This is a genomic window from Demequina lignilytica, assembly GCF_030418305.1.
In the GTDB taxonomy this organism is placed as follows: Bacteria; Actinomycetota; Actinomycetes; order Actinomycetales; family Demequinaceae; genus Demequina; species Demequina lignilytica.
Window position 1 is genome coordinate 280,396 of the sequence record NZ_JAUHPX010000002.1, and the last position, 57,671, is coordinate 338,066.

Below are 57,671 nucleotides of genomic sequence, written 5' to 3' on the forward strand. Positions count from 1 at the left end.
GCCTGATCTCGGGTGCGAGCGTCTGCCCGTCCCGCCGGAACCTCGCGAGCTCCGCCGTCGGCGGCGCGAGGCTGAGGATCCCGTTCTCCCAGATGAGGTGCCTGCTCTCGACCAGCGCGGTGTCGCCCTCGATCGACAGCACCTGCCCGCAGCGGATCCGGCACTTGTCGAGCACCTCGAGCGGCCCGTCGACGTGCCCGTTCCGCAGCAGCCCCACCCACGGGTACACGGCGAACACGTGGAAGTTGTGGTGCGGGGTCCCGCCGGCGGTGACCGCCGCGACCAGCCGCTCGAACTCCAGCCGGGTGAGACGCGGCCGGAACCTCTCCTCGAGGGACGAGGCGAAGGACGCTCCCCCGCAGCGGTCCAGCTCCGGCCCGCCGAGCCAGTAGGTCTCCACCACCACCGGGTCGAGCGGCGCCCGTCCCAGGCACTCGCCGATGTGCTCCAGGTACGGCCACGCCCCCTCGAAAGCCCGCACCACCTCCTCGAGACCGGGCCCGGACGCGCCGGCGCTCACCCTCTCGAGGAGCTCGTCGGCGCGGTCCGGACCGCAGTAGCCCAGGTCGTTCGGCGGGAAGGCGTAGCGGCCGAACAGGAGCGCGCCCTTGTCGGTGGGCGCGAGGTCGCCGGCGGGCGGCGCGGGACGATGCGGGGCGTGGGGGCGGTGCAGCTGGTCGGGACGATGCGCGGTGTCGGTCATGAGGCGGCCCTCCTGGGAGCGGGGTTGCGATGGCGAGCAGGAGCGAGCCACACGAGCAGCCCGCCGGTGAGCATGAGCGCGAGCCACGGCGCCTGCGCGCCCAGAGCGGCCCCGTCGAGCACACCCGCGAGCGCCGCCGTCACCAGCGCGCCCAGCACGAGCACCGCGGTCACGTCGACCGCCTGAGCCCGCGCGAGCGCCTGGTGCCACGTCAGCACGTAGCCCGCGAGCAGCACGCCCGTGACGATCACCCACGACCACTGCGCAGCGGTCGCGGGCATCACGGCCCCCAGCCTGCCGGTGGCGCCGCACCACGCGAGCAGCGCGAGCGATCCTCCGGCCATGCGGGCGATCGACACCGTCCACGGCGTCATCCCCGCCAGCAGCCGCTTCGCGACCACCACCTCGACGGCCCACAGCGCCGTCGCCCCGGCGACCAGCACGGTCCCCGGGTCCCCCATCAGACTGATGTCCCCCGCCAGTCCGACCTGCGCGAGGACCAGCAGCGCCACCGCCGCCAGGTGCCACCAGGTCAGACGTTCGCGCAGCACCACCACGGCGAGCAGCGCGACCCCCACCACCAGCAGCTTGTGCAGGAACGCCGCCTGCGTCGACGCGGTCGACGCGAGCCCTTCGAAGAACATCACGAACGGCACCGCCCCGCCCAGCACCGCGACATAGGCGAGCCCGGCCCACTGCCCCGGCCGTGCCGACCGGGTGAACGATGCGGCGCTCCCCCCACGCGAGCGCCGCACCGTCGCGAACACCAGCCCGATCACCAGCGCCGCCATGAGGTTCTTCGCGGTCGTGTACGCGGTCGCGTCGCCGTACGCGGCGACCCCGTTGCCGTTGACGTACACCGCCACGCCGGAGATCAGCGCGGTCACCCCGGCGAGCGCGAGCCCCGTCCGCCTCGCAGCGTTCATGACGCCACCTCCATCGGCTCCTGCAGGTGCCAGGCGTGGCGGATCTCCAGCGCATCGCGCGCCCGCTCCGGCTCGAGCTCCTCGAGCACGATCCCGGAGTTGATCAGCACCCACGTGCCCGGCGTCGGCACCACTCCCGGGATGAGCGCGGCCGCGTCCCGCAGCCTCGCTCCGACGCGCACGCTCAAGCGCCCGTCGGCGTCGACGGACTCGACGCGGCCGATCTCACCCAGGCACATGGCTACTCCTTCGCCTGACCCACGAGGTGCTCGTGCAGCAGCTTGCGGGCGTCGCGGTCGGTCAGCCGCTCGATGGCGAACCCGGCCTTGACCAGCACCCAGTCGCCCACCTCGATGTCCTCGTCGACGAACGACAGCTCGAGCACCTCCTCGCGCATGCCGTCGTGCTCGACCACCGCGCGCCCGTCCTGATGCACCTCGACCACCTTGGCGAGCTCCGTGTCCTGCATCACCGCACCTCTTCCGTGTCCATCTCCTTGAGCGCGACGAGCACGGCATGCACCGCATCGTCGACCCGCTCCGTGACCTCCGGGGACATCCGACCGTGCTGGAACGTGGCCGCCTCGACGCCCACCACGGTGACCCGCCGCGGCAACGTGCCGAGCGTGCGCGACAGCTCGACTGCGCCCGCCAGCCCGAAGGCATGGCTGCCGCCGCGACCCGCGGCCGTGAAGGCGTGCGTGGGGAGCGGCTCCGCGCCGGCTCCCACCTCGCGCACGTGCACCGCGCCCGGCGGCCCGCCCGAGGCGACCGCGTCGATCACCACGGCGCCCGCGGCGCCGTCCCACGCCTGCGACAGCGACAGCGGGTCCTCCAGGGGGATCACCCGCACGTCGCACAGGCCGATCTCCCCGATGCGCTCCGCGACCACGCCGCCCACGGCATCGTCCCCTCGATCGGGGCTGCCGAGGCCGATGACCAGCTTCTCGCTCATGATCGCTTCACCCGCAGGTCCAGGAAGTGGGTGGCGCAGGAGATGCACGGGTCGTAGTTGCGGATGGCCTCCTCGCAGCGGTGGGTGAGCATGTGGTCGTCGAGGTCGGCCCACTGCTCGGCCGCGGTGCGGAGGTCCATCTCGATCGACGCCTGGTTCTGGGACGTCGGCGGCACGATCTGCGCGTCGGTGATGATCCCCTCCTCATCGATGACGTACCGGTGCCAGATCAGCCCGCGCGGGGCCTCGGAGGCGCCTATGCCCTCCCCCGCCCGGGGCGCGACCGGTACGGACGGCGGATAGCCGTCGCGCCAGTGGTCGATGATGCTGAGCGCCTCCTCGAGCGCGTACACGAGCTCGACGGCCCGCACGATGATCGACTTGAACGGGTTCCGGCACGTCTCCCCGAGCCCGGCCTTGAGCGCCGCGTCCTGCGCGAGCGGGCTGAGCTGGTCGAAGTTCAGCGAGTAGCGCGCGAGCGGGCCCACGAAGTAGGTGCCGCCGTCGAAGCGCGCATGCAGCGCGTTCGAGTGCTCGACGTGGAACTCCTCGATGTGCTGGGCGAGCTCGGCGACCGGGAAGCGCACACCGGAGGTCGCGACCACCTCCGTGCCGCGCTCGAGCGGGTAGCCCTCGGGGTGGCGCAGCGCGACGTACGTGTACTCCTGCTCCATGGCGGGGAAGTCGAAGGTCGACACCAGCTCGACGGCCGCGAGCGCGTCCTCGAGGCTCTGCGCCAGGTCGGCGCGCAGCGTCAGCAGCTCGGCCACGGTGGGCATCCGGTAGAAGCCGCCGACCTTCACGTTGACCGGGTGGATCGCGCGGCCGCCGACCACCGTCATGAGGTCGTTGCCCGCCTTCTTGATGCGCAGGGCCATCGTGACCACGTCCGGCATGACCTTCGCCATGTCGAGCGCGCTCTCGTAGCCCAGGAAGTCGGGCGCATGCAGCATGAAGATGTGGAGGGCGTGGGACTCGATCCACTCGCCGCAGTACAGCAGGCGCCGCATCAGCTGGATCTCGGGCGTGGTGGTCACCCCGCAGATGGTCTCCATCGCCTCGGTGCTCGCCGACTGGTACGCCACCGGGCAGATCCCGCAGATGCGCGCCGTGATGTCCGGCGGCTCCGTGAACTTGCGGCCCCGCAGGAAACCCTCGTAGAACCGCGGCGGCTCGAAGATGTTGAGCTTGACGTCCACCACCTTCCCGTCGCGGTACTCGATGTGCATGCCGCCCTCGCCCTCGACGCGAGCGAGCATGCCGACGTGCATCACCTGCCCGCCGTCCTTCAGCTGATGGGTCATCGCGCACCCGCCTCCACGGCCTCGGACGCCGCCCGGAACTCCGGCGCCCCCGCGTTGAAGGTGCGGTACACCCGGACGATGTCCCGGTCGTCCATCCCCAGCTCCGCCAGCTGCCGGGTGAGCGCCGCGGTGTTGGGCGAGTCCGACGGCCCGAAGCAGCCGTAGCAGCCGCGGCCGTAGCTGGGGCACAGCGCCCCGCAGCCGGCCTGCGTGACCGGGCCCAGGCAGGGCGTGCCGGTGGCGACGGGGACGCAGAGGTTGCCCTTGAGCTTGCACTCGACGCACACCGAGTAGGTCGGGATCCGCGGCTTGCGACCGTTGAGGTACGCGGCGAGCACCTCGACCAGCTGGCCCTTGTCCACCGGGCAGCCGCGCAGCTCGTAGTCGACGTCGACGTGGCTGGCGATCGGGGTCGAGGTGTCGAGCGTGGAGAGGTACTCCGGGTGGGCGTAGACGATGCTGCGGAACGCGTCCACGTCCGCGAAGTTGCGCAGCGCCTGGATGCCGCCGGCGGTCGCACAGGCGCCGATGGTCACCAGCGTGGCGGACTGCTCGCGGATCTCGTGGATGCGGCGCACGTCCTCGGGCGTGGTGATGGACCCCTCGACCAGGCTCAGGTCGTAGGGCCCGGCGACGATCGCGCGGGTGGCCTCCGGGAAGTAGGCGATGGTGACGGAGTCGGCGATCTGGAGGAGCTCGTCCTCGCAGTTGAGCAGGCTCAGCTGGCAGCCGTCGCAGGAGGCGAACTTCCACACCGCGAGCTTGGGCTTGGGTTCCGCGGGCGTCGCCTCCGCGGGGGTCTCGGCGTGGGGATGCGTGTGCGGGTGGCCGTGCTCCGCCGTGTCCTCACCCGCGCTCGCGGGGGACGATGCAGCGATCGGGATGTCGCCCATGACACGCCTCCTCTTGCGACGGTATGCCGCGAGAGGTCAGACGAAAGGGACCTAGGTCCGGGGACGAGCGGGAAAGACTACTCCGCGGAAGCCTCGCGGGACTCGTTCGCCACGCCGTAGGGCACGTGGACGCCCATGATGAAGCTGGTGGCGTCCTCGAGGTGGGTGGCCTGGTCGTCGAAGAAGATGTGCGGGCGCATCACCTCGAGCACCCGCGCCTTGGACACGCCGCCCAGGAAGAACGCGTCGTTGACCTCGACGCCCCAGTCGCGCAGGGAGCGCACGGCGCGCTCGTGGGACGGGGCCGCGCGGGCCGTGACCAGGGAGATGCGCAGGCGCTCCTCGTAGGCCGGGTCGGACTCCTTGCGGGCCCGCTCGAGCGCCTGGATGCGGTTGAGGTCCTTGAGCAGCGGCTGCAGCAGTCCCGGCTGGAGGGCGTGCTCGCGGCGGGTGACCTCGTGGTCGCGGAACGCCTCCATGCCGGCGGACTTGAAGATCCGCTCGGAGCCGTCGTCGGCGAGCACGCCGTCGAAGTCGAAGGCGATCCTGAGGCCGGGGTCGGCCGGGTCGTAGGCGGCGGCCGAGGGCAGGACGTGCCCCGCGGGGAAGCCGGCGGCGATCGCATCGTCCACGTCCGCGCGGTTGCCCGAGAGGAACAGGGACATCTGCAGCGCGCCGATGTACTGGTAGGGCGCGACGCCCTGCGTGAAGACCGCGCGGGTCATCGTCAGCCCGTGGGCCTCGATGGAGCGCATGACGCGCAGGCCGGTGCTCGGGTCGTTCTGCGACAGCACGATGATCTCGACCACCGGGTCGCCGTCGCGCAGATCGTTGAGCGCGAGCAGGCGCTGGACGAACGGGAAGGCGGCGCCGGGCTCGAGCACCTCGTCGATCCGCTCGTCCTGGTACCGGCGGTAGGCGTACTCGCCGTGCTCCCGGAAGTAGGCGTCGGACTCGGCCAGGTCGAATAGCGCGCTGGAGGCGACGCCCACCACGAGACGTTCGTCGAGTTCGTAACGCATGCGCGGGAGGGCTCCTCAGGGTCCGGGGTCGGACTATCGACCTTACCCGCCCCCACCGACGCCGGGCACCGGGTGCACCAACTGTTCACACGGCCGCAACGCGACGGCTACAGCTGACGCACCGCCATGAGGGGCTCGAGCCGGTCGTAGCCCAGCACGGGCCCGTCGACGCAGATGAACAGCTCCCGCAGCTGGCAGTGACCGCACAGCCCCACGCCGCACTTCATCGACCGCTCCATGCTGAGCCGGATCCGGTCCTTCGGGATGCCGCGGGAGACCAGCGAGGTCGCGGCGGACCGCATCATCACCTCGGGCCCGCACACGAAGGCGAAGGCGTTCCGCGGGTCGAAGCCCGCGCGCGTCACCAGCTCGGTGACGAACCCCACCTTGCCCTTGTACCCGTACGGCGCGTTGTCGACCGTCATCTGGAGGTTGACATCGTTCAGGTCCGCCCAGCGGTGCATCTCGTGGCCGTAGAGGATGTCGTCGGGGGTGCGGGAGCCGTAGAGCAGCAGCACCTTGCCGTACCGCTCGCGGTGCGAGAGCACGTCGAGGATCGCGGGCCGCAGCGGCGCCAGGCCGATGCCGCCGGTGACGAACACGACGTCCCGGCCCTCCGCATCGTCCACGTCCCAGGAGGTCCCGAAGGGGCCGCGGACGCCGACCTCGGTGCCGGGCGCGGCCTCGACCAGCGCGCGGGTGACGGCGCCGACGTTCCTGATCGTGTGCTCGAGCGGGGCCGGGCTGCGGGGGTCGCCCGAGATCGAGATCGGCACCTCCCCCACCCCGAACGCGTGGAGCATGGTGAACTGCCCCGCCCGGAACTCGAGCGGCGGGCCGTCGACCGGGTCGAGCAGCAGCGTGAAGGTGTCGCGCGTGTCCTGGCGGACGTGGGTGATGACGTAGCGCCGCGGGACCATCGGGTCCGTGGTGTGCGCGGGGGACGATGCGACGGAGGCGGTCATGGCGCACCTGCCGCGTGGGTGGGATCGCCACCGACACTGTTGACGCTGCGGATGTCGTCCATGACACGCCTCCACCGTCGACCGTATGCCTCCCACGGGCGTGCGGGAGGGACCTTGGTCCGGGGCTGGCGATGTGGGCGCTCACCTGGGTGGAGTCCCGGCGGGTAGAGCGACAACACGAGGGATAACACCTAGATTGACACCAGGCCAACGGGGAGGCGTCGGATGAGTCGAGGTGCGCGATGACCACCGGCTCGACCCCTGTCCACCGCAGCGCCCTCGAGCGCCTGCAGCGGACCGTCTACTTCGCGACGGGGCTCGCGACCGCGCTGTTCGCGGCGCTGCTGTCGAGCGGGCCCAACGGGTTCGTCGCGCAGCTGGACCAGCTGGTGGTCCCGTTCGGCGCGTTCACCGTGCTGGTGGGCAATGCCGTGCCGGCGAGCCTCGCGATCCTGGCGTGGGTGCTGCCGATCCGCGCGCTGCGGATCCTGGTGACGGGGTCCGCGGCGGGGTTCGTCGCCTCGCAGCTCCTGTGGGTGCCGATGATGACGGCGGACACGCTGGCGGACGGCGCGGCGCCGTGGCTGCAGGGCTTCGGGGCGATCTACGCGACGCTGCTCGCGGTCGCGTGGGGGAAGCCGATCGTATGGGTGTTCCCGATCGTCCAGGGTCCGATGGTCGCGACCGTCGAGTATCTCTCCGCCGGAGGGAACCTCGAGCAGTCGCTGCTGGACGGCATGGGCGCGCTGGTGACCAACCTGATCCTGATGGGCGCCGGCGCGGGAGCCGTCAACGCGGCCGCCCGGCAGGACCAGGAGGCGGAGCATGCACGCGCGGTGGCGGCCCACGAGGCGGCGCTGCGCACCGCGGAGCGCGAGCAGGCACGCATCAACGCGCTGGTGCACGACGACATCATGTCGGTGCTCCTCGCCGCCGTCCGCACCCCCGACTCCCCCGCCGTGGCGGAGCAGGCGCAGCAGGCGCTCGCCTCCGTCGCGACCATCCGGGAGAGGCGCACCCGCGCCTCGGCCTACGCGCCCGGCGAGGTGGTCGCGGTGCTGCGGACCACGGCGAACGAGGTCGGCGAGGACATCGTGGTGACGTCGGACGTGACCACGCTGGAGCATGTCCCGGCGCAGGTGGTCGCCGCCCTCGCGGAGGCGACGCGGGAGGCGCTGCGCAACAGCATGATCCACGCGGGCGGCCCCGACGTCCGACGCGAGCTCGCCGTGACGATCACGGAGGGCGAGGTGCACGTCACCGTGCGCGACGACGGGCGCGGCTTCAACCCCCGCACCGTGCCGCCGCGCCGGCTCGGGCTCGCGGTCAGCATCCACGGGCGCATGAACGCGCTGTCGGGCGGCGGGGCCCGCGTGGTCTCCTCCCCCGGCGCCGGCGCGAACGTCGAGCTGTGGTGGCGCGCGGAGGACGTCCAGTGAGCGCGCCGGTCGACGTACAGGCGCCCGCCGCGGCGGGCGCCGTCTCCCCGGAGTCCGCACCCCGCGCGCGCGGGACGGACATCAGCCAGCTGGTCGGGCTGCACACCAATGGCGCGCTGATGATCCTCGGGGTCTACCTGATCTCGAACGTGGCGTTCGTGGCGACAACCGCGGACATCCTGGTCCACCCGTGGGCGTCGTGGCTGGCGGTGGCGCTGGTCTCCGTGGGAGGCGTGGTCGTGTCGCGGCCGCACCCGGACCCGTTCTCGAGCCGGCTGACGTACCTGGTCATGGCGATCGTCGTGGTGTCCACGGTGCTGGTCGCGTACGCGCTGCCGGACTCAGGCTCACTGGGGCGCGCGACCTGGCACCTCGGGGCGAACACGTGGCTGCTGTGGTTCCTGATCCTGCGGCGCCGCATCATCCGCGCGTGGATCACAGGCGTGCTGATGCTGCTGATCACCATGGCGTGGGCGGAGCTGTCGGGGCGCGGCCTGGTCTCAGGGCTCATGCTGGCGAGCCCGCAGGTGATGCTGCTGCTGATCGCGACGCTGTTCGGCGCGGGGCTGCGCCGGTCGACGACGCGCATCAACGCGCTGGCGCAGCGTTCGCTCGACGCGGCGGCGGCCGCCGGCGCCGTCGAGGCGGCGCGACGCATCCAGGACCAGCGTGCCGACGAGCTCGCCGAGGTCGCCGTGCCCGTCCTGACGGCGATCGCGACCGGAGCGGCGCTGACGGACGATGCGCGGGCCGAGATCATCCGCGTCGAGGCCCAGCTGCGGGACTCGGTGCGCGGCCGCGGGCTGGCGATGCCCGCGGTGGTCGCGGCGGCGACCCGCGCCCGCGAGCGCGGGGTCGAGGTGACGCTGCTGGACGACCGGAACGTGCCGCTGACCGGGGAGGAGTCGATGGCGGTGGTCTCCGCTGTCGTGTCCGCGCTGGACTCGGTGGTGAGCGGGAGCGTGACGGCGCGGCTGCTGCCCGTGGGGCGCGAGGAGCTCGCGACCATCGTGTCGCAATGCTCCGACGGGGAGTCGGAGCGCGCGGTTGTAGCGTCGGAAGGGGGCTGAAGGGTCATGGGACGCCTCAGCATCGACCTGTTCTGCTCGCTCGACGGGGTCGCGCAGGCGCCCGGCGCGCCCGACGAGGACCCGTCGGGCGGGTTCCCGTTCGGCGGCTGGCAGGCGCCGCTGGGCGACGCGATGGTCGGCGAGAGTGTGATGGCGGGCATCGAGTCGCTGGACGCCCTGCTGCTCGGGCGGGTCACCTATGACATCTGGCGGGCGTACTGGCCGTTCCACGAGTCGGGACCGGCGGGGGCGATCGGGCGGAAGTTCGGCGACGTGCCCAAGTACGTGGCGAGCCGGGGCGATGTGGATCTGTCGTGGCGGGGGTCGTCGCGGGTCGGGGCGGATATGGTCGCCGAGGTGCGTGAACTGCGCGAGCGGCACGCGGACCTGCACGTGATCGGCAGCATCGACCTGGTGCAGACGCTGCTGGCGCACGACCTGTTCGATGTCCTGACCCTGTGGGTCTACCCGGTGGTGCTCGGGCAGGGCAAGAAGGTGTTCCCCGACGGCGCGACACCCGCGACGCTCGCACTGCTGGAGCCGCCCGTCATGGGGCCTAGCGGAGCGGTGCAGCTGCGCTATGGGCCCACCGGGCGTGGTGTCGCAACCGGGACGATGGAGGGGTAGCGGACGATGCGCCGGGCGCCGCCGCGCTCAGCCCACCTCACCGAAGGGGTACCGCACCACGGTGAACGGCCAGGCACGGGCCAGCCACTCGGGCACGAACGCGTCGACCGCCGCACCGAGGCCCGCGGGCGCGTCGGCGACCACCCACCAGCTGACGTCGGCCACGGGGCCCGCCGCCGCATTGTCCCCCTCCTCGGCGGGATCGATGTAGACGCACCCGAGGAGGCGGTCCTCGGCGGTGGGGAGGATCGCGTAGTTGAAGGACTCGTGGGCGACCATCTCGCGCGCGTGGCGGGCGAGGTCGTCGCGGTCGGCCTCGGCGCTCATGTCGGCGGGAGGCCAGCCCCACGCGTCGCCGTACTTGGCCCAAAGCATCGGCTGGTTGCCCATGACGGCGGGCATGTCGATCGCGAGGTCGTCGGGGCTGATGGGGCGCAGGTGGATGCCGTCCGTGAGGTCGACGCGGAGTGGGTGAACGAACTCAGCGGGCAGCCAGATCATGGCTCATTGTCGGCTCCCGCTATGGTGCGCGGCCCGGTACTTGAGGCGTGTCGCGCGGCGCGGGCGCTGTCCTCGCTCCACCACCGCCCGCGCCTATGCGGACGATCCGGCGCTCGCCATGCGACCGAGCGCGGCGGCCTCCTCGGTGATGTCGATGCCGACGGGGCACCAGGCGATGCATCGTCCACAGCCCACGCAGCCGAGCATGCCGAACTGGTCCTCCCAGCTGGAGAGCTTGTGGGTGATCCACTGGCGGTAGCGGGCCTTCACGTCGGCGCGGAGGGGGCCGCCGTGGATGTAGCTGAAGTTCTCGGAGAAGCAGGAGTCCCAGACGCGGTGGCGTTCGGCGTTGTCGCCGGCGAGGTCGCTGCTGTCCTCGATGGTGGTGCAGAAGCACGTGGGGCACACGAGCGTGCAGTTGGTGCAGGCGAGGCACCTGCTCGCCACGTCATCCCAGCGGGGTGACTCGGCGGAGGCACGGAGGACGTCGTGGATGGTCGAGGTGTCGATGCTGCGGGTCTGCCGCGCGGCGGCGGCGTCGGTGATGGCGACGGCCTCGTCGTGGTCGTGCTCGGTGCCGGGGGTGGCGCCGGCGGCGTCGGCAACCTCGCGGCCGGCGTCGGTGCCGATCTCGACGATGAAGTGGTGCTCGCCGTCGTGCAGCGACTCGGTCAGGAGCAGGTCGTAGGCGGGCTGCTGGGTGTCGGGGTCGGTGGCGGCGGGGCGCGGGCCGGTGCCCATGGAGGCGCAGAAGCAGGTGGCGGCGGGGTCGGCGCAGGCGACCGCGACCACGAACGTGCCGGCGCGGCGGGCCGCGTAGTGGGCGTCGACGTACTGGCGGCTGGCGAGGACGCGGTCCTGGATCTCGGTGGCGCGGAGGTCGCAGCTCCGGACGCCGACGAGGGCGACGGGCGCGGCGGCGTCGGCGCCGTGCTCGACGGAGAAGTGGTCGTGCTCGCGGCGGCCGTGCCAGATCACCTCGTCCGCGGGGAAGAACACGGGCTTGGTGGACTGGGCGGGGGCGGCGAAGCCGAAGTAGGCGTCGTCGTCGCGCTTCCGCAGCCGGTACTCCCCCGGTTCCTGGCTGTCGCCGACGCCGCGTGGCAGGTCGTCGGCCGTGAAGAGGTCACCGGTGACGATCGCGTCGCCCCGGACGGTGGGCCCCATCACGCGATACCCGCGGCGCCGCAGCTCCGCGATGAGCGCGTCGAGGCCTTGGATGTCGAGAATTCGGATGTCGCCCATGACATGCCTCCAGGTTCGAGGCTAGGCGTGTCAGCGGGGGGCGCGAGGGACTTTGGTCCCCGGCAGGGACGATGCGGGTCGCAGCGCGGGCCCTTGGCATGCCTAGCGCGAGTAGGCACGTCGGCGTCCAGCAGCCGCCAATCTCGTTGTGCACGGACTGGCACCAGCGGCGACCAGACGGCGGGTCCCCGGCGCGGGGCGCTCCGTGTATGTCCTCCACAACCAATCCACCAGCACAATCAGGCGTCGGTAAGGCTCAGCTCCTTCGTAAGTGCAGGGTGAACTTGGAGCGAGCCAGTTTCAGTCGCCTTGAGGAAGCGGTCCTGGTACCGGTAGATGGTCGTAGACCCACCCTTGCGACCACCGGCACGCAGCACTCCGACAACCGATGACTCGAAAAGGTGGTCCAAGACACGTGCTGCATCAGCTGGATCTACGCCACTCGAAATCGCGACTTCGTTCCACTTCGCGAGGGTGAACGTGCGTCGCTCCAGACCCTTGAGCGCATTTATGACGGCAACGATGTTGGGCACATGTTCCCCGATCTCGTCCTTGAGTTCGTTCAGGATGTGTCGGCTGTATGCAACTTCCGCGTCGTACACATCCTGACGCTCGACCACGGCATGACCATTCCCGAGCGCTGTTTCACGAGCGTAGATCGCGAAAGCGACGACGTCTCGCGGCCGCCCCAACGCCCGCTTGATCATGTACTTGAGCGGACTCGTTTTCTGGCGCATGCGCTCCGTAGTGAACACGGCCGCCCAACCCTCACCTTCGGGCACGCCAGCCGTCTTATGTATGCGGTAGTCAATCACGCGGGCAAGATCGTCGTCGGTCCAGTCTAGATTCACAGTGTCCTGACCGATCTTGTTCTTGTCGTTGAACGCAATTCGTTCCCACAGATCCGTCCTCAGGAACACAACGACAGGCGCCGTGCCATCGACCTCAAATAGTCGCGCATAGTGTCGTGCAGCTCGCACGGCACCTCCAATGAGTCGCAGCGACTCTTCCGAGCCATCCCACGCATCATCAAGGCGGTCGATGAGTGCGGTCACCGGCTTCCGCATCGCAGCTTGCGCAAGAAGGCTCTCCAGTTGCTCAAGCAACTGCGCCGTATCCCGGTCAAACACCTTCTCGTCAGGATCTCCAAGTTCGATCCCTCCAAGGCTCGCTAGTCCCGTGATAGACGGCAATTCGACTTTGCGCACCCGGGCGAGCCAGTCCACGATCGCTGCCAGCGCTCCCCTATTAGCCCCAGCGCCCAGCTTCCGGAGAATCATTGCTCCTCGGAACCTCTCACGAAGGCGCATGTCCTTCCGGCATTCGAGGTACATCGATACCGCAATGGCCAGGCGCCAAGAGGCTGCATAGGCAAATGCATCACTGACACCCGTGTCGCGCAACACGCGATGGGCAGCGAACACATAGTTCTCAAGGTCGAGCTCCACTGCCCGACCCTCGACGTTCGCCGCGACATGCTTGAATAGCGCGGTCTTTCCCGAGCCTTTGCGCCCGACCACAAGATACTTGCCGCGAAGCGCCGCGCCCGCAGTTCCGACCTCGATGAAGTAGTCGAGAACATTGGCGTCTTGCTCTGCATCAAGCCGGCCGAAATCGACAGTGTCAAGGAGCCCAGTAGTGGTTGCTGCCATGACGCGACACCATACCGGGTCTATTCCGACGCGCGTCGCCCGCTCGGGACCCGATGACTTCACCGTTCTTCGTCTCTATCAGCATCTATAGAAGCATCGAGACGTTCCAGTCGCATCGCTCCGATCGGCTCAGAGCGGCGGTGGGGGTCTTCCCTCGACCCGGTCGGATGCTCACCCGTCCATCAAACATGAGCCCGGGATCTCGCACCGGCGCGGAGGGCTCCACGCCAAGAGACGCGACCCTGCGCCGACGTGGCCAAGGCGTGCGACAACGCTGGCCCCGAGCCCGCCGGGCCACGCTCACGCTCGGCGTGCGCAACTCACGCGCCGACACCGCGTCATCGCACTTGCGCCCGCACGCCTACTCGCGGACGTCCATAGCGGCCTGCGAACCGCTCAGGTCGCGTCGCGAACTTCCAGAGTTGCTCAACGAAGTAAAGTGTCCGCGACGAGCTGATGTGCCCGGTTGTCGACAGGTCGGAACGACCGGCGGCGGCCGTTACCTCACCTAGGGGGTGCGTTATCGCGCAGCCCAACGACGCGCCGCTCCGGCCTACGGCCTTGCTGGATCGCTACTCTGGGGGAGAAATGCTCGACTCAGTTCTCGCCCACGTACTGCTCAGACGCACGAGAGCTCCCCGCCCTCAGGGTGGAAGACCTCTCCGAATCGTCGACCTTTTCGCGGGGTGCGGCGGCCTCACCCTCGGCATCGCCCAGGCAGCGGCCGAAAACGGCTTACGTCTTGAGATCCCCCTCGCAGTCGACTTTGAAGCGCTCGCCACCGCCGTGTACAAGAAGAACTTCCCGTTCTCGGAGCGCGTGGAGACAGCACCTGTCGAGGGCTACTTCGACGGCGAACTCGGCGCGCCACACACGCTCGCCGAGAAGCGCACGGCCGCCGAGGCCCGCGACGTTGATGTCCTACTCGGCGGCCCGCCCTGCCAAGGCCACAGCAACTTGAACAACCACACGCGGCGCGTCGACGGCAAGAATGCTCTGTACCTGCGCATGGTTCGCGCCGCGGAGGTGCTCACACCCCGCGCGGTCCTCATCGAGAACGTCCCGGCGGTCCTCAACGACCGGCACGACGGTGAAGGCGTGGTCGAGCGCGCCCGAAAGCACCTAACGGCGCTTGGCTACGCCGTGGACGACCAGGTGGTCGAGCTCGACAAGCTCGGCGTCGCGCAAACACGCCGCCGGCATATCCTCCTTGCGATCCGCGACAACGACGCCACCTCCCCGGAAGCGGTGTTCAACGCAGTCCCCCTGCACCCGCGCCGCGATCTCCGTTGGGCCATAGGCGACCTCGTCGACGTCGACGCAACCAACCCGATCGACCGCGCGCCGGAGGCGCAGGCCGCGAACAAGAAGCGCATGCAGTACCTGCTCGACAACGACCTTTACGATCTGCCGAACGCGCTGCGCCCGCACTGCCAGCAAGGCGAGCACTCCTATAAGTCGATGTACGGCCGCCTGCGCTGGAACGAACCGGCACAGACGATCACGAGCGGCTTCGGCAGTATCGGCCAGGGCCGATACATGCATCCGGAGCGCCCGCGCGCCCTCACCGCGCACGAGGCCGCGCGAATCCAGGGCTTCCCTGACTACTTCGATTTCTCACCGTGCCCCACGCGAGGCGCGCTGGCCACCATGATCGGCAACGCGGTCCCGCCAGCGCTCACGGCCTCCATTTTCGGGACATATCTGGCGCAAACTCGCAGCGCTGCAAACGAATTGGGCCAGGAGGCCGCCACGTCGGGTTGACTCACACCGACGAGCGGCCAGACTGGCGAAGTGAAGAACTGGGGGCAGGGAACTTGACGACGAGTTCTGTGGCAGCAGAAAGAACGAACACGCGCACCAACGAGGTGCCAGAGATCGGCAGCCTGGTGAACGTCCGGGGCGCACGGTGGACCGTGACCGACGCCACGGCGCAGTCGCTGCCGCGCAGCAGCGCCGACGACGGCCGCGCCGAGCTTCAGCACGCGGTGACAATGCAGTCTGTCGAGGAGGACCACTACGGCCGCGAACTGTCCGTCATCTGGGAGCTCGAGCCAGGCCGAAGCGTCATCCACGAGCAGGGCCTCCCGACCGAGCTCCAGGCCGACCAGTTCGACGACCCCACCACCTTCGCCGCCTACGTCGATGCCCTCCGTTGGGGAGCACTTACCAGCGCCGACCCGAGGACGCTGCAGGCGCCGTTCCGCAGCAACGCATCGGTCGAGGCGTACCAGCTCGAGCCGCTCCGCCGAGCAATCGACTCCCCCCGCGCGAACATGCTTCTCGCCGACGACGTGGGTCTGGGCAAGACCATCGAGGCCGGCCTCGTCATCCAGGAGCTGCTCCTACGCCACCGTGCGCGCTCGGCGATCGTCGTCTGTCCCGCCGGCCTCGTGATCAAGTGGCAGGAGGAGCTGCGCGACAAGTTCGGCCTCCACTTCGAGATCGTCAACTCCGAGACGATGAAGACGTTCCGCCGCACGTTCGGCGTGCACGCCAACCCCTTCCGCGTCTACCCGCGCGTCATCGTATCGATGTCGTGGCTGCCCTCCCCTCGCGCCGAGCGCATGCTCGAGGAGGTCTACGCGAGCGTGAACGATGCACGCACGGCCGACCGTCGAGCTTTCGACATCCTCGTGGTCGATGAGGCGCACCATGTCGCCCCCGCGACGCCGAGCCGTGCGAGCGCCGACAAGGCGCGATACGCCGTCGACAGCAACCGCACGAAGGCAGTCCGCCGTTTGGCCGACCGCTGCGAGCACCGTCTGTTCCTCAGCGCGACCCCGCACAACGGCTACACAGAGTCCTTCACCGCACTGCTCGAGATGATCGACCCGCAGCGCTTCGCCCGCGGCGCCGACCTCGACGAGCAGGCCCTCAAGCAGGTGGCAGTGCGCCGCCTTAAGCGCGACCTTCCCGACGAGGGCTTCCGACTCCGCGAGGTCAAGCCCCTGTGGTTCGACCCTTCCGCCGACGAGTCGGACGCCTACGAGCGCTTGATCGCGTTCACGCGCCGCCGCAACGGCGCGGTCCAGCAGGAACGCGGCAAGCGGGCTCTCGACCTCGCCACGGTGATCCTCAAGAAGCGGTTCTTCTCCTCCCCTGTTGCGTTCGCCGCGACCGCAGCCGCATACCTTGACGCGCGCGGAGACGCGGACGTCCAGCTGCCCGACTACGACGATGTGCTGGGCGACGAGGCATCCGACGAAGAGGAGGGCCGCGAGGAGCAGCCCGAATTCGAGGCGCTCCGCAACGCCAAGCGTGCGCAGGTCGCGCTGACCGACGACGACATCTCCGACCTCGAAGAGCTCATCGCGTGGGGTAACGGCTACGACGGCCAGCCCGACTCGAAGCTCGACTCTCTGCTCAAACTGATCGAGGGCGAGCTCCACGTTCCCGGCCTCGGCTGGGGTGACGAGCGGATCGTCATCTTCACCGAATACGTCACCACCCTGGAGTGGCTGCGCGACGTGCTCGAGTCGCGCGGGCTCGGCGGCGACCGCCTCGCGATCATCGACGGCTCGACCGACGCCGAGACCCGCGAGGAGATCCGTGCGCGCTTCACCGCTCCCCCGCGCGAGGAACCCGTCCGCATCCTCCTGGCGACCGACGCCGCAGGCGAAGGCATCGACCTCCAGACCTATTGCCACCGCCTGGTGAGCTTCGACATCCCGTTCAACCCGAACCGGCTTGAGCAGCGTATCGGTCGCATCGACCGATACGGGCAGAACAGGAATCCCCTGGTGTGGCACCCACGTGCCAGCAAGGACAACACCACCGACTATGCGAAGGACAACGGTCTGCTCGCGCGGCTCGCGAGCAAGATCGCGAACTCCGAGCACGACGGCGTCTCCGCCAACGAGATCATCGCGCCCGACCTCCAGCGCGAGCTCGGTTTCGGCGAAGGTCCCGCCCGCAAGTCGCAGACCGATGCGGGCGGGCAGGTCATCAATCGGGTCCTCCAGGCGGAGCATTCCCTGGGGCGCAACCTCACCCGCCTCGCAGAGCGTCTTGAGGACTCACGCGACAGGATGCACCTACACGAGGGCAATCTTCTCCGCGTCTTCGAGCAGGGGCTCCGCGTCTCGGGACAGCCCCAGCTCGTCGAGGTCTACGACCCACGCGAGGAGGCCCGCCTGTTCGAGGTGCCGTCCGGGCTGTCGAAGACCTGGGTCCCGGCTCTGGAAGGGCTGGCGACCCGTCTGTCCAATGGCGTCATGCGCCCCATCACGTTCGACGAGGAACGTGCCAAGAAGAAGACCGACGTGGTCTACGCGCACCTCGGCCACCCCCTGATCCAGCGGGCCGCACGTGAGCTTCGCGGGCAGGTGTGGACTCGCACCGACCAGATCCGTGGCGTCAGCGCCGTCGTCGTCGACGGCCTAGACCAGTCGTTCGCCGCGGGAGTCGCGCGCCTCGTTCTTGTCGGCGAGGGCGGAACGCGTCTGCATGAGGAGGTCTTCCTTGCAGGCACGCGACTATCGCGCCGTCAGGAGCTCGGCATGGAGACGGCAGAGGCCCTGCTCACCTCAGCGCTCGACGGCGCACGCCTCACGCAGCCGGGGCCACGGGTGCTCGCGAGCCTCGCGGCGGATTGGACTACGCAGGCCGGCGACACCGACGGTATCCGCAGCCGCGTCATCAACGCTATCAACCGGCGCGCCGAGCGGCTCCAGGCAGACGTGGACGCCGACCTCACCGCACGCCGCGGCGCGGACCTGTCCGCTGTCGACGAGATTTTTGCGCGCTTCCGCTCGACTCTTGAGGGCACGCTCGCGGCAGCCGAGCAAGCACGAGAGGCCGGCGAGGAACTGCTGTTCCAGCTTCCCGAGGAGAAGCAGCAGCGTGACCGAGATCTCGCACGGGTGCGGACCCGACTGTCACACCTCGCTGATGAACTTCATGCCGAACGCGACGCGGTCGACCGCCGCTACCGCGACGTGAAGGCGCACACCTTCGTCGCCGCGCTCGTCTTCGCCCTGACCCCCGAAGACGCCGAGAAGTTGGAGGCAGCCAGTGGCCGTTGACCCATGGGAGTGGCTGTCCCTAATCGACAGCGACGGGCCCTTCCTGTCGAAGGCAGCCCTCAAGTCGTTCCACCCGTCAGGGCTCCCGAAACCTGACGCGGGCACCGACGGCGTCAACGCCACCTTCGTTGACGAGTTCACGCGGTGGACCGCCGCGTGGTCGTCAGGCTCGGACGACTACGCTGCCGCGCGCGATCGGTGGGTCGAGGCGGTCTTCCGCACGCTGCTCGACTGGTCGGATGACCTGACCCTCGCGCCCGTCGGCCTATCCGCCGAGTCGCCCAACGGCGCGGCCACTGTTCGACCGTGGGCGGCCCTGGCTGGCGAGAATGGACCGGCGGCACTGGTCACCATCGTCGACCGCACCGAGAACCTGCGATCCACAGGTACCGACGGCTGGTCGGCGAACGCGATCGACCGAATGGCGGTGCTGCTGCGCGCGACTGGCGTAAGCATCGGCATCGTCACCGACGGACGATGGTGGGCACTTGTGTCTGCGACGAAGGAAGCCACCGCCGCGAGCGGTGTGTGGGACGCGCTGCTGTGGCGCGAGGAGCGCCCGAGCCGCGACGCGTTCCTCGCCCTCGCGAGCTACGCCTCGATCGCCGGCGGTGCCCCGGAGAAGCGCCTTCCGCTCCTTTTCGAGAAGAGCGTCGCCAGCGCCGAAGAAATCACCGAGGCGCTCGGCGACCAGGTGCGCCGGGCCGTCGAGCTCGTGCTGCAGTCAATGTCCGACACGCACCTGCGCGCGCTCGCCCAGGGTGATCCGTCTCCGCTTCCCGAGGACCCGAAGGCCGCCTACGAGGGCGCGGTCACGGTCCTCATGCGCATCGTCTTCCTCCTCTTCGCCGAGGAGCGCGGCCTCCTGCCTGAACACGAGCTCTACCGTTCGTCGTACTCGATCTCGACGGTTCGCGAGGCACTCCAGCGCGAGGCAACCTCGACCTCGGTCGAGGCTCTCGACCACTCCTGGGAGACCTGGCATCGGCTGCTCGCGGCGAGCAACGCCGTCTTCGGCGGGGCATCGTTCCAGGACATGCGGATGCCCGCCTATGGCGGGTCCCTCTTCGACCCGGCCCGTTTCCCCTGGCTTCAGGCGACCGATGCGCGCGGACAGCTCCGCGTCCGCCTCACCGATCGCGCCATGCTCGCGGTCCTGCGCGCTGTGCAGACCATCGAGGACGGAGCGATGCAGCTGTCGTTCCGCGACCTCGACGTCGAGCAGATCGGCTACGTGTATGAGGGCCTGCTCGGCTACTCCGCCGCGTACGTGCCGGAGGTCACGGTCGGCCTGCAGGGCAAGGCCGGCTTCGAACCCGAGATCGCGCTTGCCGAGCTTGAGGAGATCGCGGCCGAGGCCGCGGCACCTGCAGACTTCGCGAAAAGCCTGGTCGCGCACCTGAAGAAGACCCAGGAGCAGTCAAAGCCCAAGACGGCGAACCAGATCGCGAAGGGTTTCGCAGCGGACGATGCGGAGGCGGCGGCCGATGCGCGCACGCGACTGAGGCACGCGCTCCTCGGCGACGACGAGCTCGCCGGTCGGCTGCAACCATTCCACGGCCTGATCCGCAGCGACCTGCGCGGTTTCCCCTACGTGGTCCCCGCCGGCGGCTTGGTGATGACCGAGTCGCCGCAGCGCGCGAACACTGGCACCCACTACACGCCCCGATCGCTCGCCGAGGAGGTCGTGCTGCACGCGCTGCAGCCGCTCGTCTACGCCCCCGGCCCGCTCGACACAGAGAACAGCAGCAAGTGGAAGCTCAAGTCCTCGGCTGAGATCCTCGACCTCAAGATCGCCGATATCGCCGCCGGTTCGGGCGCGTTCCTCGTCGCGGCGGCCAGATACCTTGCAGATCGGCTCATCGAGGCGCGCGCGAACGAGGGCCTCGACGTCACCGGCGAGTCCGACCTCAAGCGCTGGGCGGTCCGGGAGGTTGTCGCACGATGCCTGTACGGCGCCGACATCAACGGCATGGCCGTCGAAATGTGCAAGCTGTCACTGTGGCTCATCTCGATGGATCCGGGCAAACCCTTCTCCTTCGTCGACGACCGCGTGTTCCACGGGAACTCGCTCCTTGGCGTTACCACCGAAGCGCAGCTGCGCGCCCAGCACATCTACCCCGAGCGACGCCGTCAGGGATCGATCCTGCAGCTCGACGTCGACAAGGAGCTGGACAATGCGGCGCGTATCCGTCGTGAGCTCGCGTCGGGCCAGGTGGACGATGCGGATCGCATGCGGTCGACCAAGGCGAAGCAGGCGCTCCTCGCGCAGGCGGAACTGGTCACGGCGAAGCTCCGCGACGTTGCGGACGGGATCATCGCTGCGGGGCTGCTCGAGGGCGGCAAGCGGGGCACGAAGCTCGACGACAGGTACGTGGTGCTTGCCGATGCCCTTCGCGCCGCCTACCCCTCGGACGACGGTGCAGCTCCCGATCGCACCAAGCTCGACGCGATCATCGACCGCGGCCTCACCCCGACAGTCGACACAGGCGAATCGCGTTGGAAGCCGCTCCACTGGATCCTTGAAGCTCCGGATGTGATTCACACGCACGGCGGCTTCGACGCGATCATCGGCAATCCACCCTTCTTGGGAGGCACCAAAATCTCTGCGGCAACCGGCACTGCCGTTCGTGACTGGCTCGCCAACACGATCGCGCGTGACCGCTCAGGGGGACGCACTGACCTGGTTGCCTACTTCTTCCTGCGCAGTTCGGACTTGCTGACGACTCGGGGGGCGCTAGGGCTCGTCGCGACCAACACGATTGCGCAGGGAGACACCCGTGAGGTTGGCCTAGACCGCCTTGAGGCCGACGGCTTTGTAATCTACCGTGCGATTCGCAGCCGCCCGTGGCCCTCAGCTAACGCCACGCTCGATTACTCGGCCGTATGGTCGACGCGCGCGCTGATCGGCTCGGACGCACGATTCAGTGTCGACGGAGAACCCGCACGGCGCATCAGCACTCTCCTTGAGGCCGCTGGCCGCAATGCAGGCATGCCGCTAACGCTCAGCGCCAACTCAAATGTGGCCTTCGAGGGGGGCAAGCCGCTCGGAAAGGGCTTCATCCTCGCCGAGCAAGACGCCGTGGACATGATCCAAAGAGATAGCCGCAATCGCGCAGTGCTTCGGCCGTTCCTCACCGGTGACGACCTGACGTCGCGTCCGGACAGGCAACCGTCGCGTTGGATTGTCGACTTCAATGACCGGGACATCATCCAAGCCGCGGCTTTCCGCGAGCCTTTCGAACTGGTCACTCGGCTCGTGAAGCCCGAGCGACAGCGCACGGGCCCGGGCGGGTCTTACGTACTTCGCAGTCCACTGCCCGATCGCTGGTGGCAACACGCCGAGAAGAGGCCAGGGCTCCGCGCCGCGACCGCCGACCTCGGCGAGGCGCTAGCGATCGCCAGGGTGAGCAAGGCGATTATGCCAGTCCGGATTTCGACCGAAGCCCTCGCGAGCGAAGCACTCGTGGTGTTCGCCTCGGCCTCATACGCGCTGCAAGCGATCCTGTCGTCGACGGCTCACATCAGCTGGTGCGTGCGCTACGCATCCACTATGGGCGCCAGCACTCGCTACACACCCTCGGATGTCTTCGGCACCTTTCCGATCCCTGCTGAGACACCGACCCTATGCGAGGTTGGGAACGAACTTGACCAAGTGCGCAGTGCCGTCATGAACGAGCGCCGAATCGGCCTTACCGACCTATACAACCTCGTAAACTCACCCAACGTTGAAGGCGACCTAGATGTTGACCGGCTGCGTGATATCCACTCCCGGATCGACCGAGCTGTCATGGATGCATACGGCTGGGCTGACCTACATCTTGAGCACGGGTTCAGCAACTATCGACAGTTCGAGGGGTGGAGCGTCAACAACTCCACACGACTTGAAATTCTCGACCGCCTGCTGGAAGAAAACCACCGCCGCGCGAAGCTAGAGGCCGAGTCCGCGCCCTCGACCAAGGCGAAGCGCGGCAAGAGCCTCAGCGACACCGCGAAGCCCGAAGGAGCGATGTTCTAGTGGCCACCTCCCCTGCCACCACATCCGCGCAGGTGCGCAACGAATTCGGTGACCTGATTGCCCGCGACCTTGTCGGTCCGTGGGACGGGCCTGATGAGACCATCGTCGGCACACCTCGCGCCCGCTACCTCGTGGGCGCCCTCGCGCCGATCGCGCTCTTCGATGGCGCGGCGACGCCCGCATCGTCCCCTTCCGAGAGTGCGTCGGCGGGGCTTGAGGACATCCGCGCGGACGAGTCGCTCGCCGTGACGGACCTCACCGCCGCGCACGAGGTGCAAGGCGTCCCCTCCGACGAGGACGAGTCCATCAGCGAGGCGACGCCCCACGAGCCCGACGAGGATCGCGGGCCAGAGTCGAAGATCATCGCGCCGTCGTCGATGGGGCTGCGATTCCAGGTGCCGGCCGACACGGGCACGCTGCGGTTCACCGCGCGGTGGGGCCGATACGCCTCGCGCCGGGAGGTGGACGACCAGGGCAAGATCCAGACCTTCTACGATCGCACGGCGTTCGAGAAGACCGCCGAGATCGATGTGTCGCTGATCTCCAGCGGTGAATCGGCGCGGCGTGAGGTCGACGACGACGTCGCGATCGACGTCGAGGTGTTCGACTACGAGGGGCGTCGGGTCATCGAGGCGGCGCTGCTCAACATCGCAGTCACCGGAATCGAGCTCCCTCCGAAGCTCTGGCTCTTCCAGGCCGCGCTCGAGGTCACGGCGCCGGACGGCATGGACGTCTTCCTACCGGCTCGCGACGCCATGGTCGCCGATCGCGCGTCGCGCGACCCCGAGGTGCGGCGCCTCGACCTGCTCTATCGCAACCACCTCGAGTTCGCAATCGGGCGCACGGCATCCGTCGAGTGGGACGTCTCCGCCGACGATCCCCGCCGCGCGACCGCGGTGCGGACCACATGGCTGCCCACCGCCGAGTTACCTCAGACCCAGGCACCCGCAGTGCCCGGCGCTGTGCTCAGCATGCGCGCACTCACGGACGCGACTCCCGCCGACCTTGAGGCGGGGCTCGCACCTCTGGTCGACGGCTACGCGACCTGGTTAGGCGACCGCGCTGTGGAGAACGCCGACCTCCCCGAATGGCTCCAGGAGCAGGGCCGCATCGGACTCGAGGATGGCGAGGCGGCGCTCACCCGGCTGCGGACGGGACTCGACCTGCTGGTCTCAAACCCCCAGGCCCAGCAGGCATTCCAGTTCATGAACAGGACGATGCGCGACCAGCGGCTCAGGTCGCAGGTCGCCGCCCTGCGCATCGAGCAGAAGGACCTGTCGATCGCCGACGCGGTGGCCCAGGTCGATGCTCGCGGCGACAAGGCAGCCTCCTGGCGCGCCTTCCAGCTCGCATTCATCCTCATGCAGCTGCCCTCGGTAGTCGACCCCACGCACGTGCGCCGTTCGACCGACTTCGCGCGCGCCGAGCTGCTGTTCTTCCCCACCGGTGGTGGCAAGACGGAGGCGTACCTGGGCCTTGCTGCATTCACCTTCGGCATCCGTCGCCTCCAGGGCAAGGTCGAGACCCCCGAGGGGCTCCTGGACGGTGGCGATGGCGTTGCCGTGCTCATGCGCTACACGCTGCGCCTGCTCACGTCCCAGCAGTTCCTCCGTGCCACCACGCTGATGTGCGCGGCGGAGCTCGTGCGCCGCGAGGATCCGGGCACGTGGGGCGAGGCGCCCTTCTCCATTGGCTTGTGGGTGGGTTCGAGCGTTAGCCCGAAGCGATACTCCGAGGCGGCCAAGCAGGTCAAGGACGTCCGCGAGAGCGACGGCAACTCCGCCTTCGGGCTCACCGTCCTGCAGTTCGACCACTGCCCGTGGTGCGGAACGGCGATCAACCCGAAGTCGAACGTCGAGGCCGACGGCGTCGAGAAGCGCATCCGCGTCTACTGCGGCGACCGGCGCGGCCGATGCCCGTTCTCCGCGGGCGGCTCGGCGCAGGTGGGTCTCCCGGTGCTCACCGTCGACGACGAGATCTACCGCCACCCGCCGACGTTCCTGCTCGCTACCGTCGACAAGTTCGCGCGCCTGGCCCGAGAGGGCGAGGCCGCCAGCCTGTTCGGCTACGTCGCCAAGAAGTGCCCGCGCCACGGCTACAAGCACCTCGACACCGACAGCACCGTGTGCGGCGCCGACTCGCACAACACCACGACGGCAAGCGGGCGCACGTATCCTCCGACGCAGGTCGCTCCCGTCGGACGGCTCCGCCCGCCTGACCTCATCATCCAGGACGAGCTCCACCTCATCACCGGCGCGCTCGGCACCGCGGTCGGCCTGTTCGAGGGCGCGATCGACGTGCTGTCGAGCTGGGAGCTCGGCGCCGGGGGCGACGCAAAGCCCGTCAAGCCGCTGGTGATCGCGTCGACGGCAACGGTCCGCAAGGCCGCCGAGCAAGTACAGCGCCTGTACGCCCGTGAGGTCGAGGTGTTCCCGCCGCAGGTGCTCAGCGTGAGCGACACCTTTTTCTCCAAGGAGGTGTCGCTGGACGATGCGCCGGGCCGCCGCTACCTGGGCGTGTGCCTCCACGGGGCGCGACTTACCCTCGCCGAGATCCGTCTCAGTGAGATCCTGCTGCTGGCCGGGCAGAAGCTGTTCGACGAGCACGGCACCGCGGCCGAGCCGTATATGACCCTGGTCGACTACTTCTCGGCCACGCGCGAGCTCGCGGGCATGCGCCGATACCTCGAGGACGACGTCACCACGCGTGTCAGCAACCCCGACAGGGCGAGCGAGTACCCGAGGCGGCGGACGCCGCTCAAGCTGGGCGAACTCACTTCGCGCATCTCCTCGTCCGAGATCGGCAAGACCCTCACCCACCTCGCCTCCCCGTTCGAGGAAGAGTCCGACACCACCATCGGGCGCGCGAAGCTCCGCGTACGGCGCAACGCCGGCGAGGAACTGCCGTTTAGAGAACTTCCGTACGACGTCGTGCTCGCGACGTCGATGCTCCAGGTGGGTGTGGACGTGCCCAGGCTTGGCCTGATGATGATCGTCGGCCAGCCGAAGAACACCGCCGAGTACATCCAGGCCTCCTCCCGCGTCGGTCGTGACGGCGCAAAGCCTGGTCTGGTCGTGACGCTCGCCAACCGCGCGCGACCGCGTGACATGGCCCACTACGAGCAGTTCGAGCACTATCACGACACGTTCTACGCGAACGTGGAGGCGCTGTCGGTCACGCCGTTCTCCGAGGCCGCGCTCGAGCGCGGCCTCACCGGACTCATCGTGTCCGCGGCTCGCGTACTCGAGTCCACCCAGGCGAGTGCCGTGTCACTCTCCCCCGACGCCAATGCCGGCGCGGGGCGCATCGTCTCCCGGCGTGCGGCGATCGACGCGCTCGTCGACAAGCTCGTCGCGCGCGTCGCGGTCGCCGCCGGAGACGAGGACGAGGATGCGGCCACAACCATGAAGAGCAAGCTCGTGCTGCGGCTCGACAAGTGGACCGACCAGGCGACCGCGCTCCAGGGCGCGCTCACATACGTGAAGAAGTCGCTGCCCCAGCAACACGTCACGCCGCTGCTCGTGAGCCCCGAGGACACGCTCGGCGAGGAGGGTGACCGCCTGTTCCAGGTCGCCAACTCTATGCGGGAGGTGCAGCCGGAGATCGACCTGCTGGTCTCGCCGTTCCCGGGCAAGCTCGCCGAACCGCCGGCCGCCACGACGCCGCAGTGGACGTTCACCGCGAAGAAGGATGCGAAGTGACCGAGACGAACATTCCCGCGACGTCCGCGATCGATGCGGCCGCCGACCCCGGCGTGGGCATCGCCGGCGACGTCGCCGACCCTTATGCGGGCGCGGGTGAGCCGAAGAACCGTGCGCGGGTGGGCTCGATCCGACCGAACGCGATGCTGTTCACCTCGGGCATCGGCGCCACCGTCGACCTGCCCCAGATCGCTGTCATGCCGCAGGGCATCGACGCGTGGGACAAGGCGTACGCCCGGATGGGAGGCGAGACGCCGCTCGTGCTCGTCCCGCGCCTGGTCGAGGCCGTGCGCCGTCAGCTCGGCAACCAGGTCGGCGAACTGCGCCAGCCGCCGTGGCTCCCGGACGAGCTCGGTGGCGACACCACGCCGATCGGCATCCCCACCCGCGTCTTCCCGCAGTGGCTGCGCTGCACCGGATGCGACCTGCTCGCACCCGTCTCGGCGAACGCGTTCGAGTTCGAGAACACCCGCAAGCACCGCCCAGACCTCGCGCGCTTCATCCACCGCGGGTGCAAGGGGCGACCGAACAAGCAGGGGCAGTCCACGCAGAAGGCCCGTGCCCGCGGCGCGGTACCGGCGCGCTACCTCATCGCCTGCACCAACGGACATCTCGACGAGTTTCCGTACGTCGACTGGGTTCATGGTGCCGACAAGCATCGTCAGGAGTGCGTCGCGCAGCCCAAGATGCGCATGCTCGAATGGCGCTCGAACCTCGGTCCGCAGGTGTCGATCGAGTGCGTCAACTGCAAGGCACGGCGCAACGTCGCCGAGCTGACTCGCGCCGGCGGAGAGGACTCGCTCCCGAACTGCAGGGGACGCCACCCGCACCTGCCCTCGTACGCATCGGCCGACAACCCGTGCAAGGGCGAGGTGCGGCTCATGCTGCTCGGCGCGGCCAACCAGTGGTTCCCCGCGACGGTGAGCGTGCTCGTGCTGCCGTCGCGGAAGGTGCCCCAGCCGGCGGACATCGTCACCGAGGTTCTCGGCCTGCCGCCGGCTCAGCTGGCCGATCTCCAGTCGCCCGATGACATGAAGGCCTGGCGCAAGTTCGGCCTCAAGGCCATGACCGGCAAGTTCGACGGAGTCTCCGATGACGACCTCTGGATGGCGATCCAGATCGCGCGCGGCGACATCCCACCGGTCGCGCCCGCGCTCGCCGGACCCGTCGGATACGACCCGAACTACCTCCTCGCCCCCGAATGGGAGAGCCTGACGCACCCCACGGAATTCCTCGCTGAAGACCCGCGCAACGGCTTCAAGGTCCACCCGGTGCCCGTCGCATCGTCCCTCGGTCCGGTCCTCGGCGAGGTCGTCGCCGTCGACCGGATCCGCAAAGCGAACGCGTTCATCGGCTTCACGCGCATCGATGCGCTGGACCGGGTCGGCGACGATGCTGCGCGGATCGCGCCGATCGCGCTCTCCGGGAAGCCCACGTGGGTGCCGGCGACCGAGGACCGCGGTGAGGGCGTGTTCCTGCGGTTCGACGAGGAGCGCGTCGAGGCATGGGAGGCGGGCGTGCTAGCGAGCGATGTGTGGGCCGCGCATTGTGCCGCGCACGAGAGGAACCTCGCGCGACGCCAGAGCCGTACAGCGGCCGTGCTCGATGCCGACGAGCGCATGCCGCCGCCCCGCTACTGGGCCCTACACACGCTGTCGCACCTACTAATCCGCGAGATGGCTATGTCCAGCGGCTACGGCTCCGCGTCGCTGTCGGAGCGCCTCTACGCATGGCGCGCGTCGGAGGGACGCGCCCCTGCGGCAGGCATTCTCATTACGACGACATCACCCGACAGCGAGGGCACGCTCGGAGGTCTCGTCGACCTCGCACGGACGGAGCGGCTCGAGGCCGTGATGCTGGACGGACTCCACCGGGCGCAGCGATGCTCGTCCGACCCGATCTGCGCCCACCGCGTGCCGAGGGGCCAGGAGGACTTCCTCCACGGTGCGGCATGCCACTTCTGCGCCTTCCTGTCGGAGACGTCGTGCGAGCGAGCGAACCGCTTCCTCGACCGGCGTTTCGTGCTCGGGCTTCATGGTGGGTCGCTCGATGTGAAGCCGCTGCTCACGGGCGTGACGGTAAGCGCCGGCTGATGGCGGACCCGTTCGTGGAGCTCGCGTCAGCGCTGTCGCCTGCCCTGGCGGTCAAGATCGCATCAGGGCTTGAGATCGACGGGCGGCTCTCGAAGGCGGCGGCGAAGCTGCCTTCGGATTCGCCGGCGGTGTCCGCGCTAGGGGCCGCCTTCGAAGCCGTGGGGCCAGTCGCGCTCGCCGGGATCCTGCGCGGCTTCGCCACCGCTGCCGACGCGAACGGCACCGACATCCGCGCGGTGTGGAGCGGTCCCACATTTGACGGAGACGGCGACCACACCACCTCGGCGCTCGCCCATCTCATCGACAGCGCCGCCGACGATGTGTTCGCGTCGACCTTCTCCGCAACGCGTGACTCCGCCTTCGTGGATGCGCTGTGGCGTGCCGTTGCTCGAGGCATTCGCACCACGCTCTTGGTCGACTCCAAGGTCAAGAACGGCGAGGTGGCCGCGATGCTTCAGGAGAGGCTCGCGGGCGCTCGGTTCTGGACCTACGTGCATCCCGACGGAGGCTACGCGGCGCAACATTCCAAGGCGGTGCTCGTGGACTCGCGCTCTGCCTTCGTCACCAGCGCGAACTTCTCTGACGCCGCTGCCCATCGCAACCTGGAGGCGGGCGTCATCATTCACGATGCCGCATTCGCGTCAGGCATGCGACAGCGCTTCAACCGGTTGTGGGAAGCCGGGGCGGTCTCGGATCTCGAGTAGCGCGCTCCACTAGGGCGTCAGACGCGCCCAAACGATAGACCCGTCGCTGCCGTATCCCAGGAATACGCTGCACCCATGGCCGTCGACCCTGCACTTGCGGAACTCGCTCGCCCCATTGAAGAGGGACTGCCCTGGCCCCGCCCCGCTTGTCCCACCTGTCAGACCGGCTACATCGGCTTCGCGACCCCGTCTGAGAATGAGGACTCGTCCGCAGTTTCTGCACGCGACCACCCCAATTTCGAGCCTATCTGGATCTTCGGCACCTTTGTGGTCCGTGGAGAGTGCGAGAACCCGAAGTGCAGGCAAGCGGTGCACGGTACCGGCGACTACCGAGTGGGCTATGCCAAGAAGAACATCGGGGAAGAATCCGAGTATCAGGGGTACAACTACTCCTCCTATTACACCGTCACGCACTTGCACCCACCGATGCTATTGATGCCGATCCCGGCGTCCGCACCAGCGCAGGTCAAGGACGGCGTTCTGCGCGCTTCTCGAGTGCTCTTCGCTGACCCAGGTCTAGCCGCTACCGCATTGCGTGCGACCGTCGAGCAGTTCCTCACTTCCCAGGGCATTGCAGGCAAACGCATAAGCGGGCAGTTTCGCAATGCTCACGAACGGATAGAAGAGTGGTCGGCGGCCGACGCGGGCCGGCCGCCCGTGGCCAATCTCTTCTTCGCCGTCAAGTGGCTCGGCAACGCGGGCACTCACGAGGATTCGGACGTCACCACCGTCGAAGTTGTTGCTGGAGCGCGTGTCCTGGATGAGGCCTTTCACCGACTATTTACAGGGCCAGATATCGATGCCCACGCGCGGAGCATCAACGCAGCCAAGGGGCCCACGAGGCAGCCCTAGCTCCGGGGACACCTTCCGCACCGCATTGGCCGCATCGTGCCGCGCTTGCCACATCGGATGCCACGAGGCGACGCTGCACCACCTTCGACAAGAATAACGAGGTGGTGCAGGTCGACAAGGACCTTTTCGAGTAGCTACGAACCGCCCCGGGCGGAGAGATCGATCTGCATCCAAGAAGCGGATTCACCCACGGCCCTAAGTAAGTCGTCTTGACGCGGCTGGCCTAGAAGCTGCCGATAAGTGACTACCGTCCGCAGGAGCCGTCGGTAGTGCTGAAGCTCGCGGCTCAACGGCTGCGCCGGGACGTACCGTTCGATCGCGGCTCCCCCGTCGCGCGGATAGACCCAGAACGGCGTCACCTCCGAGTCCGCACCCGACCGCGATTCCACTGCTGCGGCGAAGACCGCGCTCCACGGGTCATCAGAAAGGTCGTCGAGCGCCGCACTTGCGTGAGCGGCCGCGACGTTCTTCCTCACCGCATGGCCCTTGTAACGGTGCACCCGCCCCTCGCGCTGTTCGAGGTCGACCGGGTTCCCAGGCAGGTTCCAGTGAACGATGGCGTGGCTGTAGGTGTGAAAGTCAAGCCCCTCCTGCCCGACTGACGTCGAGGCCAGCACGAACGGTCGGAAAGGCGAGTTGTACGCCACACGCACCGCGCCTTCGCGCACCACCGCCTTGTCATCGGACTGAACGCGGCCGTACCGCGCGGCGAAGTGGCTTCCGACGCGACGCGGGTGAAGCTGGGCTAGCCCGCCCTCGACCGTCACATGCTCGACTACGTTGGTCGCGGTTCGGATCGACAGAGCCTCCGCCATCACTGCTGCGATCGAGCGTGCCCTGTCATGCGACGAGGCGTCTTGGAGCCCCTCAGATTCCACAAGAACGTGCGCGTACTCGTCGAGCACCGCTTGCAGGCAGCCGTCGATGCCATGGTGGAGGACGTCGCGCCAGTAGGCCTCGCCATCCTGCGCTCTGAGCAGCACGATGATCTCCGGCTTGTTGAAGAGCGACCTCAGGCCCTGGGCGATCTGCACCGCCGCCCCTCGAACCGACGGGTCGGCGAGCGATGCGGCACCTCCGCACACTCGCGACAGTGCCCGGAGCGCAACGACGCCCGGTCCGGCGATGGCGAGATCGGTGAGTACGGCCGCAAGATCGGATGGCACGGCGCCGAGGCCGAGCTCACGAGCATCACCGCCGGGCTCGAGTCCATCGAGCTGACCCAGCAGGTCGAGATGCACGTCCATACGCGAGCCCGCGTCGTCGTCGGCCGTGTCTCGGCGCATCCACGAGAGGAGTTCACCACCGCGGACAGAGTCGTCGAACCGGTCGAGCAACGCTGGCGCCACCCAGTACCAGCGCGAGTCTGCGGCGCCACCGGGCTCAGAGCGCACGCCGAGCCGCGCGACGAGGGCATCAACCCGCTCACGGACGATGCCGATCATCCAGTTGCGATCCATCGGCATGGGAGCACCGACGTCGCGCGCAATCTGCAGGGGATCTCCGGCTCGTGCGAGCGTAGTCGAGGGATAGAGGAGAGCGAAGGTAGTGCCCGCCGGCCGGAACTGCAGCGGCGCGGTGGTCGCACGCACCTCGTCGTACGTGCGCCCCTGCATATCGGCGTGTTCGACTGTGCGCCGCTCTGCCTCGTAGCTCATCATCACCGAGATCGCCTTGGGCACGACCGCCCAGGAGGAAAAGATCAGCCGCTTGGTGAACCGCCGAAGCTCCGGGTCTGCGTACGCCAGTCCGGGCTCGTAGTACGGCAGCGACGGGGGGAGCCAAGCAAGCTTCCACGCACCGCGGTCCAATACGTCCGCCATCAGCCCGCGAAGCTTGGCATTGCCGGGGTCTATGTGCCGATAGTTGTCGATGTCATCGCGCGATAGCAGGCCCGGCGCCGACTCGAGCAGCCGCGCCAGGGCCTGATCCTTGCGGTCAATGGCGGCCTCGAGCTGCCTGCGCACCTGATATGAGTTCCGCTCCATCAGGTTGAGCGGGTACGGGCTGGACCGCCAGTACTCAAAAACATCGTTCTTGTCGAAGTGCCGGGCGACGGCGTCGAAGGTCTTCCACGACCGCACGTCCTCACGATCGAGAACCGCGCCGGGCATCTCGCGTTCCGTCAGCATCCCGTCGCGATCCGGCGTCGAGGCGAGCCGCTCCATGCGGCTCATCACGCGCCGCAGTTCGCGTTCGACACCGTCCCGCGCGTCCAGAGCCTCATCGGTGGGGCCACCCGCGATCGCAGAGTCACGCATAGTCCGCAGGTCACGGCGCACGCGCTCCGCCCGTTCGTCGTCCGCGAGGAATGCGACCGTGCGCTGAAAGTCCGCGTAGTGGTCGTCACCCGCGGGGTCATCGGGCAGGGTGTACATCTTGAACGGCGTCGCCGAGAGGAGCAGGACGCGTGCCTTCTCGTGGTCGAAGACGGCTCGCGCGAGGTCAGCTCCGTCGCCATCACCATCGAGCACGTCCTTGAAGCGCTGGAACTCGTCCAGGATGACGAGGTCCGGTTCCAGGTGATCGACGGCCGCGCGCGCTACCAGGTGGCGGAGCGTTCCGAGGAGCCGGTTACGGCGCGCGCTGAGCCGCCAGTCCGGATCGCCACGGAGGTAGTTGAACTCGGCCACGCAGGCTTCGATCTCATCGCGAAGGGGGCCTCCCTCCGGGCCTGACGCGGCAGCGATCTCTTCGCCAAACGCCACGACGAGGTCGGGGTCGAGCGTGCGGCGATCGAACTGCCCGAGGTGCCAGCCGAAATTCTTCTCGCTCATGGTGGCCTGGAAGAAGCGCCGCCACCGGCGCGCCTTCACCGCATCGTTGCCCCACGCGCCGACGAGCATCCAGTACAACATCACGCGCTCCTGGAACTTGCCGCCCTGGTTGCCGACCTCGAACGAGGTCCCCGGGGTGAAGGACACGAAGTTGATCTTCTCGGAGCGGAGTTCACGGATCACCTGAGGCAGGAGGGTGAGGCGGTCTGCATGCCGCAGCTCAGTGCCCCCCACCACGTTGAGGCGCCCGATGTTCTGGCGAGCGATCTGGGTGTTCGAGCAGATGTAGACGATGTCGATGCGATCTTCGATGTCCCACAAGTGCTCGACGGTCTTGGCGATGAGCCCCTTGGCGATCATCGTCTTTCCCAGGCCAACCTCGTCAGCCACCAGGAACCGCTTGGTCTGGTCGTGCTCGCCCCACAACCGCTCGAACGCGTAGTCGACCGTGCGGCGCTGGAAGTCCTTGAGCCCGGCGAGGATCTCCTCGGAATTGGGCCGTTCCCGTGGAGTGCTCATGCGCGACGCTCCTGGTGGACTGACCACACGACTTCCCAGAGCTCGTCGAAGCCTGCCGGAATCAGGCCCTGCGCACCGTCGACTTGGCGCAGCTCGTCGACCGCACCCGCAATGCGTGCCAGGGCCGCATCGTCACGTCCGACGGCGCGAACGAGCGGCTCGAAGAGTGCCACGTCCACCGACACCCCCCGCGGCGCATCGCCCCAGGATCCCCACGATTCCGCTCCGGCCAGTTCGGCGAGCAGCGCGTCGTAGGCGGGGTCTCCCAGTAGGAAGATCAGGTAGCGAAGTACATCCTGCTGGTTCCGAAGTACAGTCGCCACGGCATTCTTGCGTCGGTCGCGCACGTCGCCGGTCAGCTCTGCCTTGAGAACGCATCGGCGCACCACACGATCGTCCCCCGCGCCTGCCGTCGTCTCGACCGCGATGAAGGGGGTCACGTTCTCCTCGGCGAGATCCCAGGAGATTTGTGTGCTCAGCGCCCGGCTGTGCCCGTCTCGCGGCACCGAGATCGGCCATATCGAACAGATGCCCGGCGGTTCCGTCGCTAGCTGGGTCGTGAGCGTCGCGTCGACACGGCCGTCGCCGTGGCGCCGGACCTGCAGCGTCATGCCTCCCTCGGCCAGCGAGCGGTGGAACGCCTCAATCGCATATGTCGAGACAATCTGGGGGTCGTCGACGGGATCTGAGCCGACCGCGGACGCGGCCTCGAGCATCCGGATCAGTCCGGGAGCCTCATCCGACCCGACGAGCACCCGGTCGACCCCGCACTCGCGGGTCGGACCGTAGAGCAGGGCATCGAACTCGACGTTGTTGCCCCACCGAGCGCTGGTGAGGTTGGCGCTGCCTGTGATCACCTGCGAGGTTCCGCCCAGGAGATCGACCACGAAGGTCTTCGCGTGCAGACCCTCGCTCGTGCCCACTACCTCGCTTGTCGCTGACTCTGCGTCGCCAGGGTCGGCGCCGGCCTCGATCTCGGCCAGACGCTGAAGGACGTTGGTTTCCCAGCCCTTGAACGCGTCCGCACCGAGGAGGTCGAGCGACTCCTGCCGCGTGATGAGGGTCCGCTTAGTGGAGATCGATGAAAGTGCTGCGACTCCCCCGGTCGTAAGGAACGGGCTGATGGCGAGGATCTTCTGTGCAGACTCAGGGAAGGGCCAGACACGATCGCCCGTGACGCCGATAGGAATCAGCTCGCCGCCGGTGAACGGTGCCGGAGCCGCTAGCGCTGCGGCACGCAGAGACCCTGCAAGGCTGGCGATGGCCGCTTCGCGCTCGGAATCGAGGGGCCGGAGCCCCAGCCAGGGAAGAGCCGAGACGAAGTCCGCCATGGGTGCCGCGTCGATGTTGCCGTCTGGCGCTTCATCAAGCACGAGCGCGGTATCCCAGGACCGATCGAAGGTGATGTTGCGGCTGAGGATCAGCACACGGTGGAGGTATCGCTCCCCCGACTCGTCGACGAATCGGAGCGCCCAGGTCTTCGGGTGGAAGATCGCCCCGGCGCGGGGCGCCGCCACCTCGCGCACCGACTCCTCGACGAACGTCAGAATGCTCCGGTAATTCGGGGGCACGTGAATACCCCCGGCCTGGCAGAACACGGTCGTGCGGTCCGCGTACCGCCGAACCGCCTCAAGCAGCCGGACAGGATCCGCGCCATCGAGGTCCTCACCCGAGAGCCTGTCCTCGAGCGCGAACGAGAGGGGCGCCAGGAGGAGCGCGGTCAGGTCCATCGAATAGGTGGTGCCGACTGCGACGTCGACGCCGAACCCGGCGGGCGGCCGGAGGGCGTCGGTAAGAAGTACGCGCGTCTCGGGCGTGAGAGTCATGCGGCGGCCCTCGCGGCATAGAGATCGCGCAGGTGGACGATCGAATTGCCCCAACGGAAATCGAGCCGTCCAAGGCCACTCGAACCGGACCACCGGTCGAGCGCCGCCTGATTCACGAAGCGCGCCCGTGCGCCCTTGATCTGGCGCTCCCGATTCTCGACCAGGCGTGCCGCCTGGTCGCTGGTGAGCAGCTCTGCCCCGGACCCGGCCAGCTCGATCCAACGTTCGATGAAATCTCGGGTTGTCGAGCGCAGTTGCGGATTGTGTCGTGTGATGAGGGCCCACCAATCGGCACGGTCCCAGGATCGCGCATCGTCCGGAGCTGATGTGTCCTGCCACAGCGCCAGCGATTCCGCGTGCCGATCGGCGACTTCGTCCCTGCCGGCCCTGCGGGCGAGTGCGAGGTTGTAGACGAGGGCGGCGCCCTGGACGATCTCGCTGAATCGCCTTGCATGTTCGACAGTCGTTCCTAGGTCCTCGGGAAGCTCATCGCGATTCGCGATCTCCCACGGGAAGTTGGCTGCATCGGCGCCGCTCGCATTCGTGGGTTGGTTGATCACGAGCCACGCGAGCAGCGTGCCGCGCGTACGCGTCGCGATGCGATCCTTGAGGTACTCCTCCTCATGCGGCGTCAAGGCGAAGTCGGCGCGCCGGAGGAGGTCCGGGGCTGGCGGCGGGAGGTCCGGATCGATGCCATCGGTGGCGAGGGCGGTGAACGCGTCGACGTCGTCTGGTTCGGCTGTCCGCTGCTTGAGTGCGCGGAAGTCGGCGAGCCGACGGTAGTACGCGTCTGGCGATGTGGCGTCAACGAGGCCCCAGGATCGAAGCGCTGACCAATAGACGTCGCCGGGGAGCCGCTTGAGGTTGCGGCGTGCGACGTTGCCCATGACGCCTTCGTTCTCACCGCCGGCAAGAAGGCTCTCGGTCAACCGGTACTGCATGTTGCGGAACTCGGCCCCCATCTCATTCGGGTTGCGCTTGTGAGACGCATCCCGCATCAGCCACGGAAGGAAGAGCACGTATCGCAGGCGTGTATGCAGAGTGGACGTGCCGGGGAACATTGCGTTTGCCAGAGTGTCCCGGATGCTTCCGATGCCCAGCTCGTCGATGGTGCCCTGCTCGCGAAAGAGATCCACCACTTCGAGCATGCGGCGCCGCTGCTCGTCGTCGTTGTCGAGCCAGCCGAAACTCGATGCCATGGAGAGATTCTCGCCAATCGTTGCCATTTGCGCGAGAAGTGTCAGTGGGTGTCGGTAGGTTTCCCAACATCGGCAATCGAGTGTGGACTGCGAGGGGCAGCATGACGTACATCGGGCTAGACGCCTGCAAGACCGGTTGGGTCGCGATCGTGATCGACGATGCTGGGTACCGAGACGTATTCATCGCCCCCAGCGTTCGAGATGCGGACGAACGAGGAATCTCCGAGTTCGATGCGAGGATCATCGTGGTCGACATTCCTATCGGCATTCCTAATTCGGGCTCACGAGCCGCGGATACGCAGGCTCGAAAGTTCATTGCCCCGCGTGGCCCGAGCGTGTTTCCCACTCCCGTTCGTGCGGCTCTCGAGGCCGAGTCCTACGCGGCCGCACGAGCCGCGTCGCTCGCCGCTTCAGGAAAGAGCCTTTCGGCTCAGGCATATGCGATTCGCGAGCGGATCCTCGACGTCGATGGGTACCGCGACCGTGCGCGCATCCCGATCCTTGAGGGTCATCCTGAGGTGAGCTTCCGCGCAATGAGGGGCACCGGAATCGAGCACGCAAAGAAGTCCGTTGCCGGGATGTCACTACGCCACCAGCTACTTGACGGTGAGGGAATCTCTGTGCCGTTTGGAGTGGAGTCCTCGCTGAAGGGTGCCGCTGCCGACGATGTCCTCGATGCGGCAGCGATGGCGTGGACTGCACGGCGAGTTGCGCGGGGCGAGGCGGATCGCATTCCAGCCGCGGCCGGGTCCGAGCGGTTCTCAGACGGCGTCGACTCGGCGATCTGGTTCTAGACAGTGGGTGCGAGAAAGAACCGGTCGTCTCGACTGGCGTCGCGCCCGCCCATGCCAAGCGCCCGCAGGTCAGTGTCACTGGCGCGGCGACGGACCCGGCCTTGGGAGCCACGTCAGAGTGGCGTATGGCTTCGCCTTGCTCAGGCTGGCATCGGACCTCGGGAGATGCTTGTGGCGGCCGCGAGCGTTACCGGTGCACTTGCGCTCGCAGCGCCATCGCTCTGGGTCTTGATTGCCACGGGGAGCGTCAATGAGGCCGCCGCAGCGGCCCAGTACATCGATCCCCTCGCCGCGATCCGTGGAGCGATCCCCGAGTTTATTACAGGAGTCTTCATTGGGGGCGTCGTGGGACTCTATGCCGTCCTGTTGACAGCGCTCCCTCTGATTGTCGGGAATGGTGAGCCCAGGGGCCTGCGGATCTTCTTCACGGTGCTCGTCGCTTTCTTGGTGGCAGCCGGCCTCTCAGTCGCGGCTGTTCTGGTCCCGTGGTTCGCAGCAAATGAGGTGGCGGGCTTCGCCATCTTGCTTGTCGCGGCGGTGCCAGGAATGCTGGGGTATCGCCGTCGCTCGCGACTAGTGGTGGCGTCGACCCTGTTCCTGGCGACTACAGCCCTTGCACTCTGGGGTTCGCTGTTCTTCTCAACGGGTGTGCACCCACTTCCGCTAGTCGAAGTCGATTTCGAGAGTCACGGGACCGTGACCGGTTATCTCGCAGGTGGGTCAAACGGAGTCACCGCGGTCCTCGTCCCCGTCGAAGACGACGATGCATACTTCGTCGGCACCTTCAAACTTGAGACGTATGTGGGCCCGATGGAATCTGTGGTGGCCTGCACAGCGAGCTCAATCTCTGCGGCTGGCGGCTGTAGCCCGTAGCCATTGCCGCCACAATGCCAAAATCGAAACTCCAAAGCCGCCTTCGCGCGACGCTTGCCCACTCCAGCGCCGTGCAAGGCGCCTCTTGGAATCGAGCCCACCGCGGAGCTCGGAGTGGATACAGAATGGAGAGTGCGCTCAGACGCCGCGCGCCTCGCCTCCCACCTGATCTGCGATCAACGGTGCAATCTCGGCCGAGTTCGCGATGCCGTCGCTCGAGTTCAGCGAGAGCGCGCTATGCTCCCATGCGACATGGATGCCCCCAAACGAGTCGCTCAGCTCCTGCCACGCGGCGAGCGTGTCGCCGTCGGGGAACACGTTGATCCCGGCGTCGTAGCCGTTGATCGTGATGTCGAAGACTGCCTTCGCTCCGGATGCCCCGACTTCGGCGCGCACCGGCTCCGTGTGGTCGATACCAAGCTCATCGAGCGCCGTGACGAATGTCTGCACGGCCGCTTCGATGTCGGACACCGGGGCCTCACTCGTCTCCTCTGCGGCAGGCGACGCTTCGGTCGGCTCGGGCTCAGTCGCGGTAGAGGTATCCGCCGGTGTCTCTGCCCCGCCCGCTTGGGTGTCGGACGCGGATTCGCTCGTGCATCCGGCTATGAGAGCGGCGCCCAGCAGAGCCGCCACTCCAGCAGTAGCCGTGCGCTTGAGTTCCATGATTCCCCCTCGACTTCGTTGTCACCCGCCAACCTACGAGGCTCGGCGTTGTCGACTCCCGGATTTTGGTCACCCACGGGGCTCCTCCACAACTCCGCCAGTTAACGGTCGGCGCAGATCGAAGAAATGGACAGGGGCCACTTGCCGTTGACGCAATCCGGCACCCAGCGACGTACCCCGCCTCCCACCCCGAGGCGCCCCGGGCACAGTCGCACCCCACCCCTCGCACGAGGAAGGCCCCTCATGAAGGCACTGATCCACCACTCGTTCGGCAACCCCGCCGAGGTTCTCACCGTCGAGGACGTCGCCACCCCCGAGCCCCGCCCCGGCGAGGCGCGCGTGCGCCTCACGCTCGCGGCCATCCACAACCACGACCTCTGGACCGTCGCCGGCACCTACGGCTACAGGCCCAGCTTCCCGGCGCGCTCCGGCACCGAGGCCGTCAGCGTGGTCGAGGGCGTCGAGCACCTGCAGCCCGGCATGCGCGTCGCGACCGGCGGCACGTTCGGCGTGTGGGCCGAGCAGTTCGTCGCCAAGCCCGCTAGTTGCCAATCCACCCGGTCAGGTGTGCACGAGGGCGCCGCTACTCGTCGCCGTGTGCAGTTCAATCTTCCGCACCCCGCGGGAACTCGCCTCTGAGCCAATCACGGACCGCATCGACCGTTCCGAAACCGCGCTCTCGGAGCAAGTCGACAATGTCTCGCCCGCTGATCACGACGACTGGGTGTCCGTCCTCACGAATCTCCTTGTATGCCTGCTGGCCGACGTAGGACGTCGTTACGAAGACTCCAAATTCACGGTGCTTGATTCGCGAGATGAGTCGCGACACCTGCTTAACCCCGACTACGGTGTCGGGCGCGTAGCATTTCGCTTCCAGGGAGAACGTCAGCTCGATTCGATCGGACACGGGACCGAGCCCGTAGGAGCCGATGGCGTCGCGGCCTCCGTCGACAGAAGCTCGAGTCACTACTAGGCCACTCACTGCCGGCGACATCATCTGCCAGAGCTGAGCGGCACAATGCTCGAACTCGGTCGGCTCGTCTTCGAAGTAGGACTTAATGGCAGCGAGCATCTGCTTGCCGACCGCATCGCTCGGCAACTGCTCGTCGCGCGTGCGATGGGTGGCATTGGGAACCGCGGTGAGTGCTTGGTACGCGCCCGTCCTGATCCAGTTCAACCACGGTTTGGGTGCGTTGTCCGTCAACGGGTGCCCGGCTGTCAGATCCGCCAGCCAGTCGCGCGACACAATGCCGACATCGAGCACGGTGAACATGGCCCGGTAGTTCTGGTATCGCTGACCCTTTGCGCTCTTCCAGACGGCTACAAGCCTTTCGTCTGGCCTGATCGCTGCACCACCGGGCACTAGCAGGCCCCTGAACGCTGCGCTCCTTCCGGGCGATGCCTTCTCAAACAGGAAGATTGGCGGGACCAAACTTCGCCCCTGCGGGCCGCCGTCAGCGTTCGCGAAGATATCGCGCAGCAGGATGTTGCCCTTGCGCGGAGTGTCATGCAGTGCCCGTCCGGGTGTCTTCTGATCGCCGTGATAGACGAAGATCCCCGTGCGGGGGTCCAACTCGTCAGGCCAGTCTGGGTCAATGCCGCTCGTGTAGAGGACGACGTACCTGACGGTCTGCTTGGTGACGCTCCCGAGCGGACGGAAGCCACCCACGTTTCCCACGGACAGCAGCTTGTTGATCGGATCGTCGCCGGCGTTGCCTGAGGTGCCACCCAGATAGACGGCGTCGATGACGAGATCAGCATCTGCATGCAGCTCGAAAGGCAGGTCAGTCGAAGTAGGCACGGTCTGATGTTGGCATAGCGCGCGCTGTGGCTGCGCGACAGGTCTGTCCAAGCCTGCTAGTTGCTGATCCGCCCGATCACGAGCGCGCCAGCATGGGGTGATACGCGGCGCGGATTGGCTCTAGGGATTAAGTCTCACGTCTGCTTGTACGCTGAGGGCTGCTTGCCAGATGGACTTGACTGCTTCATCGAGTAGGGCTTCACAGGTCTCCCACGCCGTCAGCGACTCGGCAACGTGCAGCGTTGCGACCTGGCGAAGGTGCTCCTCAGGTTCACCACAGGACTGGACGTTGCACTCTTCGTCGCTGTCGTCGATGGTCGCAGATGCAATTTCGCTGCCGGTGGCTGGGTCAAGCGCGACAAGGACCCAGGAACTCTCGTCGTACTGCTTGGTGTAGGGGGCGCAGTCGATGCACGCGTACTTCACTGAGCCTGAGTTGGTGCGCACTTGGAAGGCGGCGGGCGCAAAAGTCCACTGGCAATCTTCGACCGCGTTTCCCTCGCACAGCTGAATCGTGGGATTACCTGAGGACCGAACCATTTCGGCGGGTTCGATGATGTCCTCGTGCATGTCCCTCATCGCTTCTGCCAGGTGGAGTGCGCAGTAGCCCGTGGCCGCGCGCGATGACGGTCGCCCGCGTGAACTGAGTCCGCTCTCTGTTGGAGTGCCGCACTCCACGCATATGTAGGTGCGCGACTCGCTCATGCTGGGCTCCCATCCGAAGGATTGAAGGAATCATCGCAGACGACCGTTGCTCATGGCGTGTGCACTTCCGCCTACGTCGCGAGCCCAGGAGGTGGGCGGGTGGCCATTGGTCCGTAGGGCCGTGCTCTAGCTCGTGCGCTGGCTGGCCTGCTTGAGCTTGGGCCTACGTTTATCGCCACGCCGCCGCCCTCATCCCCTTGGCCGAAGGCATCCCCGACGAGGTCGCCGCCCAGCTGGTCGCCATGCCCTTCTCCGCGATCAGCCTGCTCGACTCGCTCGACCTCTCCGAGGGCGACTGGCTGATCCAGAACGCCGCCAACGGCGCCGTCGGCCGCCTGGTCGCGCAGCTCGCGAAGCCGCGAGGCATCAACGTCGTCGGCCTGGTCCGCCGCGAGGCAGGCATCGCCGAACTCGAAGCCCAGGGCATCGACCGCATCGTCGCCACCGACACCGAGGGCTGGCAGGACCGCGTCGCCGCCATCGCCGGCGGCGCCCCGATCATTGTCGGCGTCGAGTCGGTCGGCGGCAAGGCAGCGGGCGACGTCATGTCGCAGCTCGCCGAGAACGGCACGCTCGTCGTGTTCGGCGCGATGGCCTCCCCCACCTTGGAGATCCCCTCCGGCGACGTCATCTTCAAGCAGGCCACCATCCGCGGCTTCTGGGGCTCCAAGGTCAGCGGCGCCATGCCCGCCGAGGACCGCCGCCGCCTCATGGGCGAGCTCTTCGCGGCGCTCGCCGACGGCACCATCACCCTGCCCGTCGAGGCCACCTTCGCCCTCGCCGACATCGCGGACGCCGTGACGGCGCACTTCACGCCGGGCCGCGCCGGCAAGGTGCTCCTCAAGCCCTGACGGAGGGACGATGCTGTGGTCGCCCTACGCTGGAAGCAGGGAGGTTCCATGTCCAGCAGCGGCAAGCTCGGGCTGTGGCCCGTGGTGGCGATCGGCGTGGGCGGGATGGTCGGCGGCGGGATCTTCGCCGTGCTGGGCCTCGCGGTGCAGCTCGCCCACGGCGGCACCCCGCTCGCGTTCGCGATCGCCGGCGGCGTCGCGCTGCTCACCGCCTACTCGTACGTGAAGCTGTCGCTGGCCTACCCCGGCCGGGGCGGCACGGTGACGTTCCTCAACCGCGCCTTCGGCGCGAACTATCTGACCGGCACCCTCAACGTGCTGCTCTGGCTCAGCTACATCGTGATGCTGTCGCTGTACTCGTACGCGTTCGGCAGCTACGGCGCCACCTTCCTCCCCGACCGGTGGCAGGGCCTGGGGGCGCACCTGCTCACCAGCGCCGCGATCGTGCTCATCGCGGGCCTCAACGTGCTGAGCGCCACCATCATCGGGCGCGCCGAGAACTGGATCGTCGGCCTCAAGATCGCCATCCTCGCCCTCTTCGTCGGCGTCGGGGCGTTCGGGATCGACTCGTCGAGCCTGGCACCCACGGCGTGGGCTCCGCTGCTCCAGGTCGCCGCGGGCGGCATGATCATCTTCCTCGCGTACGAGGGCTTCGAGCTCATCGCCAACACCGCCGACGACGTCGCCGATCCCCACCGCACCCTCCCCCGCGCCTTCTTCATCGCCGTCGGCTTCGTCGTGGTCCTCTACGTCGCCGTGGCGGCGGTGACGGTGGGCAACCTGAGCGTCGACAGCATCGTCGCCGCCAAGGACTTCGCCCTCGCCGAGGCGGCCAAGCCGTTCCTGGGCCAGGCCGGCTTCACCATGATCGCGATCGCCGCGATGCTCTCCACCGCGTCCGCGATCAACGCGACCCTGTACGGCTCGGCGCGGCTGAGCTACAGCATCGTCCGAGCCCACGAGCTCCCCCAGGCCCTCGGGCGTCGCCTCTGGGGACGGGACATCGAGGGCCTTCTCATCACCGCCGGCATCACCCTGGTGGTCGCGAACACCCTCGACCTCGGCTCGATCGCGACCATCGGATCGGCAGGCTTCCTCATCATCTTCGCCGCCGTCAACGCCGCGAGCGCCGTCCGCTCGCGCGACGTCGCCTCGCGCGCCTGGCTCTCCTGGGTCGCCGCCGCGGCGTGCGTGGTCGCACTCGGCGCGCTGATCTGGCAGACGGCTCCGGACGATGCGCAGAACCTCTGGGTCCTGCTCGGCCTGGTGGGGCTCGCGGCCGGCATCGAGGCGGTGTTCCGCCTCACCGAACGCGCCGAGCTCCGCCTCGAGTGAGCTCTCACCAGCGCGCTACCTCGGGTGCCGCCAGCCCCGCAATCCCCGTGTGGAGAATCTGACACGCACTGACGTTCCGTTTGAAATACCTGACAAACCCCGTCTAAGGTCGCAAATACTGCGAGCGGGACAAACCCGGTGTTCCGCCCAGAACGATCAAGGGGGATCTCCCGTGCATCACCGATCCAGTATGCGAACCAGAACGATCGCCTTCACCGCGACCGCCGGCCTCGCCGCCAGCGTCGCGATCGCGGCCGGCGCCCAGGCAGCCGTCCCGACCGACACCACCGACCTCCAGGACGCGGTGACCGCCGAGGGCGTCATGGAGCACCTGCAGGCGCTGCAGGACATCGCCGACGTCAACGGCGGCACCCGTCAGGCCGGCACCTCCGGTCACGTCGACTCGGTCTACTACATGAAGGACCTGCTCGACGCGGCCGGCTACGTGACCACCATCCAGCCGTTCACCTACGAGCGCGAGACGCTCATCTCCGCGACGCTCGAGCAGCTCGCGCCGAACCCGACCTCCTATGTCCACGGCACGGACTTCTTCTACATGGAGGGCGCGGGTGCCACGACCGCCGGCGTCGCCGGCGTCGACCTCGCGCTGGACGACCCCGCGAGCTCCACCAGCGGCTGCGAGGAGTCCGACTTCGCCGGCTTCCCCGCCGGCGAGATCGCCCTGATCCAGCGCGGCGCCTGCACCTTCGCGCTGAAGGCGGAGAACGCGATGGCGGCCGGCGCGACCGGCGTGATCATCTTCAACCAGGGCAACGGCGACGACCGCAAGGTCCTCTTCGGCGGCACCCTCGGCGACCTGCGCGCCACGATCCCCGTGGTCAGCGCCCCGTACGACCTGGGCGTCGAGTTCGCGGAGGCCGAGGGCCTCGAGCTGACCCTCGACGTGGATCTCGTGTGGAACCCGGTCGACACCATGAACCTGCTCGCCGACACCCCGACCGGTCGCACCGACCGCACCGTGGTGGTCGGCGGCCACCTCGACTCTGTCGGCGAGGGCCCCGGCATCAACGACAACGGCTCCGGCACCGCCGCGATCCTCGAGACCGCCCTGCAGATGGCGGCGCTCGGCATCGAGCCCGAGAACCGCGTCCGCTTCGCGTTCTGGAGCGGCGAGGAGGACGGCCTGCTCGGCTCCGAGTACTACGTCTCCCAGCTGTCCAAGTCCGAGCTCAAGGGCACCTCGGTGAACCTGAACTTCGACATGGTCGGCTCGCCCAATGCGGTGAACTTCGTCTACGACGGCGACGGCGACGCGTTCGGACTCTCCGGCCCGACCGGCTCCGACGTGGTCGAGGACGTCTTCACCAGCTTCTTCGACGCGGCCGGCGCTCCCACGACGGCGACCGCCTTCGACGGACGCTCCGACTACCTCGGCTTCATCGAGGCGGGCATCCCGGCCGGCGGCCTGTTCACCGGCGCCGAGGGCATCAAGTCCGTCGAGGAGGCCGCGCTCTACGGCGGCGTCGCCGGCGTCGCGTACGACCCGTGCTACCACGCGGCCTGCGACACGATCGACAACGTCTCCACGGAGACGCTCGGCCTCATGTCGGACGCGATCGCCCACGCGACGCTGACCTTCGCGGACACCACGTCCGCGGTGAGCGGCACCGCCAAGGGCAAGGCCAAGGGCCACTCCAAGGACCTGGAGTTCCTCGGCACCCACGCCGTCCGCTGACCCCGGACGCCTGAACACCAGCGAGGCCTCCGCCAGTGGCGGGGGCCTCGTTGCCTGCCCGGACCACGCCCGCTAGGGTCGACGGAAATCCGCTCGCACGACCACTGGGGGGTGACACTCGTGCGACACCTGATCGCCACCGCCATTCTCGCGCTGGCCACCGTCGGCGGCGCCGGTGTCCCCGCAGCCGCCGACACGGCCGACAGCGACACCATCGGGTCCACCGCGATCGAGGACATCGTCGCCGCCGAGCTGCCCGCCTCGCTCGCGCCCGGCGTCTCCTACGCCGTGGTCCGCGGCGGCGAGCTCGCCGAGTCCGGCGGACAGGGCGTCGCCCGGAAGGGCACGGACACGCCCGTCACCGCGGACACGCCCTTCCTCATCGGCTCGATCTCCAAGAGCTTCACCGCCCTCGCCGTCATGCAGCTGGTCGAGGCGGGCGACGTGGACCTCGACGCCCCCGGCGGGGACTACGTCGAGGCGCTCGCCGGTACCCCCGCGGGCGCGCCGACCGTGCGGGAGCTCCTCAGCCACACCAGCGGCTTCTCCACCCTCCAGGGCAACACGGCTCACGGGGACCGGAGCGGCGGCGAGGACGACCTCGCCAACGCCGTCAGCGGCCTCGCCGACGTCACCCCCGCCTACGAGCCGGGCACCCGCTGGGAGTACTCGAACACCAACTACCAGGTCCTGGGCCGGCTGATCGAGGAGGTCATCGGCACCAGCTACCAGGCGTACGTGACGGAGCACATCCTCGAGCCGGTCGGCATGACCGCGAGCACAGTCGCCGACGGCGCCGTCCACCTCGAGATGGCCACCGGCCACACCCCATGGTTCTGGACCAAGCGGCCGCTCGGCGAGACGCCCACCGACCGCGCGACCGCCCCGCAGGGCGGGATCATCGCGAGCGCCCATGACCTGTCGCTCTACCTCGGGATGATGATGAACGGCGAGGACGACGTCCTCAGCGCCGCCGGCAAGGCGCAGATGATGCGCCCCGCCAGCGCCGTCTCCCCCTTCTACGGCTTCGGCTGGTACGTCAACGGCGAAGGCACCGTCGGCCACTCGGGCGCCGTTCCCGGCGTCGAGACGCAGGCCACCATGGCTCCGGGCGGGAACGATGCGGTGGTGGTCCTGGTCAACGGCGGCAGCGGCATCGGCTTCGGGGAGACCACCCAGCTGCGGTACGCCGTCACCGCGGCCGCGCTCGACCTCGACTACGCGGGCGAGGGGTCGCGGTGGGGGCAGAAGGCCCTGTTCCTCGGGCTCGCGCTCGCCCCCGTCCTGTACCTGCTCGCCATGGCGTGGGCGTGGGCCAAGCGGGACAAGGTCCGCGCGAAGACCTCCGGCGCCGCCGGCCTGTTCAGCCTGTGGTTCCCGGTGCTCACCACCGCGGCGGCCGCGTGGGTGCTGCTGTGGCTGGTCCCGGGCTTCATGGGCGCGCCGCTATCCACGGTGCGGATCTTCCAGCCCGACATGGCGCTCATCATGACCGCGACCGCCGTGGGCGGCGTCGTGTGGGCGCTGTTCCGGATCGTCATCGCCTACACCGGGCCACGCCCCGCCAACCGCCTACGCTCGACGGTGTGACCCGCACCGCCAAGCCGAAGAAACCCCGCATCCCTCTCGAGGACGCGATCACGCAGTTCGGCCTCCCGCTCGCGAACCGCGACTTCGTCCGCGACCTCGCCGCCCACGTCGGCATCAGCGGCTGCGAGGTCACCCCCGGCTTCATCAAGGCGTTCCGCGCGGACCGCGGCAGCCCGCTGCGGATCGCGTCGGGCCACACCACCGGGTTCGTCTCCCGCGAGGAGGCGAAGGCCGCCGCCGGCGAGGGCGCCGATACCTGGGAGTCCGACCGCGCCTCCCTCTGGGGCGTCACGCACCCCGTCACCTACACGAGCCGGAACACCGCACGCGCCGAGGCCCCCGAACGCGACCACGGCACCTGCCCCGTGCACTTCGTGGCCCTGCCGGCGACGGGTGTGTGCGACCTCTGCGACTGACGCACGCATCGTGGGCCAGCGCACACGCTCACCCGTGCACGTCGCTACCGGCGCGGGCACGGCCCGCATGCCGCGCGGCCCATTCCAGTCTCAACCGGAATAGGCCAGAAGGCACCCCGCTAGTCGCACCCACAGGCACCCGCGGCGGTGCGCGCCTGCCAGCAGCGGTCGCACACGCCGTAGTCGCGCTCGACCGGCTTGGGCGAGGCGGGCTTGGAGAGACGCGCCGGGCGCGGCGCGTCGGCGGGGGCGTCGGACGCCCCGCCCGCCGGAGCCAGCACCGCATCGTCCACCGACACCGCCGCAGCGACCACAATCTTCGGGAACGCGACGCCCCAGTTGGTGGTGCCCGCGCGGTTCGTCTTCGACCACACCGCCTCGGGAAGGCCCGACGCGGAGACCACCTCGACCTCCGACGAGAACCACTCCACCCCACGATGGGTCACGTGCAGCGGATGCATGCCATCGATCCGATGCAGCTTCACGTACGAGGCCTTGAGCTCACCGCCGACGATCCCGGCGCGCAGCGCGATCTGCCGCACCAGCGGCCGGTGCGCGACCTCCAGCTCGAACTCCTCCAGCGCGGCGTCGACGGGGATCAGGTCAGGCGTGTTCACGGCGTCAAGGGTGCCACGGCTCGGACCCTGCTCAGTCCTCGATGACGTCCTCGCCGCGAGCCTCCAGCGCCGCCAACCCGTCCCGCATCCCCTGGAGGCGCTCGGGCGGATGACCCACCCAGTCGCGGATCTCCCCGACCACCCGCACCGGCGCGAGCGTGCGATACGACAGCGTCGGGTTGCCCGGGAAGCGCTTGTCGGTGACGTTCGGGTCGTCCTCGAGCTCGCCGGTCGGCTCGACCACGTAGATCCGGCCGGGCCCGTCGCCCACGGCGAGCTCAGCGCCCCAGGTCGCCGCGTCGAGGGTCCGGGTCACGTACACGTGCCGCAGCGGGGCGTCGGGACGGAAGTTCGACTCGTAGCCGGGCTCGAGCACGTCGCCGGGAGCGAGCGCCGCCTTGGTCCCGTGCAGATACACGGTCCCGTCGCCGTAGACCTCGAAGGGCACCGGTGGCTCGCGCGTCGTTCCTGCGTCGCTCACGTCCCCGGCACCACCGTCCACGTCCGCTTCATCTCGAGCACCCAGTACACGGCGAACAGCGAGATCTCCCACCACTCGATCGCGAGGATCGCGTGCTCCCAGTGCGCGAAGGTCCGCAGCGCGAACACCACGGGCAGCCCCGCGATCATCGCCACCAGGATCGCGCCGTAGCGCCCGCGCGGCACCTTCTCGGTGCCGCCGAGCGGCTCGGGCCACACGTGGCTCGCGATCGCGGTGGCGAACCCGACGATCAGGAACACGGCGCCGAGCATGTGCACCGCCTGGAAGCCCGTCCCGCGCACCAGCGCGAGCCCGAGCACCACCAGGAACACCAGCTGGAGCGCCTGCGTGATCCAGAACCACACCTTGGTGGCCGTGCGGCGGCTGAGGTCCGCGACCCGCGGGGGGCCGTACTTGAGCTCGACCAGGACGTACAGCCCGGCACCGAGAACGATCAGCACGAGCACGATCCGCAGGGAGTTCACCAGCTCGTCGGGGTCCGTCCCCGCGGGAGGGTTCGCGACCAGCGAGTCGAAGCCGGTGGGCACGAACGCGATCATCAGCGCGTAGAACCCCGCCACGTTGAGCGCGTAGTCCTCGAGCGGGTTGCCCTTGTAGGCGACCAGGCAGACCCCGGTCGCGACCATCGCGCCCACGAAGACGTCCTGCAGGAGCGTGCCGTAGTACTCGCTGATCGACCCCTCGAGGCTCCCGTAGACCACGAGCAGCGCGAGCGAGGACAGGAGGAGCAGCAGCGGCAGCGCCACCAGCAGCATCCGAAGGTTGCGGTACGTCTCCACGGCACGCCACGGCTCGCGTGCCACCTGCTCGCTCGTGCTCCGCATGGCGCCCCCTGCACCGTTGGATCCGTCTCGAGGTCAGGGTTCCATGGTGCGCCCGATGGCTCCCGCTGTCGCGGCGGGCGGCCCCGCTAGCTCCCGACCGCCCCGCGGGACAGCTCGACGAACCCCAACCCTTCGTACAACCGGATCGCGCCCACGCTGTCCGCGTCGACGGTCAGCCCCAGCCGGGTCTCCCCCTCCGCGAGCACGGCCCGCGCGGCGATCCCCAGCAGCGCCGACGCGATCCCGCGCCGCTGCCACGCCGCGTCCGTGAGCACGCCGATCACGTACGGGTGGTCGGGCGCCTGCGGGTGGACGATGCGCCGGACCGTCAGCACGGCCCCCACCGGCTCCCCGGCATCGCCGAGCGCGACCGGCGACGCCTCCGGCATCACCTCGCCCCACGTGCCGTCGAACGAGGCGAGCGTCTCCGCCCGCAGCGCCTCCTCGGTGTCCTCGGGCGGGTGCAGCGGGTAGGTCGCGTACGCGAGCGCCGCGTGCCAGTCGAGATCGTCCATGGACCAGGGACGATGCCGCGGCCAGGTCCGCGCGCGCTCCGCCACGGTGGCGGCCTCGGCGGCCATGACGATGCGCTCGTATCCCACGCTCTCCCCCATGCGGGGAACGCTAGCAGCGGCCGCCGCGCGGGACTCGGCTCACACCGTGACGCCCACCCCGACCAGCTCGGGCTCGTCGTCCCCCGCCGCGGCGAGGGCCTCGACCGGAGGCTCCCCCGCATCGTCCCGCGTCAGCGAGAACACGGCGGTCGCGACCACGGACCCCACGAGCATGACGATCACGAGCGGCACCGCCGTCGCCTCACCGCCGAGGCCGACGAGCGGCGCGACCACCCCGGCGAGCGCGAACTGCCCGAAGCCCAGCAGCGCCGAGGCCGCCCCGCTCGCGTCGGGCACGGCGTCCATCGCCATCGCCGTCACGGTGCCGAGCACCAGGCCCAGCGCGCCGACGGCCACCAGGATCGGCAGCGCGAGCCACAGCGCGGGCACGCCCACCACGACCATGAGCGCGAGCGCCACCGTCCCCGCGAGGTTGAGCGACAGCCCCAGCCGCGCGAGCCGGCGCACCCCGAAGCGACCGGTCAGGTTCATGGCGGCACCGCTCACCACCATCAGCACCAGGGCGTTGACTCCGAACGCGAGCCCGTACTGCCAGGCGGTCAGCCCCATCATCTGCTGGTAGAGGAAGGGCGAGGCGGAGATGTACGCCATCATCGTCGAGAACGCGAAGGCGAACGCCAGCGCCGCCCCGACGTACTGGCGCGTGCCGAGCTCACGCAGGCCCGCCCGGAGGGACGATGCGCCGCCGGCCCCCCGCGCCTCGCGCGGGTGGGTCTCGGGGACGAACATCAGCACGGCGACCAGCGAGGCCACGCCGATCCCGGCGACGATCCACAGCAGCCCGCGCCAGCCGAGAGGCTCGGCGAGCAGGCTTCCCGCGATGGGCGCGACCACGGGAGCGGCGCCCGAGACGATCATGAGCGCGCTGAAGGCGCGCGCCGCCTGCCGGCCGTGCGCGAGGTCCGCGATCACGGTGCGGCCGATCACCATGCCCGCCGCGCCGCTGAGGCCCTGGATCAGGCGGGCGGCGACCAGCAGCGCGACGGTCGGCGCGACCGCCGCGGCGGCCGAGGAGAGCACGAAGATCACGACGCCCGCGACGAGCGGTCCGCGCCGGCCCAGCCGGTCGGACAGCGGCCCGAACACCAGCTGTCCCACCGCGGCGCCCACCAGGAAGGCGGTGAGCGAGAGCTGGATCGCCGAGGTCGAGGCGCCCAGCTGCTCCGCCATGTCGGGGAAGGCCGGCAGGTACAGGTCCGTCGCGAACGGCGCGGCCGCGGCGAGCAGCCCGGCGGTCACGATCAGCGCGGTGGTGAGCCGGGGCATCCGGCGGGGCGCGGCCTCGGCGGCGGGGGTGGTCATGCAGACTCCTTATAGTTATGAAATCATAACTATAGTACGATAACTTTCGCAGGCAAGGAAGGGAGCGTGACGATGACGTCCCGCACGGATCACCTGGCAGACGTCGCCACCGCGGCGATCTCCGTCGCGCGCAAGATCCAGAGCGTGCCGTTCGACGATCCCGGGATCGTCCCGCTCTGCCACCTCGACCGGATCGTCATCCGCCACATCGACCGCTTCCCCGGACTGCAGCCGTCCGAGGTCGCCGCCGACCTCGGCCTGCAGGCGTCGAACGCCTCGACCGCCATCCGGTCGCTCACGCGGTTGGGCCTGGTCGAGAAGCGCACGGACGGCGCCGACCGCCGGGCGAAGCACCTCCACCTGACCGCCGCCGGCGAGGACGTCGGCCGCCGCGTGCGCGGAGAGTGGGCCGCCCTGCTCGACCCGCTGGTGTCCTCGGACGAGGACGCCGCGACGCTCGCGCGGGCTCTCGTGGCCCTGGACGACGCGCTGAACCGCCACGTCGGATCCCACGGCGCCCTCGGCCCGGAGCGCACCGAGCCGGGCGCTCAGGCGTCGACGTCGGTGACCCCCTCGTAGAGCCCGATCACGTTGCCGTCCGGGTCGGCGATCACCGCCCACCACGAGGTCTCGGAGATGGGCGACTTCTCCATCAGCACGGACGCCCCGTTCGCCCGAGCGAGCGCGACCGTGTCATCGATGGAGTCGACCTCGACGTAGCTGCGCGGCTGGGAGAACTCCGCGGAGCGCGGGGCCAGCCCTCCCCCGCTGATCTGGTTGGGCGCCTGCCACATCGGATAGCCCTCGAAGCCGGGCGGCTCCGCGATCCGCCACCCGAACAGCGTCGAGTAGAAGCCGGACGCCGCCGCCAGGTCGGAGACCGGGATGTCGATGTGCGTGATGTCGCCGTGAGCCATGCGTGCCTCCCAGGGGTCGGGACGGCCGGGGCGCCGCCCACCCGACGAGTCTGCGTCGCGGGACGATGCGCGGCAACAGGAGCGCCCGCGGCGCCAGGGCCGGACCTACTCGAGATCCCCCAGATCGACCCCAAGATCGATCTCCCGCGGCCCGCCGACCCCCGCGCCCGGGGGCGACACCGGCTTGGGCAAGCGCGCGGCCGTATGGACCTCCTCGCGGACCAGCGCCTCGGGAAGCGCGCCCAGGAAGTAGGCGTCCTCGACGAAGCCGAGGCCAGCCGACGTGCTCACCCATGCGCGCACGGGCGTGTGTGCGAAGGTCCGGGTGACGATCAGCCTGTCCCGCGCCCGCGTGAGCGCCACGTAGAGCACCCGCCGCTCCTCCTCGATCGAGTCGACGTCGCCCAGGGAGCGCGCGGACGGGTACGCCCCGGCCGAGACCCCCGCGCAGAACGCCCAGTCCCTCTCGAGCCCCTTGGCCGAGTGCACGGTGGAGACGATGACGTGGTCGCCGTCGGAGCGGTCCTGCGACAGCTCCGAGGTGAACACGGGCGAGAGCAGGTACTCCTCGATGAACGCGCTGATCGACGGTCGTGACGCGGCGAGCCGCTCGACGTGCGAGAGGTCGCGCGACCGGGCGTCCCAGTTGTCGTTGCGGTACTTGTGCGCCAGCACGGGGGTGAGCATGGAGGCCGCCCGGCCCACCGCATCGTCCACCCGGGCCGAGGCCTCCTCGATGGCGTCCAACCCGGCGGCGAGCCAGCCAGGCAGCCCCTTCAGGGCGCGCTCGCGCGCCTCCCGTGCGGAGAGACCGGCGCCGCGGGCGTCGAGCACGTCGTCGAACACCCGCGCCGCCGTCCGGTCGCCCACGCGGGGCAGCAGCGTGAGCAGGCGCATCCAGGCGATCTCGTCGTCGGGGTTGGACACCACGCGGAGCGCGGAGAGCACGTCGCGCACGTGCGCGCTCTCGAGCAGCTTGACGCCGCCGTAGAAGACGTAGGGGATGTCGTTCTCGACCAGCCGCGCCTCGATCGCGCGACCCGAGTAGTTGGAGCGCACCAGGATCAGGTGGGTCGCCCAGGGCTGTCCGTCGTCGCGGGCGCGCATCATCTCGGCGGCGATCCAGCCCGCCTCGTCCTGCGGGGTCTCGAAGGAGTGCAGCTCGGGCTTCGCGCCGCTCCCCCGCACCGCGCGCAGGTGCTTGTCGTAGCCCAGCGGCGACTGATCGAGCAGCCAGTTGCTCAGGTCGAGGATCTCCTGCGTCGAGCGGTAGTTGTCCTCGAGCTTGAGCACCCGCGCGCCGGGCACGCGGTCGCGGAAGCTGTGGATGGACGCGAAGTCGGCGCCGCGGAAGCCGTAGATCGACTGCGCGTCGTCGCCCACGCAGTAGAACCGCGTGTGCGGGACCAGGGGGTCGATCAGCAGCCACTGCAGGGGGTTGGTGTCCTGCATCTCGTCGACCAGGATCTCCTCGTAATGGCTGCCCACCCAGGCGGCCACCGCAGGGTCCTTGAGCCGCTCGGCGAAGATCATGAGGATGTCGTCGTAGTTGAGGTACTGCCGCTCGCGCTTGCGCTCCTCGAAGGCCCGCACGATCGCGCCGACGGCCTTCGCGTCGATGGTCTGGTCGGGATGCTTGACCCGGATCGCCTCGGCGAGGGTGATGCGGGTGTTCCGCGCGAAGGACAGGACGTCGACGATCTGGTCCGCCTTGAGCCCCTCGACCCGCTTGCCGCGCCCGACGACGCCGCGCATCACCTGCGCCTGGTCCTCCGCGTCGAGGACGCTCCAGCCCTCGTAGCCGAACACGTCGGGGTTGTTGCGGACGTGCCGCATCGCCCACCCGTGGAAGGTCATGGCGGCGACGCCCTCCTGAGCGCCACCGACCCCGATCTCGGCCTGGACGCGCGAGCGGATCTCGGCGGCCGCGCGGCGGGTGAACGTGATGGCGAGCAGCCGCTCGGGCGAGACGCCCTGGCGCAGCTGATGCCGCAGCCGCGCGACGATCGTGGTGGTCTTGCCCGTCCCTGCACCGGCGAGGACGAGGTTGTGGCTCGACCCGGTGAGGACGGCCTCGCGCTGGGCTGCGTTGAGGCCCTCGAGAACCGTGTCCGCACCCGCCTCAGCCATGCGAACGAGTCTAGGCGCGGGGTGCGACAGCGACTCCCGACCCGATCCGGGCATCCCGGACAAAAGTCGCAGGGCTCCCGATCCGCTGGCATGATCGAAGGCACCAGGACACGGAGCGGTGGCTGTGGTGCTGAGGGTCACGTGGCCGGCGCGTCTAGCGAGGCAAGTGGAGACCCGTCATGGCATCGACCCTCAATGTTGACGTCCGACCCAGCGACACCCAGGCCTTCGAGGACGGCGTGCGCGCCGTGCTCTACGCGCGGGTCAGCTATCGAGCCGAGTCCGGGGACAAGCCCGACGGGGCCGAGGCGCCGCTCGCCGTCGGGGCGACGGTGCGCGCCGAGCTCGAGACCGACGGCACCGCCCAGTTCGAGATCGCCGACTTCGCAGGCGACGCCGGCGTCGAGGTGGCGATCGAGGCGTCCCAGGGCACCCGGCTGTGGGCCGCCAAGGTCAAGGCGACCCGCGGCAACGATCGCGCGTTCCACGCCTCCGCCACCTTCCCCGTCGACACGCTCGTGGACGCGACCGTGCGCACCGAGCCCGACAGCACGCCCGCATGGCGGCGGGCGGGACGGTTCGTGCGGCTCGACGACCAGGTCGCCGACTTCGGCGGCACCCGCCTCTACGTCGCGCCCCTCGCCACCCGCGCCGACGACTCGCAATGGGCGGCCCTGCGCGCGGTGCTCGGCATGGACGGGAACGGCGCGGTCGGCACGTTCGAGGCCGAGGCGATCGACGCGGGCGCGGTGGCCGCGAACGCCGTGACCACGCTCGGCCTGCGTGAGGCCACCCTGCGCACCGACGGCGGCTTCGCCTTCGAGGCCACGCTGTCGGACGGGTCCTCGGAGACCGGCTGGGCCTGGCTGCTGATCGGACGCGAGTCCTTCGCGGGCTTCCACCCCGACGACCCGGCGGTGGCGTCCGCGGAGCACATCGTCATCGTGCTGCCCGCCGGCGCCCTCCTCGAGGGCGACGATGCGGCGGATGGGGGCGGCGCCTCGTCCCCCTCGGGCGTCCCGATGGACTTCGACGAGCGGCAGCTGATCGACAACCCCGCGGACTTCGCCGAGGACCCCGGCAGCGTCTGCCACCCGTTCAGCGCACCGCAGCGCATCCTGGGCGAGCGCCCGTTCCACACCATCCTGCGGGTGGACCAGCCCGAGGTGGGCGGGGGGAAGGTCGGCACGGACTGGCGGGCGCCTCTGCTCGGGCTGAGCCTCGCGTCGATGCCGATGCGGACCCGCGCGCTCGCGGCGCGCGACAGCGACCGCCCGCTCGAGACCGTGGTCCGCGACTCCGTGATCACCCGCATGCGGTCCCCCGAGACCATGACGGAGTGGTCGCGGTGGATCGGCAACCGCGCGGAGGGCCGACGTGCGGTCAGCCGCGGCAACCCGATCCGCTGGGAGGGTGACCCCACCGAGTATCAGGCCACCACGGTGTGCGGCGGCCACATCCTCGACTGGCGCGTGCAGTGGCGCTCCAACGGATACTCGCTCGGCAACGTCGCCTACTCCCTCACCCTGGCGCCGCGCCAGGTCCGTCGCATCTCCCGGGTCTCGTGGTCGCGGAGGGACCGAGCGCGGCGCTCCGAGCGCACGCGCCAGCAGGACTCCGTCTCGCAGACCACGCTCAGCGACCGCGACTACTCCGACGCGGTCCAGTCGAGCCTCAGCGAGTGGGCGCACGGCGAGTCCGAGTCGAAGACCACCTCGGCCGCGGGCGGCATCGGCTTCGCGATGGGACCCGTGGTCATCGGTGGCGGCGCGGCGCACGGCCGCTCCAGCGCTTCGTCCACCCAGACGGGCGGGCGGCGGGTGGGCGCGAGCGAGGAGCAGCGCCTGCGCGACGCGATCCGCCAGTGGGGCGAGTCCGCGCGCTCCCTCAACAGCACCGTGGTGACCGAGGTGACGCAGGAGGAGGAGGCGGAGGGCGTCTCCGAGGTGGTCCGCAACATCAACTACTGCCACTCGCTCACCGTCACGTACTCCGAGATCCTCCGCCACCTCCGCGTGGACACCGTGCTGTCCGGCGTGCGGGAGTGCCTGTTCGTGCCGTTCACCATCACGCCGTTCGACCTGGAGAAGGCCATCTCGTGGCGTGAGCAGCTGCGCCGCGGGCTGCGCTCCCGCGAGCTCCGCTCGGCGCTCGACCACCTGGAGGAGGTCGAGAACGACTGGACCGGCTCGGACATCCCGGCCGGCGCGCGCAAGGACCAGCAGATCGAGTACCTCAGCGGCTCGATCTACGTGGACCTCTCGATCGAGCGGCCGCGGGCCCAGCTCAAGGACGAGGAGCTCGCCGACTACCTCAAGCTCGCCTGGGGCCCGTTCGGCCGCATCCTCGCCAGGCCCGCACGGCAGGTCCACGACCTGCTCGAGGCGATGGCCGAGCAGCGAGACTCCTACTACCAGCGCGAGGTCGCGCCCGGGATGGCGGTCAAGTGGGCGGACCGGCTCGAGCTGTTCGCGGGGGACAAGAAGATCGACAGCATCGACCTCACGCTCGCGACGCGGTACCGCTTCGGCAGCAAGGTGCGGATCGACTTCCAGGCGGCCGCCCCGGACGGCGTCACCCGCGACGACCTCAAGGAGCTCAAGGTGGTCGCGGGGCACGACCTCCCGCCGGGCAGCTCGGCGAACCTCCGCAGCGCGTCGATCGACTACTCCACCGCCACGTTCGACCACTCCGCCCGGTCGGCGCCCCTGGTCGGGGACCTGATCGACGTCGAGACCGGGGCGATCGATCCCGAGGGCGCCGTGTCCTACCTGCGCCTGACGCCGTGGGAGCTGCGCGACCAGCGCGTCGAGATCGAGAGCCAGGTGGACCAGCTCATCACGCACCTCAACGCCAACCGGGTCTACTACCACAAGGTGATCTGGTGGCTCATGGACCGCGACGAGCTCTACATGATGCTCGACGGCTTCACCAGCCCCTACGGCCGGCGCTTCGACGGCACCGACTGGGTCGACGACCCGGGCCGCTCGATCGCCTCGGTGGTCGAGCGCGAGCCGCTCGCGATCCTGGGCAACTCCCTGGTGCTGCGGGTGGCGAGCGGCGCCTTCCTGGGAGTCGACGGACACCCCAGCCCCGACGCCCTGCGCGAGTACTACGTGGACGGCGCCGCGGTGCCCGAGCCCCTGCGCGTCAGCCTGCCCACCCAGGGCCTGTACGCGCGGGCGCTCATGGACGAGTGCCTCGCGTGCGAGGAGCACGCGGGCAGCCTCGACTGGGTGCTCGCCCAGGACGAGCCGGAGCTGGAGGCCCTCGCGTCCCAGCTGATCAGCCGGCGCGCCGAGCCCGCCAACCTCACCCCGACGGAGTTCAACGACTCGCTCATCAACCTCCACGCGGCCCCCGCCGCACCCGCCCCCACGGGACTCGCCGGGATCCTCGAGGCCGTCACCTCCGCCGACTCCTTCCGCGACATGGCGGGGCTCGCGAAGACCCAGGACAACTCGATCGAGGGCCTCAAGCAGGCGGCGTCGCTCGCGACGGGCTTCGCCTCCAAGGCCGTGGACCTGCAGACCGCCAAGTACGGCACGCAGGAGGCCAAGCGCAAGCTCGACAACATCAAGAAGGCCAAGGAGCTGGGGCTGATCGACGACAAGGAGGCGACGGCTCAGGCGAAGAAGGTGCTCGAGAGCCAGAACGTGGCGACCGCGGGCGGCTCACTGCTGGACAACCAGCAGGTGGGCAAGGTGGTCGACAAGGGTGCCGACGGCAAGGTCAAGGTCACCCGGCAGACCGCCGAGGGCGCGGAGACGGTCGAGGTCGACGCGTCGAAGAAGGACGACAGCGGCTCCGACTCCTCCTCGTCGAAGAGCCCCGCGACCCGCACCCCCGCCCCCGGCACCAACCCCGGCTCCACCGTCGCCGACGCGCAGGCGATGATCACCACCATCCGCGGGCTGGACCCCAGCACCGTGAAGTTCACGTTCGCCCCCGACGACGTCGCCGACAGCCTCGCGCGGCTCTTCTCGGACAAGAAGCACCCGAG

General features: G+C 69.0%; 45 protein-coding genes (2 of these 45 only partly in view). 20 read left to right on the plus strand and 25 right to left on the minus strand.

The genetic code is table 11. From position 1 onward, the window contains the following. The 9 genes from QQX10_RS04645 to QQX10_RS04685 all read right to left on the minus strand — a co-directional run. Positions 1-703: the 5' portion of a DUF6390 family protein gene (locus tag QQX10_RS04645; protein ID WP_301118516.1), read on the minus strand. Its footprint begins 146 nt before the window's first position; the window shows 703 of its 849 coding nt (coding positions 1-703); its start codon is at positions 701-703; its stop codon lies beyond the left edge, outside the window. Further along, entirely contained in the window at positions 700-1,629 is a 930-nt protein-coding gene (locus QQX10_RS04650; RefSeq protein ID WP_301118517.1) for an EamA family transporter, read from the minus strand. The genes QQX10_RS04645 and QQX10_RS04650 overlap by 4 nt, the downstream gene beginning before the upstream one ends. Next, a complete protein-coding gene (locus tag QQX10_RS04655) occupies positions 1,626-1,868 on the minus strand; it encodes a HypC/HybG/HupF family hydrogenase formation chaperone (protein ID WP_301118518.1) in 243 nt (80 codons plus the stop codon). The genes QQX10_RS04650 and QQX10_RS04655 overlap by 4 nt, the downstream gene beginning before the upstream one ends. A gap of 2 nt (positions 1,869-1,870) precedes the next feature. Beyond that, positions 1,871-2,098: a HypC/HybG/HupF family hydrogenase formation chaperone gene (locus QQX10_RS04660; RefSeq protein ID WP_301118519.1), complete on the minus strand. Its 228-nt coding sequence runs from the start codon at positions 2,096-2,098 to the stop codon at positions 1,871-1,873. Then, positions 2,098-2,583: a hydrogenase maturation protease gene (locus tag QQX10_RS04665; protein WP_301118520.1), complete on the minus strand. Its 486-nt coding sequence runs from the start codon at positions 2,581-2,583 to the stop codon at positions 2,098-2,100. Before QQX10_RS04665 ends, QQX10_RS04660 begins: the two co-directional genes overlap by 1 nt. Continuing rightward, positions 2,580-3,887, minus strand: a complete 1,308-nt coding sequence (locus QQX10_RS04670; protein ID WP_301118521.1) for a Ni/Fe hydrogenase subunit alpha — start codon at positions 3,885-3,887, stop codon at positions 2,580-2,582. Before QQX10_RS04670 ends, QQX10_RS04665 begins: the two co-directional genes overlap by 4 nt. After that, positions 3,884-4,780 (minus strand): NADH-quinone oxidoreductase subunit B family protein, encoded by an 897-nt coding sequence (locus tag QQX10_RS04675; RefSeq protein ID WP_301118522.1) that lies wholly within the window; start codon positions 4,778-4,780, stop codon positions 3,884-3,886. Before QQX10_RS04675 ends, QQX10_RS04670 begins: the two co-directional genes overlap by 4 nt. A 77-nt stretch (positions 4,781-4,857) precedes the next feature. Beyond that, positions 4,858-5,802, minus strand: a complete 945-nt coding sequence (locus QQX10_RS04680) for a 5'-nucleotidase (protein WP_301118523.1) — start codon at positions 5,800-5,802, stop codon at positions 4,858-4,860. A 107-nt stretch (positions 5,803-5,909) separates the two neighbouring features. Beyond that, entirely contained in the window at positions 5,910-6,767 is an 858-nt protein-coding gene (locus tag QQX10_RS04685) for an FAD/NAD(P)-binding protein (RefSeq protein WP_301118524.1), read from the minus strand. A 242-nt stretch (positions 6,768-7,009) separates the two neighbouring features. On the opposite strand from QQX10_RS04685, the gene QQX10_RS04690 reads away from it, so the two are divergent. The 3 genes from QQX10_RS04690 to QQX10_RS04700 are packed head-to-tail and all read left to right on the plus strand — an operon-like array spanning position 7,010 to position 9,903. Continuing rightward, positions 7,010-8,206, plus strand: a complete 1,197-nt coding sequence (locus QQX10_RS04690; protein ID WP_301118525.1) for a sensor histidine kinase — start codon at positions 7,010-7,012, stop codon at positions 8,204-8,206. Continuing rightward, positions 8,203-9,276 carry a DUF8320 family protein gene (locus QQX10_RS04695; protein WP_301118526.1) on the plus strand — a complete coding sequence of 358 codons (1,074 nt, stop codon included), beginning with the start codon at positions 8,203-8,205 and terminating at the stop codon, positions 9,274-9,276. Before QQX10_RS04690 ends, QQX10_RS04695 begins: the two co-directional genes overlap by 4 nt. A gap of 6 nt (positions 9,277-9,282) precedes the next feature. After that, positions 9,283-9,903, plus strand: a complete 621-nt coding sequence (locus tag QQX10_RS04700) for a dihydrofolate reductase family protein (protein ID WP_301118527.1) — start codon at positions 9,283-9,285, stop codon at positions 9,901-9,903. A 27-nt stretch (positions 9,904-9,930) separates the two neighbouring features. On the opposite strand, the gene QQX10_RS04705 is transcribed toward QQX10_RS04700, so the two are convergent. The 3 genes from QQX10_RS04705 to QQX10_RS04715 all read right to left on the minus strand — a co-directional run bounded on the left by QQX10_RS04705 (position 9,931) and on the right by QQX10_RS04715 (position 13,301). Further along, positions 9,931-10,404 (minus strand): GNAT family N-acetyltransferase, encoded by a 474-nt coding sequence (locus QQX10_RS04705; protein WP_301118528.1) that lies wholly within the window; start codon positions 10,402-10,404, stop codon positions 9,931-9,933. 93 nt (positions 10,405-10,497) lie between these two features. Then, on the minus strand, positions 10,498-11,649 hold the full coding sequence (locus QQX10_RS04710) for a 4Fe-4S dicluster domain-containing protein (RefSeq protein WP_301118529.1): 1,152 nt from the start codon (positions 11,647-11,649) through the stop codon (positions 10,498-10,500). Between the two features lie 239 nt (positions 11,650-11,888). Further along, a complete protein-coding gene (locus tag QQX10_RS04715; protein ID WP_301118530.1) occupies positions 11,889-13,301 on the minus strand; it encodes a P-loop ATPase, Sll1717 family in 1,413 nt (470 codons plus the stop codon). Between the two features lie 588 nt (positions 13,302-13,889). Here QQX10_RS04715 and QQX10_RS04720 point away from each other — a divergent pair. The 7 genes from QQX10_RS04720 (at position 13,890) to QQX10_RS04750 (ending at position 29,696) form a co-directional block, all read left to right on the plus strand. Further along, positions 13,890-15,065, plus strand: a complete 1,176-nt coding sequence (locus QQX10_RS04720) for a DNA cytosine methyltransferase (RefSeq protein ID WP_301118531.1) — start codon at positions 13,890-13,892, stop codon at positions 15,063-15,065. Continuing rightward, positions 15,062-18,328: a DISARM system SNF2-like helicase DrmD gene (gene drmD / locus QQX10_RS04725; protein ID WP_301118532.1), complete on the plus strand. Its 3,267-nt coding sequence runs from the start codon at positions 15,062-15,064 to the stop codon at positions 18,326-18,328. Before QQX10_RS04720 ends, drmD begins: the two co-directional genes overlap by 4 nt. Next, positions 18,318-22,346 carry a DNA methyltransferase gene (locus QQX10_RS04730; RefSeq protein WP_301118533.1) on the plus strand — a complete coding sequence of 1,343 codons (4,029 nt, stop codon included), beginning with the start codon at positions 18,318-18,320 and terminating at the stop codon, positions 22,344-22,346. The genes drmD and QQX10_RS04730 overlap by 11 nt, the downstream gene beginning before the upstream one ends. Next, positions 22,346-26,047 carry a DISARM system helicase DrmA gene (gene drmA / locus QQX10_RS04735; protein WP_301118534.1) on the plus strand — a complete coding sequence of 1,234 codons (3,702 nt, stop codon included), beginning with the start codon at positions 22,346-22,348 and terminating at the stop codon, positions 26,045-26,047. Before QQX10_RS04730 ends, drmA begins: the two co-directional genes overlap by 1 nt. Continuing rightward, positions 26,044-28,140, plus strand: a complete 2,097-nt coding sequence (gene drmB / locus QQX10_RS04740) for a DUF1998 domain-containing protein (protein WP_301118535.1) — start codon at positions 26,044-26,046, stop codon at positions 28,138-28,140. Before drmA ends, drmB begins: the two co-directional genes overlap by 4 nt. Then, positions 28,140-28,844 carry a DISARM system phospholipase D-like protein DrmC gene (drmC, locus tag QQX10_RS04745; protein ID WP_301118536.1) on the plus strand — a complete coding sequence of 235 codons (705 nt, stop codon included), beginning with the start codon at positions 28,140-28,142 and terminating at the stop codon, positions 28,842-28,844. The genes drmB and drmC overlap by 1 nt, the downstream gene beginning before the upstream one ends. A 75-nt stretch (positions 28,845-28,919) precedes the next feature. Next, on the plus strand, positions 28,920-29,696 hold the full coding sequence (locus QQX10_RS04750; RefSeq protein ID WP_301118537.1) for a DUF4145 domain-containing protein: 777 nt from the start codon (positions 28,920-28,922) through the stop codon (positions 29,694-29,696). Between the two features lie 134 nt (positions 29,697-29,830). Here the strand turns inward: QQX10_RS04750 and QQX10_RS04755 are convergent, their stop codons facing one another. From QQX10_RS04755 to QQX10_RS04765, 3 genes are read right to left on the minus strand one after another with little or no spacing between them, the layout of a single operon-like run. Beyond that, positions 29,831-32,992: a helicase-related protein gene (locus tag QQX10_RS04755; protein ID WP_301118538.1), complete on the minus strand. Its 3,162-nt coding sequence runs from the start codon at positions 32,990-32,992 to the stop codon at positions 29,831-29,833. Next, on the minus strand, positions 32,989-34,818 hold the full coding sequence (locus tag QQX10_RS04760; RefSeq protein WP_301118539.1) for a phospholipase D family protein: 1,830 nt from the start codon (positions 34,816-34,818) through the stop codon (positions 32,989-32,991). Before QQX10_RS04760 ends, QQX10_RS04755 begins: the two co-directional genes overlap by 4 nt. Continuing rightward, positions 34,815-36,044 carry a DUF6361 family protein gene (locus QQX10_RS04765; RefSeq protein WP_301118540.1) on the minus strand — a complete coding sequence of 410 codons (1,230 nt, stop codon included), beginning with the start codon at positions 36,042-36,044 and terminating at the stop codon, positions 34,815-34,817. The genes QQX10_RS04760 and QQX10_RS04765 overlap by 4 nt, the downstream gene beginning before the upstream one ends. 74 nt (positions 36,045-36,118) lie before the next feature. Between QQX10_RS04765 and QQX10_RS04770 the strand changes: the two genes are divergently transcribed. Together QQX10_RS04770 and QQX10_RS04775 are read left to right on the plus strand one after the other, a co-directional pair. Next, complete coding sequence (locus QQX10_RS04770; protein WP_301118541.1) at positions 36,119-36,811, plus strand: DUF429 domain-containing protein; 693 nt, start codon at positions 36,119-36,121, stop codon at positions 36,809-36,811. Positions 36,812-36,976: 165 nt separating this feature from the next. Continuing rightward, entirely contained in the window at positions 36,977-37,684 is a 708-nt protein-coding gene (locus QQX10_RS04775; RefSeq protein ID WP_301118542.1) for a hypothetical protein, read from the plus strand. Between the two features lie 138 nt (positions 37,685-37,822). Here the strand turns inward: QQX10_RS04775 and QQX10_RS04780 are convergent, their stop codons facing one another. After that, complete coding sequence (locus QQX10_RS04780; RefSeq protein WP_301118543.1) at positions 37,823-38,347, minus strand: hypothetical protein; 525 nt, start codon at positions 38,345-38,347, stop codon at positions 37,823-37,825. Between the two features lie 243 nt (positions 38,348-38,590). Between QQX10_RS04780 and QQX10_RS04785 the strand changes: the two genes are divergently transcribed. Then, positions 38,591-38,986 carry an alcohol dehydrogenase catalytic domain-containing protein gene (locus QQX10_RS04785; RefSeq protein ID WP_367281258.1) on the plus strand — a complete coding sequence of 132 codons (396 nt, stop codon included), beginning with the start codon at positions 38,591-38,593 and terminating at the stop codon, positions 38,984-38,986. Here the strand turns inward: QQX10_RS04785 and QQX10_RS04790 are convergent. Further along, complete coding sequence (locus QQX10_RS04790) at positions 38,952-40,148, minus strand: restriction endonuclease (protein WP_301118544.1); 1,197 nt, start codon at positions 40,146-40,148, stop codon at positions 38,952-38,954. The two genes, QQX10_RS04785 and QQX10_RS04790, sit on opposite strands and share 35 nt — an antisense overlap. A gap of 120 nt (positions 40,149-40,268) precedes the next feature. Then, complete coding sequence (locus QQX10_RS04795) at positions 40,269-40,718, minus strand: hypothetical protein (RefSeq protein WP_301118545.1); 450 nt, start codon at positions 40,716-40,718, stop codon at positions 40,269-40,271. Between the two features lie 332 nt (positions 40,719-41,050). On the opposite strand from QQX10_RS04795, the gene QQX10_RS04800 reads away from it, so the two are divergent. The 5 genes from QQX10_RS04800 to QQX10_RS04820 all read left to right on the plus strand — a co-directional run bounded on the left by QQX10_RS04800 (position 41,051) and on the right by QQX10_RS04820 (position 46,741). After that, positions 41,051-41,704, plus strand: coding sequence for a zinc-binding dehydrogenase (locus tag QQX10_RS04800; RefSeq protein WP_301118546.1), 654 nt, complete (start codon positions 41,051-41,053; stop codon positions 41,702-41,704). A gap of 48 nt (positions 41,705-41,752) precedes the next feature. Next, positions 41,753-43,039, plus strand: coding sequence for an APC family permease (locus tag QQX10_RS04805; RefSeq protein WP_301118547.1), 1,287 nt, complete (start codon positions 41,753-41,755; stop codon positions 43,037-43,039). A gap of 190 nt (positions 43,040-43,229) precedes the next feature. Next, positions 43,230-44,735 (plus strand): M20/M25/M40 family metallo-hydrolase, encoded by a 1,506-nt coding sequence (locus QQX10_RS04810; RefSeq protein ID WP_301118548.1) that lies wholly within the window; start codon positions 43,230-43,232, stop codon positions 44,733-44,735. A 120-nt stretch (positions 44,736-44,855) separates the two neighbouring features. Then, positions 44,856-46,325 (plus strand): serine hydrolase, encoded by a 1,470-nt coding sequence (locus QQX10_RS04815; RefSeq protein WP_301118549.1) that lies wholly within the window; start codon positions 44,856-44,858, stop codon positions 46,323-46,325. Further along, positions 46,322-46,741: a hypothetical protein gene (locus QQX10_RS04820; RefSeq protein WP_301118550.1), complete on the plus strand. Its 420-nt coding sequence runs from the start codon at positions 46,322-46,324 to the stop codon at positions 46,739-46,741. The genes QQX10_RS04815 and QQX10_RS04820 overlap by 4 nt, the downstream gene beginning before the upstream one ends. Before the next feature lie 119 nt (positions 46,742-46,860). Here QQX10_RS04820 and QQX10_RS04825 read toward each other — a convergent pair whose 3' ends face one another. The 5 genes from QQX10_RS04825 to QQX10_RS04845 all read right to left on the minus strand — a co-directional run bounded on the left by QQX10_RS04825 (position 46,861) and on the right by QQX10_RS04845 (position 50,621). After that, complete coding sequence (locus tag QQX10_RS04825; RefSeq protein WP_301118551.1) at positions 46,861-47,358, minus strand: hypothetical protein; 498 nt, start codon at positions 47,356-47,358, stop codon at positions 46,861-46,863. Positions 47,359-47,389: 31 nt separating this feature from the next. Next, positions 47,390-47,806 carry an NAD(+)--rifampin ADP-ribosyltransferase gene (gene arr / locus QQX10_RS04830; RefSeq protein ID WP_301118624.1) on the minus strand — a complete coding sequence of 139 codons (417 nt, stop codon included), beginning with the start codon at positions 47,804-47,806 and terminating at the stop codon, positions 47,390-47,392. 29 nt (positions 47,807-47,835) lie between these two features. Beyond that, entirely contained in the window at positions 47,836-48,684 is an 849-nt protein-coding gene (locus QQX10_RS04835) for a hypothetical protein (RefSeq protein ID WP_301118552.1), read from the minus strand. Between the two features lie 86 nt (positions 48,685-48,770). Then, complete coding sequence (locus QQX10_RS04840) at positions 48,771-49,298, minus strand: GNAT family N-acetyltransferase (protein WP_301118553.1); 528 nt, start codon at positions 49,296-49,298, stop codon at positions 48,771-48,773. Positions 49,299-49,337: 39 nt separating this feature from the next. Further along, positions 49,338-50,621 carry a multidrug effflux MFS transporter gene (locus QQX10_RS04845; RefSeq protein WP_301118554.1) on the minus strand — a complete coding sequence of 428 codons (1,284 nt, stop codon included), beginning with the start codon at positions 50,619-50,621 and terminating at the stop codon, positions 49,338-49,340. Between the two features lie 72 nt (positions 50,622-50,693). Here QQX10_RS04845 and QQX10_RS04850 point away from each other — a divergent pair, with 72 nt between their 5' ends. After that, a complete protein-coding gene (locus QQX10_RS04850; protein ID WP_301118625.1) occupies positions 50,694-51,200 on the plus strand; it encodes a MarR family winged helix-turn-helix transcriptional regulator in 507 nt (168 codons plus the stop codon). Here the strand turns inward: QQX10_RS04850 and QQX10_RS04855 are convergent. Then, positions 51,170-51,538: a VOC family protein gene (locus tag QQX10_RS04855; RefSeq protein ID WP_301118555.1), complete on the minus strand. Its 369-nt coding sequence runs from the start codon at positions 51,536-51,538 to the stop codon at positions 51,170-51,172. The two genes, QQX10_RS04850 and QQX10_RS04855, sit on opposite strands and share 31 nt — an antisense overlap. Positions 51,539-51,643: 105 nt before the next feature. Beyond that, the gene (locus QQX10_RS04860; RefSeq protein WP_301118556.1) at positions 51,644-53,668 is read right to left on the minus strand and encodes an ATP-dependent helicase; all 2,025 of its coding nucleotides are present in this window, start codon (positions 53,666-53,668) and stop codon (positions 51,644-51,646) included. A gap of 179 nt (positions 53,669-53,847) precedes the next feature. On the opposite strand from QQX10_RS04860, the gene QQX10_RS04865 reads away from it, so the two are divergent. Then, a protein-coding gene (locus QQX10_RS04865) for a hypothetical protein (RefSeq protein ID WP_301118557.1) crosses the window boundary here: on the plus strand, positions 53,848-57,671 show its 5' portion. Its footprint extends 676 nt past the window's final position; only the first 3,824 of its 4,500 coding nucleotides appear in the window; its start codon is at positions 53,848-53,850; its stop codon lies off the right edge, out of view.

Bases quoted from the DNA above. Each gene is read 5' to 3' on its own strand.
- QQX10_RS04670 (WP_301118521.1), bottom strand. From the start codon at position 3,887: ATGACCCATCAGCTGAAGGACGGCGGGCAGGTGATGCACGTCGGCATG.
- QQX10_RS04680 (WP_301118523.1), bottom strand. From the start codon at position 5,802: ATGCGTTACGAACTCGACGAACGTCTCGTGGTGGGCGTCGCCTCCAGC.
- QQX10_RS04705 (WP_301118528.1), bottom strand. From the start codon at position 10,404: ATGATCTGGCTGCCCGCTGAGTTCGTTCACCCACTCCGCGTCGACCTC.
- QQX10_RS04850 (WP_301118625.1), top strand. From the start codon at position 50,694: ATGACGTCCCGCACGGATCACCTGGCAGACGTCGCCACCGCGGCGATC.
- QQX10_RS04805 (WP_301118547.1), top strand. From the start codon at position 41,753: ATGTCCAGCAGCGGCAAGCTCGGGCTGTGGCCCGTGGTGGCGATCGGC.
- QQX10_RS04845 (WP_301118554.1), bottom strand. From the start codon at position 50,621: ATGACCACCCCCGCCGCCGAGGCCGCGCCCCGCCGGATGCCCCGGCTC.
- QQX10_RS04700 (WP_301118527.1), top strand. From the start codon at position 9,283: ATGGGACGCCTCAGCATCGACCTGTTCTGCTCGCTCGACGGGGTCGCG.
- QQX10_RS04675 (WP_301118522.1), bottom strand. From the start codon at position 4,780: ATGGGCGACATCCCGATCGCTGCATCGTCCCCCGCGAGCGCGGGTGAG.
- QQX10_RS04685 (WP_301118524.1), bottom strand. From the start codon at position 6,767: ATGACCGCCTCCGTCGCATCGTCCCCCGCGCACACCACGGACCCGATG.
- QQX10_RS04750 (WP_301118537.1), top strand. From the start codon at position 28,920: ATGGCCGTCGACCCTGCACTTGCGGAACTCGCTCGCCCCATTGAAGAG.
- QQX10_RS04795 (WP_301118545.1), bottom strand. From the start codon at position 40,718: ATGCACGAGGACATCATCGAACCCGCCGAAATGGTTCGGTCCTCAGGT.
- QQX10_RS04770 (WP_301118541.1), top strand. From the start codon at position 36,119: ATGACGTACATCGGGCTAGACGCCTGCAAGACCGGTTGGGTCGCGATC.
- QQX10_RS04810 (WP_301118548.1), top strand. From the start codon at position 43,230: ATGCGAACCAGAACGATCGCCTTCACCGCGACCGCCGGCCTCGCCGCC.
- drmC (WP_301118536.1), top strand. From the start codon at position 28,140: ATGGCGGACCCGTTCGTGGAGCTCGCGTCAGCGCTGTCGCCTGCCCTG.
- QQX10_RS04855 (WP_301118555.1), bottom strand. From the start codon at position 51,538: ATGGCTCACGGCGACATCACGCACATCGACATCCCGGTCTCCGACCTG.
- QQX10_RS04715 (WP_301118530.1), bottom strand. From the start codon at position 13,301: ATGGCAGCAACCACTACTGGGCTCCTTGACACTGTCGATTTCGGCCGG.
- QQX10_RS04785 (WP_367281258.1), top strand. From the start codon at position 38,591: ATGAAGGCACTGATCCACCACTCGTTCGGCAACCCCGCCGAGGTTCTC.
- QQX10_RS04660 (WP_301118519.1), bottom strand. From the start codon at position 2,098: ATGCAGGACACGGAGCTCGCCAAGGTGGTCGAGGTGCATCAGGACGGG.
- QQX10_RS04775 (WP_301118542.1), top strand. From the start codon at position 36,977: ATGCTTGTGGCGGCCGCGAGCGTTACCGGTGCACTTGCGCTCGCAGCG.
- QQX10_RS04780 (WP_301118543.1), bottom strand. From the start codon at position 38,347: ATGGAACTCAAGCGCACGGCTACTGCTGGAGTGGCGGCTCTGCTGGGC.
- QQX10_RS04690 (WP_301118525.1), top strand. From the start codon at position 7,010: ATGACCACCGGCTCGACCCCTGTCCACCGCAGCGCCCTCGAGCGCCTG.
- QQX10_RS04765 (WP_301118540.1), bottom strand. From the start codon at position 36,044: ATGGCAACGATTGGCGAGAATCTCTCCATGGCATCGAGTTTCGGCTGG.
- QQX10_RS04835 (WP_301118552.1), bottom strand. From the start codon at position 48,684: ATGCGGAGCACGAGCGAGCAGGTGGCACGCGAGCCGTGGCGTGCCGTG.
- QQX10_RS04860 (WP_301118556.1), bottom strand. From the start codon at position 53,668: ATGGCTGAGGCGGGTGCGGACACGGTTCTCGAGGGCCTCAACGCAGCC.
- QQX10_RS04655 (WP_301118518.1), bottom strand. From the start codon at position 1,868: ATGTGCCTGGGTGAGATCGGCCGCGTCGAGTCCGTCGACGCCGACGGG.
- QQX10_RS04720 (WP_301118531.1), top strand. From the start codon at position 13,890: ATGCTCGACTCAGTTCTCGCCCACGTACTGCTCAGACGCACGAGAGCT.
- QQX10_RS04840 (WP_301118553.1), bottom strand. From the start codon at position 49,298: ATGGGGGAGAGCGTGGGATACGAGCGCATCGTCATGGCCGCCGAGGCC.
- QQX10_RS04710 (WP_301118529.1), bottom strand. From the start codon at position 11,649: ATGGGCGACATCCGAATTCTCGACATCCAAGGCCTCGACGCGCTCATC.
- QQX10_RS04760 (WP_301118539.1), bottom strand. From the start codon at position 34,818: ATGACTCTCACGCCCGAGACGCGCGTACTTCTTACCGACGCCCTCCGG.
- QQX10_RS04650 (WP_301118517.1), bottom strand. From the start codon at position 1,629: ATGAACGCTGCGAGGCGGACGGGGCTCGCGCTCGCCGGGGTGACCGCG.
- QQX10_RS04755 (WP_301118538.1), bottom strand. From the start codon at position 32,992: ATGAGCACTCCACGGGAACGGCCCAATTCCGAGGAGATCCTCGCCGGG.
- QQX10_RS04665 (WP_301118520.1), bottom strand. From the start codon at position 2,583: ATGAGCGAGAAGCTGGTCATCGGCCTCGGCAGCCCCGATCGAGGGGAC.